The organism is Flavisolibacter ginsengiterrae DSM 18136, assembly GCF_059568575.1.
In genome coordinates, this window is record NZ_JCANTR010000001.1 from 288,358 (window position 1) to 346,028 (window position 57,671).

Annotated in this window: 49 protein-coding genes and 1 tRNA gene (1 of these 50 running past the window's edge); 29 read left to right on the forward strand and 21 right to left on the reverse strand. The window is 41.2% G+C overall.

Features of this window, described 5'->3' with window-relative positions:
- The 10 genes from panD to BP74_RS01345 form a co-directional block, all read left to right on the forward strand.
- On the forward strand, positions 1–118 hold the 3' portion of the coding sequence (gene panD / locus BP74_RS01300; RefSeq protein ID WP_496370266.1) for an aspartate 1-decarboxylase. Its footprint begins 227 nt before the window's first position; only the last 118 of its 345 coding nucleotides appear in the window; its start codon lies beyond the left edge, outside the window; the stop codon is at positions 116–118.
- A gap of 105 nt (positions 119–223) precedes the next feature.
- On the forward strand, positions 224–1,276 hold the full coding sequence (locus BP74_RS01305; protein WP_496370268.1) for a lysylphosphatidylglycerol synthase transmembrane domain-containing protein: 1,053 nt from the start codon (positions 224–226) through the stop codon (positions 1,274–1,276).
- Positions 1,263–1,721, forward strand: coding sequence for a D-glycero-beta-D-manno-heptose 1-phosphate adenylyltransferase (rfaE2, locus tag BP74_RS01310; RefSeq protein WP_496370270.1), 459 nt, complete (start codon positions 1,263–1,265; stop codon positions 1,719–1,721). The genes BP74_RS01305 and rfaE2 overlap by 14 nt, the downstream gene beginning before the upstream one ends.
- 57 nt (positions 1,722–1,778) lie before the next feature.
- Positions 1,779–3,866 (forward strand): polyphosphate kinase 1, encoded by a 2,088-nt coding sequence (gene ppk1, locus BP74_RS01315; protein WP_496370272.1) that lies wholly within the window; start codon positions 1,779–1,781, stop codon positions 3,864–3,866.
- The gene (locus BP74_RS01320; RefSeq protein WP_496370274.1) at positions 3,847–4,743 is read left to right on the forward strand and encodes a Ppx/GppA phosphatase family protein; all 897 of its coding nucleotides are present in this window, start codon (positions 3,847–3,849) and stop codon (positions 4,741–4,743) included. The genes ppk1 and BP74_RS01320 overlap by 20 nt, the downstream gene beginning before the upstream one ends.
- Before the next feature lie 83 nt (positions 4,744–4,826).
- Positions 4,827–5,645, forward strand: coding sequence for a 3-methyl-2-oxobutanoate hydroxymethyltransferase (gene panB, locus BP74_RS01325; RefSeq protein WP_496370276.1), 819 nt, complete (start codon positions 4,827–4,829; stop codon positions 5,643–5,645).
- 47 nt (positions 5,646–5,692) lie between these two features.
- Positions 5,693–7,624, forward strand: a complete 1,932-nt coding sequence (locus BP74_RS01330; RefSeq protein WP_496370278.1) for a TonB-dependent receptor plug domain-containing protein — start codon at positions 5,693–5,695, stop codon at positions 7,622–7,624.
- 5 nt (positions 7,625–7,629) lie between these two features.
- On the forward strand, positions 7,630–9,156 hold the full coding sequence (gene amaB, locus BP74_RS01335) for an L-piperidine-6-carboxylate dehydrogenase (RefSeq protein WP_496370280.1): 1,527 nt from the start codon (positions 7,630–7,632) through the stop codon (positions 9,154–9,156).
- Between the two features lie 217 nt (positions 9,157–9,373).
- On the forward strand, positions 9,374–11,044 hold the full coding sequence (locus tag BP74_RS01340; RefSeq protein WP_496370282.1) for a S8 family peptidase: 1,671 nt from the start codon (positions 9,374–9,376) through the stop codon (positions 11,042–11,044).
- A 77-nt stretch (positions 11,045–11,121) separates the two neighbouring features.
- A complete protein-coding gene (locus tag BP74_RS01345) occupies positions 11,122–11,652 on the forward strand; it encodes a DinB family protein (RefSeq protein WP_496370284.1) in 531 nt (176 codons plus the stop codon).
- Between the two features lie 40 nt (positions 11,653–11,692).
- Here the strand turns inward: BP74_RS01345 and BP74_RS01350 are convergent, their stop codons facing one another.
- Positions 11,693–13,837, reverse strand: a complete 2,145-nt coding sequence (locus BP74_RS01350; protein WP_496370286.1) for a carboxy terminal-processing peptidase — start codon at positions 13,835–13,837, stop codon at positions 11,693–11,695.
- 274 nt (positions 13,838–14,111) lie between these two features.
- On the opposite strand from BP74_RS01350, the gene BP74_RS01355 reads away from it, so the two are divergent.
- From BP74_RS01355 to BP74_RS01375, 5 genes are all read left to right on the forward strand, one after another.
- Positions 14,112–14,185 (forward strand) — tRNA-His (locus tag BP74_RS01355).
- A 143-nt stretch (positions 14,186–14,328) separates the two neighbouring features.
- Positions 14,329–16,929 (forward strand): outer membrane beta-barrel protein, encoded by a 2,601-nt coding sequence (locus BP74_RS01360; protein ID WP_496370288.1) that lies wholly within the window; start codon positions 14,329–14,331, stop codon positions 16,927–16,929.
- 74 nt (positions 16,930–17,003) lie between these two features.
- Positions 17,004–18,014: a Gfo/Idh/MocA family protein gene (locus BP74_RS01365; RefSeq protein WP_496370290.1), complete on the forward strand. Its 1,011-nt coding sequence runs from the start codon at positions 17,004–17,006 to the stop codon at positions 18,012–18,014.
- On the forward strand, positions 18,011–19,105 hold the full coding sequence (locus tag BP74_RS01370) for a glycosyltransferase (RefSeq protein WP_496370292.1): 1,095 nt from the start codon (positions 18,011–18,013) through the stop codon (positions 19,103–19,105). The genes BP74_RS01365 and BP74_RS01370 overlap by 4 nt, the downstream gene beginning before the upstream one ends.
- Positions 19,098–20,210 carry a glycosyltransferase gene (locus tag BP74_RS01375; RefSeq protein WP_496370294.1) on the forward strand — a complete coding sequence of 371 codons (1,113 nt, stop codon included), beginning with the start codon at positions 19,098–19,100 and terminating at the stop codon, positions 20,208–20,210. The genes BP74_RS01370 and BP74_RS01375 overlap by 8 nt, the downstream gene beginning before the upstream one ends.
- Here the strand turns inward: BP74_RS01375 and BP74_RS01380 are convergent.
- Entirely contained in the window at positions 20,194–20,880 is a 687-nt protein-coding gene (locus tag BP74_RS01380) for a cell division ATP-binding protein FtsE (RefSeq protein ID WP_496370296.1), read from the reverse strand. The genes BP74_RS01375 and BP74_RS01380 overlap by 17 nt on opposite strands.
- A 125-nt stretch (positions 20,881–21,005) precedes the next feature.
- Between BP74_RS01380 and BP74_RS01385 the strand changes: the two genes are divergently transcribed.
- The 3 genes from BP74_RS01385 (at position 21,006) to BP74_RS01395 (ending at position 24,503) form a co-directional block, all read left to right on the forward strand.
- Entirely contained in the window at positions 21,006–21,368 is a 363-nt protein-coding gene (locus BP74_RS01385) for a BlaI/MecI/CopY family transcriptional regulator (RefSeq protein WP_496370298.1), read from the forward strand.
- The gene (locus BP74_RS01390; protein ID WP_496370300.1) at positions 21,365–23,323 is read left to right on the forward strand and encodes an N-acetylmuramoyl-L-alanine amidase; all 1,959 of its coding nucleotides are present in this window, start codon (positions 21,365–21,367) and stop codon (positions 23,321–23,323) included. Before BP74_RS01385 ends, BP74_RS01390 begins: the two co-directional genes overlap by 4 nt.
- A 577-nt stretch (positions 23,324–23,900) precedes the next feature.
- Positions 23,901–24,503 carry a hypothetical protein gene (locus BP74_RS01395; RefSeq protein ID WP_496370302.1) on the forward strand — a complete coding sequence of 201 codons (603 nt, stop codon included), beginning with the start codon at positions 23,901–23,903 and terminating at the stop codon, positions 24,501–24,503.
- A 554-nt stretch (positions 24,504–25,057) separates the two neighbouring features.
- Here the strand turns inward: BP74_RS01395 and BP74_RS01400 are convergent.
- The gene (locus tag BP74_RS01400) at positions 25,058–26,242 is read right to left on the reverse strand and encodes an AIR synthase related protein (RefSeq protein WP_496370304.1); all 1,185 of its coding nucleotides are present in this window, start codon (positions 26,240–26,242) and stop codon (positions 25,058–25,060) included.
- Positions 26,243–26,348: 106 nt separating this feature from the next.
- On the opposite strand from BP74_RS01400, the gene BP74_RS01405 reads away from it, so the two are divergent.
- Positions 26,349–27,269: a bifunctional riboflavin kinase/FAD synthetase gene (locus BP74_RS01405; RefSeq protein WP_496370306.1), complete on the forward strand. Its 921-nt coding sequence runs from the start codon at positions 26,349–26,351 to the stop codon at positions 27,267–27,269.
- Between the two features lie 7 nt (positions 27,270–27,276).
- Here the strand turns inward: BP74_RS01405 and holA are convergent, their stop codons facing one another.
- Positions 27,277–28,278 carry a DNA polymerase III subunit delta gene (gene holA / locus BP74_RS01410; RefSeq protein ID WP_496370308.1) on the reverse strand — a complete coding sequence of 334 codons (1,002 nt, stop codon included), beginning with the start codon at positions 28,276–28,278 and terminating at the stop codon, positions 27,277–27,279.
- Positions 28,279–28,401: 123 nt separating this feature from the next.
- Here holA and BP74_RS01415 point away from each other — a divergent pair, with 123 nt between their 5' ends.
- Positions 28,402–29,391, forward strand: a complete 990-nt coding sequence (locus BP74_RS01415; RefSeq protein WP_496370310.1) for a DUF8428 domain-containing protein — start codon at positions 28,402–28,404, stop codon at positions 29,389–29,391.
- Positions 29,392–29,470: 79 nt separating this feature from the next.
- Here the strand turns inward: BP74_RS01415 and BP74_RS01420 are convergent, their stop codons facing one another.
- Both BP74_RS01420 and BP74_RS01425 read right to left on the reverse strand, forming a co-directional pair.
- A complete protein-coding gene (locus BP74_RS01420) occupies positions 29,471–30,760 on the reverse strand; it encodes a fasciclin domain-containing protein (RefSeq protein WP_496370312.1) in 1,290 nt (429 codons plus the stop codon).
- Between the two features lie 29 nt (positions 30,761–30,789).
- Complete coding sequence (locus BP74_RS01425; RefSeq protein WP_496370314.1) at positions 30,790–33,492, reverse strand: TonB-dependent receptor; 2,703 nt, start codon at positions 33,490–33,492, stop codon at positions 30,790–30,792.
- Positions 33,493–33,682: 190 nt separating this feature from the next.
- Here BP74_RS01425 and BP74_RS01430 point away from each other — a divergent pair, with 190 nt between their 5' ends.
- Positions 33,683–34,609: a phosphoribosylaminoimidazolesuccinocarboxamide synthase gene (locus tag BP74_RS01430; protein ID WP_496370316.1), complete on the forward strand. Its 927-nt coding sequence runs from the start codon at positions 33,683–33,685 to the stop codon at positions 34,607–34,609.
- 45 nt (positions 34,610–34,654) lie between these two features.
- Here BP74_RS01430 and BP74_RS01435 read toward each other — a convergent pair whose 3' ends face one another.
- The 10 genes from BP74_RS01435 to BP74_RS01480 form a co-directional block, all read right to left on the reverse strand.
- Positions 34,655–35,428, reverse strand: a complete 774-nt coding sequence (locus BP74_RS01435) for a heme ABC transporter ATP-binding protein (protein ID WP_496370318.1) — start codon at positions 35,426–35,428, stop codon at positions 34,655–34,657.
- Complete coding sequence (locus BP74_RS01440; RefSeq protein WP_496370320.1) at positions 35,421–36,488, reverse strand: FecCD family ABC transporter permease; 1,068 nt, start codon at positions 36,486–36,488, stop codon at positions 35,421–35,423. The genes BP74_RS01435 and BP74_RS01440 overlap by 8 nt, the downstream gene beginning before the upstream one ends.
- A 2-nt stretch (positions 36,489–36,490) precedes the next feature.
- Positions 36,491–37,348 carry a heme/hemin ABC transporter substrate-binding protein gene (locus tag BP74_RS01445; RefSeq protein WP_496370322.1) on the reverse strand — a complete coding sequence of 286 codons (858 nt, stop codon included), beginning with the start codon at positions 37,346–37,348 and terminating at the stop codon, positions 36,491–36,493.
- A gap of 49 nt (positions 37,349–37,397) precedes the next feature.
- Positions 37,398–39,779 carry a TonB-dependent receptor gene (locus BP74_RS01450; RefSeq protein ID WP_496370324.1) on the reverse strand — a complete coding sequence of 794 codons (2,382 nt, stop codon included), beginning with the start codon at positions 39,777–39,779 and terminating at the stop codon, positions 37,398–37,400.
- 102 nt (positions 39,780–39,881) lie between these two features.
- On the reverse strand, positions 39,882–40,388 hold the full coding sequence (locus BP74_RS01455) for a hypothetical protein (RefSeq protein WP_496370326.1): 507 nt from the start codon (positions 40,386–40,388) through the stop codon (positions 39,882–39,884).
- Between the two features lie 36 nt (positions 40,389–40,424).
- Complete coding sequence (gene trhO / locus BP74_RS01460) at positions 40,425–41,486, reverse strand: oxygen-dependent tRNA uridine(34) hydroxylase TrhO (protein WP_496370328.1); 1,062 nt, start codon at positions 41,484–41,486, stop codon at positions 40,425–40,427.
- A gap of 171 nt (positions 41,487–41,657) precedes the next feature.
- Positions 41,658–42,005 (reverse strand): hypothetical protein, encoded by a 348-nt coding sequence (locus tag BP74_RS01465; RefSeq protein ID WP_496370330.1) that lies wholly within the window; start codon positions 42,003–42,005, stop codon positions 41,658–41,660.
- A gap of 184 nt (positions 42,006–42,189) precedes the next feature.
- Positions 42,190–42,567: a hypothetical protein gene (locus tag BP74_RS01470; RefSeq protein WP_496370332.1), complete on the reverse strand. Its 378-nt coding sequence runs from the start codon at positions 42,565–42,567 to the stop codon at positions 42,190–42,192.
- A 5-nt stretch (positions 42,568–42,572) separates the two neighbouring features.
- Complete coding sequence (locus tag BP74_RS01475) at positions 42,573–45,020, reverse strand: penicillin acylase family protein (RefSeq protein WP_496370334.1); 2,448 nt, start codon at positions 45,018–45,020, stop codon at positions 42,573–42,575.
- A 114-nt stretch (positions 45,021–45,134) separates the two neighbouring features.
- Positions 45,135–45,791, reverse strand: coding sequence for a protein-L-isoaspartate(D-aspartate) O-methyltransferase (locus BP74_RS01480; RefSeq protein ID WP_496370336.1), 657 nt, complete (start codon positions 45,789–45,791; stop codon positions 45,135–45,137).
- A gap of 61 nt (positions 45,792–45,852) precedes the next feature.
- Here BP74_RS01480 and BP74_RS01485 point away from each other — a divergent pair, with 61 nt between their 5' ends.
- On the forward strand, positions 45,853–46,461 hold the full coding sequence (locus BP74_RS01485; protein ID WP_496370338.1) for a methyltransferase family protein: 609 nt from the start codon (positions 45,853–45,855) through the stop codon (positions 46,459–46,461).
- Between the two features lie 172 nt (positions 46,462–46,633).
- Here the strand turns inward: BP74_RS01485 and BP74_RS01490 are convergent, their stop codons facing one another.
- Positions 46,634–48,358: a phospho-sugar mutase gene (locus BP74_RS01490; protein ID WP_496370340.1), complete on the reverse strand. Its 1,725-nt coding sequence runs from the start codon at positions 48,356–48,358 to the stop codon at positions 46,634–46,636.
- 150 nt (positions 48,359–48,508) lie between these two features.
- On the opposite strand from BP74_RS01490, the gene BP74_RS01495 reads away from it, so the two are divergent.
- A complete protein-coding gene (locus tag BP74_RS01495) occupies positions 48,509–49,471 on the forward strand; it encodes a DUF2279 domain-containing protein (RefSeq protein WP_496370342.1) in 963 nt (320 codons plus the stop codon).
- 27 nt (positions 49,472–49,498) lie between these two features.
- On the opposite strand, the gene BP74_RS01500 is transcribed toward BP74_RS01495, so the two are convergent.
- Positions 49,499–50,005: a phosphoribosyltransferase family protein gene (locus BP74_RS01500; protein ID WP_496370344.1), complete on the reverse strand. Its 507-nt coding sequence runs from the start codon at positions 50,003–50,005 to the stop codon at positions 49,499–49,501.
- Positions 50,006–50,047: 42 nt separating this feature from the next.
- On the opposite strand from BP74_RS01500, the gene BP74_RS01505 reads away from it, so the two are divergent.
- From BP74_RS01505 to BP74_RS01520, 4 genes are all read left to right on the forward strand, one after another.
- Positions 50,048–51,367: a 4Fe-4S dicluster domain-containing protein gene (locus BP74_RS01505; protein ID WP_496370346.1), complete on the forward strand. Its 1,320-nt coding sequence runs from the start codon at positions 50,048–50,050 to the stop codon at positions 51,365–51,367.
- 158 nt (positions 51,368–51,525) lie between these two features.
- Positions 51,526–51,654 carry a hypothetical protein gene (locus BP74_RS01510; protein ID WP_496370348.1) on the forward strand — a complete coding sequence of 43 codons (129 nt, stop codon included), beginning with the start codon at positions 51,526–51,528 and terminating at the stop codon, positions 51,652–51,654.
- A 71-nt stretch (positions 51,655–51,725) separates the two neighbouring features.
- Positions 51,726–52,226, forward strand: a complete 501-nt coding sequence (locus BP74_RS01515; protein WP_496370350.1) for an SRPBCC family protein — start codon at positions 51,726–51,728, stop codon at positions 52,224–52,226.
- 61 nt (positions 52,227–52,287) lie between these two features.
- Positions 52,288–53,151 carry a hypothetical protein gene (locus BP74_RS01520; RefSeq protein ID WP_496370352.1) on the forward strand — a complete coding sequence of 288 codons (864 nt, stop codon included), beginning with the start codon at positions 52,288–52,290 and terminating at the stop codon, positions 53,149–53,151.
- An 82-nt stretch (positions 53,152–53,233) separates the two neighbouring features.
- On the opposite strand, the gene BP74_RS01525 is transcribed toward BP74_RS01520, so the two are convergent.
- The 3 genes from BP74_RS01525 to BP74_RS01535 form a co-directional block, all read right to left on the reverse strand.
- Entirely contained in the window at positions 53,234–53,671 is a 438-nt protein-coding gene (locus BP74_RS01525) for a DoxX family protein (RefSeq protein WP_496370354.1), read from the reverse strand.
- A 109-nt stretch (positions 53,672–53,780) separates the two neighbouring features.
- Complete coding sequence (locus tag BP74_RS01530; protein WP_496370356.1) at positions 53,781–54,491, reverse strand: LysE family translocator; 711 nt, start codon at positions 54,489–54,491, stop codon at positions 53,781–53,783.
- Positions 54,492–54,548: 57 nt separating this feature from the next.
- On the reverse strand, positions 54,549–55,604 hold the full coding sequence (locus tag BP74_RS01535; RefSeq protein ID WP_496370358.1) for a hypothetical protein: 1,056 nt from the start codon (positions 55,602–55,604) through the stop codon (positions 54,549–54,551).
- Between the two features lie 98 nt (positions 55,605–55,702).
- Between BP74_RS01535 and BP74_RS01540 the strand changes: the two genes are divergently transcribed.
- Positions 55,703–56,482, forward strand: coding sequence for a (Fe-S)-binding protein (locus BP74_RS01540; protein ID WP_496370360.1), 780 nt, complete (start codon positions 55,703–55,705; stop codon positions 56,480–56,482).
- A gap of 90 nt (positions 56,483–56,572) precedes the next feature.
- Entirely contained in the window at positions 56,573–57,658 is a 1,086-nt protein-coding gene (gene recF / locus BP74_RS01545; protein ID WP_496370362.1) for a DNA replication/repair protein RecF, read from the forward strand.
- Positions 57,659–57,671 lie beyond the last annotated feature (13 nt).

A 57,671-nucleotide genomic window follows, 5' to 3' on the forward strand; every position in this document is an offset into this window, starting at 1 on the left:
ACGGAAAGGAATGGTTGGTGATGTTGTGGTTATCATCTCCTATGCATCAATGCCCTTTGAAGATGCCAAAACTTTTAAACCCTGGGTTGTATTCCCAAAGGAAGGAAACAAGTTGTAGAAAATTCAGAAAACGAATAAGGGTGACCGCTTGATTCAACATTGACCATACATTGATTATTGGCCTGTTGGTCTGTTCGGCATTCCTTTGGTATCTTCGAATTGAATGAAGAAATCCATCTTTACGATACTCCAGTATTCTTTTTTCCTCGGGCTGGGAATTTTATTCGTATGGCTTTCTGTGCGTAAGATCGATCATTCACAATGGCTACAGATCAAAGATGCTTTGCAGAGAGCCAGGCACTGGTTAATATTCCCTGTATTCGTTTTATTACTACTCAGTCATTATTTCAGAGCACTTCGATGGAAGATATTGATGGAACCCATGGGCTATCACCCCAGCACCTTTAATACGTTTGCCGCTGTTATGATTGGTTACCTGGTGAACGCAGGTGTGCCGCGGTTGGGTGAGGTGGTAAAATGTACACTCCTTTCCCGTTATGAAAACGTACGTGCCGACCGTTTGGTAGGTACCATAGTTATGGAAAGAGCCGTAGACCTCGTTTCATTGATCGTAGTATTTATCCTGGCACTACTTTTCCAGGGACATGTCATCGGGGATTATGTATCTCATTCATTTGGAAAATTCTTTACAGATAAAACCGGTCACGCTTCCATACAAAAGATCCTGATTGCACTGGCTATCATTGTTACAATTCTGAGCTTGCTTTACTTCATGCTTAAACGTTTTGGACATATTGATGCCGTTGCGAAGATCAAGCATGTGATCAAGGGTATTCTTCATGGCCTGAGCAGTATCAAATTCATCAAGCACAAGGGGATATTTCTTTTTTATTCAGTTTTGATCTGGGCGCTTTACCTGGCCAGCACCACTATTGGCATATATGCTTTACAGGAAACAGCATACCTGGGAATTGGCGGAGGGTTAACTACCTTAGCTGTGGGAAGTGTAGGGATGGTATTGACACCAGGTGGTATTGGCGCTTATCCCCTCCTGGTAGCCAAATTAATGGGGCTGTATGGATTAAATGAGGACACTATCGGTAATGCATTGGGTTGGTTATTATGGTCTGTTCAAACCATCATTATCATTGGAGCTGGTGTAATATTTTTAGGTTTATTTTCCTATCACAATAAAAGAAAGCAAAGCATTGAATCCCGGGAACAGTATACAGAACAAAATATTGACATTACCTGAGTTGCTGCGAAAGGTCAGTCAATGGCGAGTAGTTAATAAAACCATCGCTTTTACCAATGGCTGTTTCGACATCCTTCATGCCGGTCATATCGCATCACTAACCGAGGCGTCCCGGCAGGCAGATTACCTGGTAGTTGCTGTTAATGCAGATGTATCCATCAAAGGCCTTAAAGGTGATAACAGGCCGGTAAACGATGAAAATGCCAGGGCGCTCGTTGTGGCAGCTTTGGCTATGGTCGATGCGGTGATCCTGTTTTCCGAACCCACACCAAGAGACCTGATTGTTTCTATACAGCCTGATGTCCTGGTGAAGGGAGGAGATTATAAAATTGAAGAAATAGCAGGAGCCCCGGAGGTAATAAGCTGGGGTGGTAAAGTTGTATTAAACCCTATAGTTGAAGGATTTTCTACCACTTCAATTATTAACAAACTTCAAAATAAATAGCCATTTATACTTAAGCACGGATGTTGCGTATATTTATATCGATACGAAACATTTTGCATGTCAAATTCCAGGCGTAAGACAATTCCAAGAGATATTAGTTGGCTTTCATTTAATGCCCGTGTGCTGCAGGAGGCTGCTGACCCAACTGTACCCCTACGGGAAAGAATCCGTTTCCTTGGTATTTTTTCCAATAACCTTGATGAATTTTTTCGGGTAAGAGTTGCCACATTAAAACGAATGATCCAGGTGGGCAGCAAAGCCAAAATGCACCTGGAAGCTAATCCCGAAAGTATTCTTGAGGAGATCCAAATGACTGTTTTAAACCAGCAAAGTGAGTTTAACCGTATTTGGGATGGAATACTTGAAGAACTCAAAGAAGAAAAAATATTCCTTGTCACAGAAAAAGAACTCAATCAGGAACAACAGGAATTTGTGCAACGATATTATGAAGAGGAAGTAAGCCAAAACGTTATCCCACTCATGATAGAAAGCATTCAGGAGCTAACCTTTCTGCGTGATAAATCCATTTACCTGGGGGTGGTCATGTGGAAACAGGAAAGTTCTTTAAAAAGAATGTATTCTATTATTGAAATTCCTACCAGGGTAATGAGCCGTTTTGTGATCCTCCCCTCCCCAGATCATGAGCACCATATAATCTTATTGGAAGATGTCATCAGGTTCAACCTACCCGAGATATTCAGCTATTTCGGTTACGATCAATACCAGTCAGGGGTTTTTAAATTAACCCGCGACGCAGAAATAGATATTGACAATGACATATCGACCAACCTGATTCAGAAAATTGAAAAAGGAATCAAGAATCGCCGCAAGGGAAAACCTGTAAGATTTATCTACGACAAGGAAATGGATCCGGGTTTGCTGGAATACCTGATCAGGAAATTTAACCTTAGTAAGCGGGATAATATCATTCCCGGTGGACGCATCCATAATTTCCGGCATTTCATGGATTTTCCAAAAGAAGTATTCAACGGGGAAAGCAAGAGAAGAAAACCATTTGATCATCCCCTATTATTAGAAAACAGGGTTACGGATGTGGTCATGAGAAGAGATGTAATGCTCCACTTCCCTTACCACTCTTTCAATCCCGTTATTGATCTATTGAGAGAGGCTGCCATTGATCCGGATGTAGCTTCTATTAAGATCACTACCTACAGGTTGGCAAAACAATCAAAAGTGATAAACGCACTTATAAATGCAGTAAGAAATGGAAAGCAGGTGATGGTGATGCTGGAAGTGCGCGCCCGCTTTGATGAAGAGGCCAACCTGGCCTGGAAAGTAAGACTGGAAGATGAAGGTGTCAAAGTATTGATAGGGATACCCAACATGAAAGTACATGCCAAGGTCTGTGTAATCAGAAAACGGGTGCAGGACCGGATTGTCCAATACGGATTTGTCAGTACAGGTAATTTAAATGAAGATACTGCCAAAGTATACGCAGATCACTGCCTGCTTACGTCCAATAAAAATATAATGGCCGATGTGAACAGGATATTTAATTACCTGGAACACCATAAAACAGGAACACATTTTTTAAAGGCATGTAATACCATTGTTCCCAGCCCCATATTTGTCAGAAAAGAGATTATCAGGCTGATAAGGGCGGAGATCAAAAATGTTCAGAAAAAAGGGAAAGGTATTATTACCGCTAAAATGAATTCGTTATCAGATGAAGAGATCATTAACGAACTTTACGAAGCTGCCAAGGCGGGTGTAGAGCTTAATTTAGTGATCCGTGGAATCTTTTGCATGTTTGGTCAAAACGATAAGTTTCTTGCACCCGTAAAAGCTATAAGCATTGTTGACGAATACCTTGAACATGCAAGGGTTTGGATCTTTCATAATGGAGGAAAAGAAAAGGTTTATATTTCATCGGCTGACTGGATGGTTCGCAATCTTGATCACCGTGTGGAAGCATCCTGTCCTATTTTTGATGAACGGATCAAGAAGGAATTAAAAGATATTCTGAATATTCAATTGCAGGATAATGTGAAGGCCCGTTGGCTGGATAATGAATTAAGCAATGAATATGTGAAAACACCTGGAGAACCCATACGTTCGCAGGAAGAAACATTTAATTATTTAAATCGTAAAATAGCCATACCAGTTGAGGTTAGCAGCAATTGACATAGGTAGTAATGCAGCCCGCCTGCTCATCATTGATGTGGTCATTGGACCTGCAGGGAAATCTGAATTTGTAAAACTTACACTTGTCAGGGTGCCTCTACGGTTGGGTTTTGACGTTTTTGAAAAAGGTCTCATCTCCCCTGAAAAAGAACAGATGCTGATCAAAACCATTCAATCCTACAAATTACTGATTGATGTTTACCATGTAAAAGATTATATCACAGCAGCAACATCTGCCATGAGGGATGCCTCCAATGCCAAAGAAATTCTACAAAAAGTAAAGACAGAATCAGGTGTTGATATTAAAGTGATCACGGGTGAGGAAGAAGCTTCTTTTATTTATGAGAATCACGTGGCAGAAAACCTTAATACACAGGAATCTTACTTATATATAGATGTCGGTGGAGGCAGTACTGAATTAAGTTTTTTCAGCGATGGCAAACTGGTTTCAAAAGAATCCTTCAACATTGGAACCATACGTTTGTTAAAGAACCAGGTGAATGAAGACCACTGGAACCAGATGAAAAAATTCATCAAGGAGAAAACCACAGGCTACCACCATATTACCGCCATTGGATCTGGTGGAAACATCAACAAGATATTTTCACTATCAAAAAGAAAGGAAGGAAAGCCATTAAACCTTGAATTGCTGCGTAACTATTATAAAGAATTCAGCAGCCTGAGTTTATCGCAAAGAATATCAATGTACAAACTTCGCGAGGACCGGGCTGATGTTATTGTGCCTGCCTTGCTGATCTATATCAATGTAATGAAATGGGCTGATACAGAAGAAATATTTGTTCCGAAAATAGGCCTGGCGGATGGCCTTATTCACATACTTTATGACCGCCTTCGAAAAACTGCGATCACTAACTGACGTTAGAATAAAATGCTCCGTGATACATACTTGTCTTGCTGGTACCTAACTTTGATTGATTCTACAAAATTTAAATTTTGCTTATGAGCGCCAACGCCCCCGAAGTAAAACGCATTACGACCAATACCCTTCAAAAGATGAAAGCATCGGGAGTAAAGATCTCTATGCTAACAGCATATGACTATTCTTTTGCTACCCTATTTGATGCTGCAGGTATAGATGTATTGTTAGTGGGAGATTCTGCGTCTAATGTAATGGCCGGACATGAAACCACGCTTCCTATTACACTGGATCAAATGATCTACCATGCGTCTTCTGTTATCCGGGGGGCAAAAAGAGCATTGGTGGTAGTAGATCTTCCTTTTGGCTCCTACCAATCCAACAGTGAGATAGCTGTGGCTTCAGCCATCCGCATCATGAAAGAAACCGGAGCTCATGCCATTAAATTGGAAGGCGGCGAAGAAATTCTGGAGTCTGTAAAAAAGATCATTGCTGCTGGAATACCGGTGATGGCACACCTTGGACTAACCCCCCAGTCAATTTATAAATTTGGAACATATAATGTGAGAGCTAAGGAAGAAACTGAGGCTAATAAACTCAGGAATGATGCACAGTTGCTGGAAGAAGCAGGCTGCTTTGCTTTAGTTCTTGAAAAAATACCAGCAAACCTTGCTAAGGAAGTTTCGGCAGCACTGCATATACCCACTATTGGCATTGGTGCAGGCAAATACTGCGACGGGCAGGTGTTGGTAATGCATGACATGCTGGGTATCAATACGGAGTTCAAACCAAGATTTCTGCGGCAGTATCTAAATATTCATGAACAGGCAACAAAGGCTGTGCAACAGTATATAAATGATGTGAGGTCCAACGATTTCCCCAGTGACGCTGAATCCTATTAAAACCATTTTGGTTAGTATCCTATTTTTGCGGCCAATTGAAAATGACAATGAACGCACTTACAAGGATAGTGATCCAGCTCTTAACCCTTAGTTTACCGGCTTTTTGCATAGCCCAGGAAAATGAGGCCAATCTTGACCCGGTAACCGTAACTTCCTCGGTCAGCCCGGAAAGAATTTCAAAAACAGGGCGCAACATTTACGTTATAAAAGGCGAACGTTTTTATAATTTACCTGTCAACTCTATAGATGAATTACTCAGGTACCTGCCGGGCATTGAAATACAATCCCGTGGCGCGATGGGTTCTCAAAGTGATATCGTTTTACGCGGAGGTACCTTTCAACAGGTTTTAGTGATTATGGATGGCGTAAGATTGAATGATCCTAACACCGGTCATTTCACCAGCTATTTTCCTGTTACCCCATCCGAAATTGACAGGATTGAAATATTAAAAGGAGCTTCTTCTGCAGTGTATGGTACAGAGGCTGTGGGTGGCGTGATCAACATTATAACCAAAACATTTGCTACAAAAAAAGACACACACGCCTCTAATGCGGTGGCACAGGTCAATGCCGGAACTTATGGATTATTAAATGCAAGTGCAGGCATTTTTAATACTAATGGGAAAACTGCTATAGGAATCGGGGGATTAACAAATAATGCCTCAGGACAACAGCAAAGGGGTATCAAAGGCTATTTCCATAATAACACAGCAACAGTTTCGTTAGCTCATTTTTTCAATGAACACTGGCAATTGGCATTGCGCAGCTCTTATGATAGCAGGAGATTTGCTGCACAAAATTTTTATACCAATTTTCTCTCGGATACTGCCGAAGAAAAAGTAAGTACAAGCTGGAACCAGCTTCAACTCACGCACCAGGCGCAAAAGAATATTTTGAAGTTAAATGCAGGTTATAAACACCTTGCTGATCATTATACCTTCAACCCCCATTCCATACCCAATCAAAATACAAGTGAGCTTTTCCAGTTAGGTATAACTGATGAATGGAAATTAAAACCTCAAACCACCATCGTTTTAGGGGGACAATACATCAATAAACAAATTGCATCAAATGACAGGGGCAACCACACCCTTGGCCAGGTTGGTATCCTGGCCCTGGTCAATCAAAAATTAGGGGATTATACAACAGTATCTACTGCCCTGCGCATGGAATGGGTGGAGAATGCAGGCTGGGAACTGGTACCACAAATGAATTTATCTTTTAGAAATGAGTTTTTTCAATTGAGGGGAAGTGCCGGAAAAACAACAAGAGACGCTGATTTTACAGAGCGCTTTAATAATTACAATAAAACGATTGTCAGTAGTGGTAAAATTGGAAATCCGTACCTGCAGACAGAACGATCATTTAGTTATGAAGGTGGTGCTGATATTTATGCAGGAAATTCAATCAAATTATCAGCTACTTTCTTTCAACGCTCCCAATCTAAATTAATAGATTATGTATTAACACCGTATAGCGAAATGCCTCGAAAAGAAAATCTCATTCCTTCAGGCTCTTATTACCTGGCAAAAAATATAGCCAAAGTGCATACCACGGGGGTAGAAACAGACCTTCAATATGTAAAGACTTTTTCTTCAAACCAGGAATTATTGGTTACGGTAGGATCGCTCTGGCTGCATAGTTCGGAAAGTGATACTATACCATCCCTTTACATTTCATCACATGCACGATACCTGGTAAATTTCACCACGCAGTACAGTTATAAGGGATTTGTAATGAGTGTATCTGGTCTCTTTAAAGACCGCCAACCCCAGGTTGCAGCTTCACCTGCAATAGCTAAAATGTCCGCTGATTATTTTCTTTTAAATGCCAAAGCAGAATTTTATATCAGGGAAAAAAGCATCAGTGTATTTGCACAGGCAGATAATCTTTTTAATATAAAGTATGCGGACCTCCTGGGCGCTTCTATGCCCGGATTATGGATCATGGGCGGAATAAAAATATCTTTATCAAAATAATGATCATGCAGGATGTACTTAAACAATTAGGGATTAAGGATCAAAATAGCGGAACCTCTACCGGATTAAATTGGATCGCCAGTAAGGGTAAAACCATTAACTCCTACTCCCCTGTTGATGGAAAGCTAATAGCCAGTATTACATCGACAGACGACAGTTCCTATGAAGAAGTAATCAATACTGCACAAAAGGCATTTATTGAATGGCGTAAGTGGCCTTCTCCCAAAAGAGGAGATGTGGTCAGGCAAATAGGCGAGGCATTAAGAACCAACAAGGATTCCCTGGGAAAACTGGTGTCCTATGAGATGGGCAAAAGTTTACAGGAAGGATTGGGCGAAGTGCAGGAAATGATTGATATCTGTGACTTTGCGGTAGGACTTTCCAGGCAGCTTCATGGCCTGACCATGCACAGTGAGCGCCCGGGGCACAGAATGTATGAACAATGGCATCCACTCGGAATAGTGGCGATCATATCGGCATTCAATTTTCCTGTAGCGGTTTGGAGTTGGAATGCCATGCTGGGATGGGTGTGCGGAGATGTATGTATTTGGAAACCCTCAGAAAAAACGCCGTTGTGTGCAGTGGCCTGCCAGAATATTATCGCTGAAGTATTCAGGAATAATGGTGTTCCGGAAGGAGTAAGCAGCATCGTTTCAGGCGAAAGGGAAACAGGTGAAAAAATAGCAAAGGACAACAGGATACCTCTTGTATCTGCCACTGGATCCACACGAATGGGTAAATCAGTGGGAGCTGCAGTAGGTGCAAGACTTGGACGCTCCTTGCTTGAGCTGGGTGGGAACAATGCCATCATCATATCCAGGGATGCAGATCTTGATATGGCTTTAATTGGATGTTTGTTTGGTGCTGTTGGCACCGCTGGCCAACGTTGCACTTCCACACGCCGGCTTATTATCCACGAAGAAGTATATGATGTATTCAAAGAAAAACTGGTGAAGGCCTATAACCAGTTAAGGATTGGCAACCCTTTAGATGAAAACAACCATGTGGGTCCTCTTATAGATAAAACTGCAGTTGAATCATACCTGAATGCTATAGAAAAGTGTAAGGCCGAGGGCGGTTCTTTTATTGTGGAAGGCGGGGTTCTGGAAGGAAAAGGATTTGAAACAGGCTGCTATGTTAAACCATGCATAGCTGAAGCGCAGCCACATTTTGAAATAGTACAGCATGAGACTTTTGCTCCAATTTTATACCTGTTGAAATATAAAACTTTTGATGAGGCTATTGCCTTTCAAAACGGTGTTCCACAGGGTTTGTCTTCTGCGATAATGACTTTGAACCTGAGAGAAGCGGAAGAATTTCTTTCTACCGCTGGTAGTGATTGCGGTATCGCTAATGTAAATATTGGAACCTCGGGAGCAGAGATCGGCGGGGCTTTCGGTGGCGAAAAAGAAACGGGTGGTGGCCGTGAAAGCGGAAGCGATGCCTGGAGATTTTATATGAGAAGACAAACCAATACCATTAACTATAGTACAAGCCTGCCCTTAGCCCAGGGCATCAAATTCGATCTGTAAACCTCATCCGATTCAAACCATAATTCACTCCCCGGTTATTATTGGGGAGTTTTTTATTATATATAATTATAGGTTAAGCGCATTATATAGCTGAATAGCTGTGCAATAACCTGTTGTGTTTTAACAATTTCGGGCAAACCAATTGTATACGTTTTGACAACTTATTATTAAGTGTTTGGTTATTTTTACAAATACTCAATTTATTAAACAATATCTGATGGTTTATTCATTTAAGAGATCCGTACTTGTTGTTTTCATTTCAGGATTCTGTTTAACCTCATTTGCTCAAAGTTCCAAAAAAGCATCTACCAATGGCTGGCATTTAAAAAGCCTGGATGAAGGTTATTATGGTATTAGCCTGGATAAAGCCTATGAATTTGTAAAAGGTAAGAAAAGTCAAACTGTAGTAGTTGCAGTCATTGACTCCGGGATCGACACGACGCATGAAGACCTGAAACCCATTCTATGGGTTAACCCTAAGGAGATTCCCGGCAATGGGATTGATGATGATGGGAATGGTTATGTGGATGATGTTCATGGTTGGAATTTTCTTGGTGGACGTGATGGAAGAAATGTTGACAAAGATTCTTATGAGGCAGCCAGGTTATATCATGCCCTGAAGCCTCGCTTTGAAAATATCAAGGATCCATCTACTTTAAGTAAAGAAGACCAGGAAGAATTCAAGATGTGGTTGAGAGCTAAATCAGACATCACAAAAGGCGTTGATCAAAATGAACTATTCTTCATTAAGCGTTTGTTCCCTTCTTTAAAAAGAGGCGATTCTGTGATCAAAAAGGAATTGAAAAAAGATGAGTACAATGGTGAAGACCTGAAAACGTATAAGCCAACCAATCCTGATGCAGTAGTAATGAGAAATGTGATATTGAACATCAGCGAGGGCAACAACAACAATTTTGAAATTCCCAATACAGAAATTCTGGATGGTATTGAAGCCGACCTTACAAAGGCGGATGCAGCCAATACAGCTCCAAAAGACTACCGGGGTGAAATAGTTAAGGATAATGAAAATGATATCAATGACCGTTTCTACGGCAATAATGATATTATGGCCGGGATGTCCTCTGCCTTACATGGCACGCACGTTTCCGGTATCATTGCTGCCGTAAGGAATAATGGTAAAGGCATTGATGGAATTGCAGACAATGTTCGCATCATGATGGTTCGTGCTGTTCCGGATGGAGATGAGCATGATAAGGATATTGCCCTGGCCATACGGTATGCTGTGGATAATGGCGCCCGCGTGATCAATATGAGTTTTGGCAAATATTACTCACCCAATAAAAAATGGGTGGATGATGCTGTAAAATATGCTGAAAGTAAAGGGGTGATACTGGTAGCAGCAGCTGGAAATGAAGGCTTTTTAGTTGATACCATGCAACACTACCCTTCTCCTATATTGCTAGATCATGAAAAAGTGAATAACTGGATCATGGTAGGTGCCAGTGGTGATCCAACTAATGGTGGCCTGGTAGCAGATTTTTCCAACTTTGGTAAAAAAGAAGTTGATGTATTTGCCCCAGGGGTTAATATCTATTCTACTGTTCCTGGCGGAAATACCTACAGGAATCTTTCGGGAACAAGTATGGCCTCTCCTGTTACAGCAGGGGTTGCAGCCTTCCTCCTGGAATATTATCCCACGCTAACTCCTCAACAGGTAAAACAGGTTATTGAAAAAAGTGCCGTTGATCCCAAAGTAAAGGTGACACAACCCAACTCAAATAAATTAGTTCCATTTTCTGAACTCAGTAAGACAGGCGGTGTGGTGAATGCTTATGAAGCGGCAAAGCTTGCAGATGCCCTTACAAAGCAAGGTGATGTTACACCAGTTAAAACGAAGATCAAAATAAAAAAGACCAAAAGAGCTTAAGTGTAGGTGCCATATATCATTTAAATCCCGGTAGTATTACCGGGATTTTTTATTTTCAGCCTATAAAAATATCATCTATGGCCAAAGTTGACCTTTCCAGGATTCCCGAATTCTATCATAAATATATTAACCAGGTTAGTGATAAGGATCTTAATGAAGCACTGGACCACTACCCTGTTGAATTCATCATTTTTTTGGATGCCATTCCATCAGAGAAATGGGACTTCCGCTATGCACCTGGGAAGTGGTCCATCAAGGAAATGGTACAACATATTATTGATGCAGAAAGGATCTTCTGTTACAGGGCTCTGTGTTTTTCCAGGAAAGACCAGACTCCACTTCCTGGTTTTGAAGAGAATGATTATGCTTTGAATTCAATGGCCGGGCTTCGGACGAAGGAAGACTTGGTGGAGGAACTAAAAGCCGTACAAAGGTCCACCGCATTATTATTCAGATCCTTTGACCCAACTATGTTGAATGAAACAGGAACTGCTAACGGAAACCCGGTTTATGTAAAAGGGATTGGGTATATCATCCTGGGTCATATGCAACATCATAAAAGCATACTGAAGGAAAGATACCTGCAAGAAAAAACCATCTCTTTGTAAGAGATGGTTTTTAGAAAATTTATTTTTTAATCAATAAATATTAAAAGGTTTTCTGGGCTGTTTTTCCTTTAGCAATATTCTGCTGGTTCACTATATCATTGATCACTTTCACTGCCTGGTCAACATACACATCCTTACTCACATTATTCAGCCACTGCTTATATCTTTCAGTTTTATCCTTATCTGCAGATACATAACGCTGTTCATCCTGCTTTAAGAAGGATACCTGCATGTTCTTATCCATTTTAACCAGCTTTTCTATTTCTTTAACCGCATCCCGGGTGATCCTTTGTTCTTTACGGAACTGGTCAATCTGCAGGGGATAAACCTTATCATCCTGCTTTGCCAGCATATCCGTTTCTTTCTTTATTAATTGAAAAACTGAATCATTGGCAATCCTTGCAGAGCCAAGGGTTTTGATGGTTTGAAGGTCATACCCCGGCTGCCAGATTTTATAGGAAGCTTTGGAAATTTCGTCCCATGGCAATGCATTATTATTATCCCTTTCACGCATTTTCAAATACTCATAATAATCAGGTATTACCAGGTCAGGAACTACACCCTTTAATTGGGTGGAGCCTCCGCTAATGCGATAAAACTTTTGCAAGGTCAATTTTAAAGACCCCAGGTCTGAATTGGTAGCGAGGAAATTAGATGTCGGATCAAGGCCTATAGGGCGCTGAACAGTTCCTTTCCCATAAGTGCTGGAACTTCCAATGATCACACCTCTGCCATAATCCTGGATAGCGGCTGCAAATATTTCAGAAGCCGAAGCACTGAATTCATTTACCATAACTGCCAATGGGCCATCATATAACACTCCACCATCCTTATCCCTCATTACCTGCGGCTGGCCTTCCCTGTCTTTTACCTGGACCACGGGTCCCTGGTCAATGAACAGGCCGGCTATCTGGATAACATCATATAAAGAGCCACCACCATTGTTTCGAAGATCTATAACTATACCATCAACCTTATCTTCTTTCAGCTTTTGTACTTCTTTGGCCACATCGGCTGAGCTTCTATGAGGGTCATTTGGATCATCGAAATTAGCATAGAACTCAGGCAGAAATATATAACCGATCTTAGATGTACCCTGGTTGATCACCGCGCTGCGAACATAACTTTCATCCTGGACGATCTTATCCCTGATAAGGGAGACAGGTTTTAATGTACCATCTTTTTTACGTAGTGTCAGTTTCACCTCGGTACCTTTTTGCCCCCTTATGATCTTCACTGCATCTGTTACATCATATCCCGTCAGTTCTACAGGTGTTTCTTTTCCCTGTGCTACTTTCACTATTATATCCCCGGCTTCTACTTCTCCTGATTTTTGTGCCGGGCCACCTGGAAGAACACTGGCAATTTTTATGTTACCTTCTTCATAGGTAAGCTGTGCACCTATTCCGTAGAAGGAACCGCTTAACTGCTCATCAAAATATCTTTTATCTACCGGGGGAAAAAACTCTGTGTAAGGATCCATCATAGAAGTAATGGTGTTCACATATACACTGAATTTTTCATCGTCATTAAACTTCAAGCGATACCTGTCGAAGATCCTGTCCATCGTGGTTTTTACCTTATCTCTTGCTTCCTTTTCCAGTTCGGCATCTGTTTTCACTACAAATCCTTCCTTACCCTTGTTGCTTTCCCTTGCATCTTGCAAGTCAACAAAACGCTGCAGCGCCAGGTATTTTAAACGCTTGCGCCATTGTTCCTTCCTTTCAGAGACAGAAGAGGCAAAATTTACTTTTTTAGGGTCTGTTACGATAGTTTCGTTAACAGAAAAATCAAAAGGCTTAGCTAATATCTCTTTATAAACAGCAGTAGCTTCCTCTGCCCTTTTATTAAAAATCTTTCCTGCCTCTAAAAAGAACTGAACGGGAGCACCTTTGATCTCGTCGTCTATCCGGGTAGAATATTTATCTAAGGATGTAATATCACTTTGCAGGAATATATTTTTGTCTGGGTCCAGTTCCTCAAAATACTTTGTGAATACTTTTTTGGAAAAGTCATCATTAATGTCTTTAGGGCTATAATGGCCCTGGCTCAATATCTCTCCCACAATCTGCAGGATCTTTTCATACTTAGAGGGTGGGATCTTGGAGTTGGTTTTTCCCATAGTGTTGAACGCCAGGAAAACTCCGGCGACAACCATCACAATTAATATTGGAAGTCTTTTCATATCTAACATGTATTTAAGTGCCTTGGGCATAGTACCAAATTTAGTCTAAATAAAATGCTCTGTTACTATAGTTTATCCCTTTAACAAACGTTTTTGACAAGCGGAAACTTTCCGTAGTCCAATGATCAAATTAATAATTTGCTATTGGAATTTACTTCCCCTGGTAATATTAATAACAAATAATAAAATAAATGTGCCACTGCAAAAACAGAAAAATTTTGAATGATTAGAAGCAGATTATCAACTTCATTTCATTATTTTTGCAGCCCACACGGTGGCTGTAGCTCAGTTGGTTAGAGCATCAGATTGTGGTTCTGAGGGTCGGGGGTTCGAGACCCCTCAGTCACCCAAAGGCCTCCTGGCAACAGGAGGCCTTTTTATTTGCCATTGATATTGTATTTCAACCTCTTAAAGAGTTTAATGTTAAATAAGGTTAATTAGTCAACTAACCCCCGCATTGCGGTCTACCTTTGCTCCGCAATTATAAATACATGAGAAAGTTTTTAGTTTTATTTCTGTTAGGATGCATTTCAGCGCAATCATTTTCACAAATGCCAGGTGGCCAGATGAGAGGTAATGGGCAGGCTCCTACCGGAAGATTTTACGGCAAAGTGGTTGATGCAGCCAACAAAGGCCTTGAAGCAGTGTCTGTGACGCTGGTCACCACCAAAATGGATAGTGCTACAAGGAAACCTAAAGAAAATATTATCGGTGGTATGTTAACCAGTGCTGTCGGGGATTTCAGCATAGAAAATGTGCCTGCTTTTGGAAAATACAAATTAAAGATCACAGGTATAGGCTTTAAAGAACTGGATATGCCGGTAGCATTCGAAATGCCCAATAGAAATTCCATGGGCAATGACCCTTCAGCCATGCTGGGCGCCCTTGACAAGGACCTGGGAAATATCAAAATGCAGATAGATGAAAATGTTTTAGGTGCGGTAACGGTTACGGCGGCTAAACCTATGCTGCAAATGGGTATCGATCGAAAAATATTCAATGTTGACAAAAACCTTACTTCTGCTGGCGGTACGGCAGTGGATGTTATGAAGAATGTGCCATCGGTAAATGTGGACATTGATGGCAATGTCACCTTAAGAAATAATGCGCCTCAGATATTTGTAGATGGCCGTCCTACCAATTTAACATTGGAACAAATTCCTGCTGATGCCATTGAAAGCGTAGAGATCATCACCAATCCCTCTGCAAAATTTGATGCTTCCGGTGGAACTGCAGGCATACTAAACATAGTTATGAAAAAGAACAGGCGGGTAGGCTATAGCGGAAATCTCCGTGTAAATGCCGACAGCCGTGGCCGTGTAGGTGGAGGCCTTGATATCAACCTTCGCCAGAATAAGATCAATATTTTTGGAAGCGGGAACCTGTTTCAGCGAAAATCTATCAGTAATGGATTTACTGACCGGACTAATTTCGGCAACAATGACAGCAGCACGCATTTTACTCAAAATGACAGGTCCGAAGGAAACGGTCAATTCCATTTCGGCAGAGCTGGCGTAGATTATTTTATAGACAACCGGAATACGCTAACCGTAAGTGGTACAATTATGAAAGGTAAAATGTCTCCGGATCAGGTAAGTGATATCAATATTGACTCCATTGCCCACAGCATGGGTTATGGAAGTTCTTACCAGCATAGAGTTTCCAATACGGATTATACTTTTAATAACTCCAGGGCCCAATTAAGTTATAAGCATAATTTCCCACAAACAGGCCATGAACTAACGGCAGATGCCACTTATGATAAAGGAAAAAGCACAAGTGAGAACAATACCAACACTGACTATTATGCCATGCCTGGAAATGTATTTAATAAAACATACCAGCAGATACAATTAGGCGGTGGTACCAACGAAAGTTGGGTATTGCAAACAGATTATGCCAACCCAATATCAGCCAATTCCAAAATAGAACTTGGCGCCAGGGCTTCACTGCGTCAGAGCAATAATTTCAACCAATTCTACACCAGGAGTCTCAATGGTGATCTCAAGCCAACTTCTTTAAATACCATTTATAATAATAAGGATAATGTGTATGCCGCTTACGCAACTTTTTCAAGCCGCATAAAGAGTTTTGGTTACCAGTTAGGCTTAAGAGCGGAGAGGTCTGATTACACAGGCGATATCCCGACTAAGAATCAGACGTTCAAGATCAATTTCCCCATCAGCTTCTTCCCTAGCATGTTCTTGTCTCAAAAGCTGACCGAAACTGATGAAATGCAGTTTAACTATAGTCGCCGGATCAATCGTCCCAATGTGTTCCAGTTGTTTCCTTTTATAGATTCCAGCGACCTGCTCAACGTAAGTGTGGGTAACCCTGCACTGCAGCCGGAGTTTACCAATTCCTTCGAACTCTCCTATTCTAAAACCTTTAAGAACCGGGATAATTTTATTGCTTCCGCCTATTTCAAAAATACCAATGACCTGATCACAAGGTTTCAGAAAATTGATACAAGTATCAGTAAGTACGGTGTGGTCAATACCTATATCAATGCCAACCGCATGTACATAACAGGTCTTGAACTAACCGCCAGGAATAAACTTACCAATTTCTGGGACCTTACTTCCAATGTAAACCTTTTTACAGCTAAGGTTACCATAGACAACCAGCAAAGTCCTGAACAGTTTCCCAGTTACTTTTTGAAGTTGAATAACAACTTCAAACTACCCAAAAACTTTTCATTCCAGCTTTCCGGCGATTACCAGTCCAAGATCATTTCCTCTCCTGGTGGTGGTGGCCGTGGATTTGGCGGTGGGGGTATGTTTGGAGGAAATAACACAGCCTCACAGGGTTATATAAGGCCAAATTATGGTGTGGATGCTGCACTGAAATTTGAATTCCTGAAAGATAAGAAAGCTTCCCTCTCCCTGAATGTGAATGATATACTTCGTACCCGCAAGTATGATGCACATTCAGAATCAACCTTCTTTGTACAGGATATAGTAAGAAGAAGAGATCCGCAGATATTCAGGCTGAACTTCAACTACCGTTTCGGTAAATTTGATGCCAACCTGTTCAAACGGAAGAATACAAAAGCAGATAATAATGTTGACATGGGCAATATGAACATGTAATATTCACCAGATAGTTTAGGAAGCTCTCCCCAAAAGGAGAGCTTTTTATATTATACTAATTATTTTTGGCGCTTATGTATCAATTTGCCCTCATTGGTTGCGGACGCATTTCCAGGCGACATGCAGAGAATATCCAAAGGATTGGAAAATTAGTAGCCGTATGTGATATCGTACCCGAAAAGGCGGACACACTGGCAAAAGAATACAATTGTAAGGCTTATTATTCCATTGATACGTTGCTCAGGGAGGAAAAAGAACTTACTATGATCTCGGTCTGCACCCCCAATGGCTTTCATGCAGAACATTCCATTAAATCCTTGCAGGCAGGTCTGCATGTATTATGTGAAAAACCACTATGCCTTACTACTGCGGCGGCCTGGCAGATCATTGAAACAGAAAAATTCTGTCGCAGGCATTTGTTTGTTGTCAAATCCAACAGGTATAATCCAATACTGATCCAGTTAAAGAAATTATTGGATGAAGGCCAACTGGGAAAGGTTTATAGCTTTCACTTAAGTTGTTTATGGAATCGCCCCAGTGAATATTACCAGGATTGGCATGGTAAAACATTTCCAGATGGTGGCACATTATATACGCAATTCAGCCATTATATCGATGCGATGGTGTCCTTATTTGGAGCGCTCGGTGAAGTAAAAGGATTTTGTGGGAGCCCGGCTCAAAAAACCGGGATGGAATTCGAAGACACGGGCGTGGCAGCATTGCATATGGATAATGGAATCCTGGGTAGTTTTCACTGGTCAGTGAATACCTATAAAAAAAATCACGAGATCGCCCTTACTATAATTGCGGAAAAAGGTACGATTCGTTTGGGTGGCGAATACCTTAATGAAGTACAATACCATTCATTGGAAAACGAGTTTGAATTCAAACACCCGGGCAAACCATCAAACGAATATGTATCTTATAAAGGATCTATGAGCAACCATACTGAAGTATATGACCATTTAGTACCGGCACTTGAAAACAAGGACAATGATTTTGCCAATGCATTTGATGGGTTAAGAACCGTTGAAGCAATAGAGAAAATATACAAAGCCATTACCACCATACCTTACAACTCTTGAAGCGCATATTTTTCACAGTTACCAATGATCTGACTTACGATCAGCGTATGCACCGCATATGTAGTTCCATTGCCCATAATGGTTTTGAAGTAACATTAGTTGGCAGGCAGCTTGAAAATTCTCTCCCTTTAGAAAAAAAAGGTTTCACTCAAAAAAGGCTCCGTTGTTTTTTCAATAAAGGTTTCCTGTTTTACCTGGAATACAATACCAGGCTATTCTTTTACCTGCTCGCTAATAAAATGGATGCCATTTGCGCCATAGACCTCGACACCATTCTACCCTGCCTGTTTGTATCCGGGTTAAAAAAGCTTACAAGGATCTATGATGCACATGAATACTTTACCGAATTAAAGGAGGTACATACCAGGCCATTGGTTCAAAAAATATGGTTAGGCATTGAAAGGTTTGCTGTACCCCGTTTTAAATGGGGCTATACAGTGAGCGGGGGACTTGCAGAAGCATTTAAAGATAAATATCAAAGGGAATACCTGGTCATCAGGAACCTGCCTGTATTACATACAATTGATGTCAATGTACAAAGGGAAAAAACTTTGTTATACCAGGGAGCGGTGAACGAAGGCAGGGGATTTGAATATTTAATACCTGCTATGAAAACGATACCGTATAAACTCATAGTCTGCGGAGATGGTAATTTCATGTCAGAATTGAAACAATTGATCAGGGAGCACCAGGTTCAGGACAAGGTCGAATTAAAAGGAATGGTTCTCCCCCGCGATCTTCCCGGTTATACCCAAAAAGCCTCTTTGGGTATTGGAATCTCAGAAAAAGAAGGACTGAACCAGTTCATGGCCCTGCCTAACAAATTCTTTGATTACATGCACGGGGGACTACCCCAACTGGCTATGAAGTTCCCGGAATATGAAAAAGTGAACAGCCAATTTCAAATCGCTGTATTGATAGACTCCCTTAAACCTGAAGAGATAAGTAGTACTATCAATTCTGTTATGCAAAATGGTGAACTCTTAAAGCAAATGGAAAACAATTGCCTGGAAGCCCGTGAAGTATATTGCTGGCAATCAGAAGAAAAAAAACTGCTCCAGTATTTCAACCAAATCTTTTCCAGTGAATAATTACCTGCATATAGTTTGCCTCGATGCTCCTTCACCTCCCGATTATGGAGGAGCTATCGACATGTATTTCAAGGTGAAAACACTGGCAGAACAGGGAAAACAAATCATTTTACATTATTTCGATTATCATAGTAATCGAAATGCAGACGGACTTGAAAATTATTGTACTGAAATACATGCTTATCCCCGGAAAAATTATGTACGCTCCCTATCGTTTACCAGGCCTTACATAACCAGGTCGCGCATCAATGCATCTTTGATCAACCGGCTCAACGAGCATAACTATCCTGTTTTACTGGAAGGACTTCATTGCACGGAAATTTTGCCATACCTGCACCATGCATCAAGAGTGGTAGTGAGAATGCATAATGAGGAAGCAGTTTATTACAGGGCATTGGCAGATTATGAACCTAACATATTTAGAAAAAAATACTACTCTTTCGAATCAGGCCTGATCAATCATTATCAAAAGAAATTGAACCGTGATCTCAAGCTGGCTGTATTATCAAACAGTGACCTTGGACGTTTTAAAGAACAAGGATTTTATAATGCACATTTCATCCCCTGCTTTATTCCCTGGCAGGAGCTAAAGTGCCTGCCTGGCAAAGGAGAGTACTGTCTTTACCATGGTAATTTGGGCATCATTGAAAATGAAAAGGCCGCGGCATGGCTGATCAAAAACGTTTTTGATCAATTGAATATTCCATTGGTGATAGCAGGTAAAAACATATCTAAAAAACTGGAAAGTCTTGCAGGTAAACAACGTAATGTAAGGCTCATTTTTGAACCACCTTCAAATGAGCTGGATGCATTGATCAGGGATGCACATATCAATGTATTACCATCTTTTAATTCCACAGGAGTCAAACTAAAACTTTTACATGCTTTGTTCTATGGCAGGTTCTGTATTACCAATGAGCAAGGATCAAAAGGCAGTGGTTTGACAAACCTGGTTAATAATGCAGAAACAGTGGAAGATTTCAGAAGATCGATAATAACAATTTTTGAGACTTCATTTGATGAAGCCCGGGTAATGGAACGCCAGGCTATGATGCATTTATATAACAATCAAACCAACGCGGTAAAACTTAATGCAATATGGTAGCATTATCGTAAACCCTTCCTGATTCTGTTTTAACCATCCTGGCAGGAAACTTTTGAATGACAATATAATCATGTGTGGCCATGACAACGGCAGTACCATAATCTTTGGCAATATGTATCAGCAGGTTCATGATCTCGTCAGAGGTTTCCGGGTCAAGGTTGCCGGTAGGTTCATCTGCCAGGATCAATTTGGGAGAGTTCAATAATGCCCTTGCAATATCAACACGTTGCTGCTCTCCACCACTCATCTCGTAGGGCATTTTAAAACCTTTGGAACGAAGTCCCACTTTATCCAAAACATCAGCTATTTTTTCATTCATCAATTTCTCATCTTTCCATCCTATAGCCTTCAAAACAAACTTAAGGTTCTCATTTACATTCCTGTCTGTCAGCAATTGAAAATCCTGGAATACCACACCCATGTTCCTCCGGAGGTATGGAACGGTTTTCCAGGTCAGGGCTTTGAGATCATAACCAACAACAGTAGCCTCCCCTTCTTTCAAGGGCAATTCACCATAAAGGGTTTTCAATAAACTTGACTTCCCGGTGCCGGTTTTTCCTACCAGGAAAACGAACTCACCCTTATGTACAGTAAGATTTACATCCTGTAAAATGAGATTGTCGCCCTGGTAAATATTGGCATTCCTTATGTCTATTATGCTCTCTGCCATTCCTCAGATTTATTTGTTGCAAAATAACGTAAGAAAGACCATGCACCAAGCCAATAATTTTATAAACTAAGTTTTTAGTTGTTAAACTAAATATTTAGTTATACCTTGGCTTCACAATTCACAAAATGAAAACATTAACTAAAGCAGAAGAACAGGTGATGCAGGTGCTCTGGAAACTGAAAGAGGGCTTCATACGTGATATTATGGATGCCATGCCACCTCCCAAACCCCACCAGAATACTATAGCCACCCTGCTTAAAATATTAGTGGATAAAGAATTTGTAGGCATCAGGATTTTTGGAAGACAACACCAGTATCATCCTCTTGTAAGCAAGGATAGCTATTCTAAGGCCACTATGCGGTCATTGGTAAAAAGTTATTTCGGTGGTTCATTCAGCGATGCTGTTTCTTTTATGGTTAAGGAGAACAATATAAGCGTTGACGATCTTGAAACTTTATTGCAACAAATCAAAAAAGGAAAAAAATGATAGCCCTTGCCTATTATTTACTGAAAGTCATTATTTGCTCCGGGCTATTATTTGGATATTACCATATTGCCCTGCGTAACAAAGTATTTCACCAATGGAACCGTTTTTATTTACTGGGAATCGTAGTCCTGTCTCTTTCACTTCCCTGGTTGCAAATTACCTTGTATCACTACCAGGATGAACCCAATAATGCTATACGGTTATTGAAAGTAGTGCAATCCGCAGACGTGTATATGGAAGAAATATCCAGCCGCCAAAACCAGTTATTAAGTACCGAACAGTGGTTGGGGTTGTTGTATGGCTCCATTTCTCTTACGATTCTGGCAGGTGCGTTCATTTCTGTTTCAAAGATTATTAACCTTATTCGCAGGCACAATACCAGGCTGGTCAATCGCATTAAATTTATTTCCACCCGTGAGCCGGGAACGCCCTTCTCGTTCTTTAATTATATTTTCTGGAATGAGAATATTGATATCAATACCTCAACGGGTCAGCAGATATTCCAGCACGAATTGGTGCATGTTAAAGAAGCTCACAGTTTTGATAAACTATTTATCCAGCTTACGCTTATCCTGGTTTGGTGCAACCCATTTTTTTGGTTCATCAGGAAAGAATTGCAAATGATACATGAATTCATTGCAGATAAGGAAGCAGTTAAACACCATGATACTGCAACACTTGCTGCTATGATCCTGCAGGCAAGTTATCCGCATCATTTCAGTCATCTCACCAATGCTTTTTTTCAATCATCTATAAAACGACGCCTCCTTATGCTTACCAAAATTCAAAACCCGCGTATCACTTATTTTAGCCGCATACTGGCACTTCCGCTGATAGCTTGTATAGCTTTAGCCTTTAGCTTCAGAACTGTTTCTGTCGCACATCTTGAAAAGACTATCACAGTAGTAATTGATGCAGGCCATGGAAAAACAACCAATGGGCAGTTGTCTGGTGCTTCCAGCAATAATATTTATGAAGATGCTATTGTATTAGCCATTGCCAAAAAGATCAAGGCCATCAATGCCAACTCCGAAATAAATATCGTTTTAACCAGGACTGATGACAACATCATTGAACTTCACAAAAGAGTGGACCTGGCAAAAGAAAACAATGCCGACCTGTTTATTTCACTTCATGTGGCTGCATCAGAAAACGATAAAACCGGTAACGGGATGGAAGTTTATGTTTCAAATAAAAACACCCCCTTCCAGCATCAAAGTGAGTTATTAGGTTCTGTGATCAAAGAAGAATTAACCTCCATATACCCGACTACTCCTGAATTGATCAAGCGCACCGTTGGTATTTGGGTAGTAGACAAAAATGTATGCCCATCAGTGTTGGTTGAATGTGGTTACATCACAGATAAAAAAGACAGGGAATTTATTACCAATGAAGCGAACCAGGAATTAGTAGCCAGAAAGATCCTTAAGGCGGTAGAAAGATATGCGTCCTCTACTGAAAAAGGCTCATATACTACTATATCTGACACATTGCCTAATAAGAAAGCTGTAGATATCAATTCAGTGAATGTCGATAAGAACAAAGGATTGATCACCATTGATTACAAAGATGGTACTCGAGAAACTTTAACCATAGAGCAGGCCAGGCAAAGAAAGCTTATCAAAGAAAAGAAATTCGAGACTAAGGAAGATTTTCATACTGAAAAAGACACATCCATCAAAATTGGTGGAAAAGATAAGCCTCTGATTTATGTAGATGGAAAAGAATTTAAAGGAACTCTTGATAAGCTTGACCCTTCACTGATCCAGTCAGTTAATGTGCTAAAAGACAAGTCAGCCACCGGGAAGTATGGCGAAAAAGGAAAGAATGGCGTAATAGAGATCATAACCAAACCTGCCGAGCGCCAGAATATTTTTGATACGATTTCCAAATCAAAACCTATTTCACTAGCCCCTGCAGCTATTGCGCCCACCCACAGTCAAGTATCCAAATAGATATATTATTTCTATAATTATATAAATGGGGCTGAAATATCAGCCCCATTTTTTTATGCTATTTATACTACCCTGCTTATGATCTTAACTATTTACGGTTTGGCTCCTGCCTGTCAAGGCCCTGCGTACTCCCTACCTGGAGTATAGCTGCCCCCTATCAACTCCCTACCTGCGGTATAGATACTGCGTGATGATCACGCAGTATCTATACCGTAGCTATACTGCAGGTAGGGCTTTGCTATACTTCAGATAGGAAGAAGGGTGGGAATATCGAACAGATGAACAGGGAATGTTGAATGATGAAGTGGGGTTAGGTTGGAGAGGCATGGTTTATAGCGGTCTTTTGTTAGGTGGAAGGAGGAATAATGATCAATGAGCAATGCTCAATGTTCAATGTTCAATGAGGGAAAAAGGAGTAAGGATCAATTGGTTAGAGAGGAAAACGGACAAAAACGGCCAATACGGTCAAAAGCGGTCATTACCGGTCAAATCGGTCAAAAACGGCCAAAACGGACATAGGGGTTTTGAACTGAGAGGGATTTTCAAAAACTTGCAGCTATAAAATCTAATACCAGTTATGGCTAAGCAAGTAGGATACGTTACAGCAACAGGCACCGTGGATGGTGACACCAACTTTTATAAGGATGTGGAATGGGGATTTTTGGTAAGAATGCTTCCGGGGGTAGGCAGTAAGCGCTTCTGGAAGGATCCTGCCTTTGAAGGAAGCCGCAGAAGCGCAGAAAGGTTTGGTACAGGCAATATCATCTCTTCGATCATCTACCGCTTTGTACCGGTTAAAAGAAGGTACAGGCAGTTGTTTAAACAGGTAAGGACCATAGCCATTGTTTGTTTAAAGCAGGGAATGGATAAAGCAGCGGTATTCACAGCCTTGCATACCTTCCTTACTGAACAAAAGCGTACTTCTTTAACCCAAGATCAGTTTACCCTCCTTCTCTCTTCCTTTGAACAGGAGCTGGCAGGAAGGCTCAAAGAGCCAAAGCGGGAGAAGGAAAAGAAGATGAAGAACAAGCTGGAGATTACAGTGAAAGCACCCCTGAGTGCAGAAGACACCGAGTACTTACAATTGTACATGGATGATTATGACTGGACCATCAGGTTTGAGGGAGACTTTCCACCGGACTACCAGGTACCGTTTTTTTTGCTTAAGCATGCTGCTTAAGCGTTTCTGGTTTTTAGTTTTTTGTTTCTGGTTCTTTAGGTCTGGGCAGAACTATTATGTGCAGTTATTCTTTAGGTCAAACTATGGGGCGTTAGAGAGGTTGAATTATAGGCTATCTGAATACACAACTGATGGTACTATTAACCCACAAGGCGTACCTACGGCACGCTAAACATCCCTGCCTGTTTTTTTCTGCCTAGCAGATGTCCCGATGGGACATGGTTTAGAACATATCATTTCATTAGAATACCAATTATAATAGGAATAAAATATTCCGATTTAATCAATTTATAGGCGCACAGGGCATAAAACAGCTTTGCCTCTGCATGTTCCATAGGAACATTTTGTGGGTAGAAAATAACAATGAAAATGCAACAGCGTGCCGTAGGTACGCCTTGTGGGTTGATTTATAGTTTTTTGTTTCTGGTTCGTTAGGTGTGAAGTGAACTATTAGGTGCAGGCTTACTTTATTGAGTATTCATCTTTGTGATCCTTTGCGAACATCTTGGCACTCTTTGCGTTACTGAGTATCGCAAAGTGCGCAGCAGTACTATTTAGAAATTATAGCTGATCTTTTTATCACCGGTAATAATTTCCAGTTCTTTATTGCCTTCTTCTACCCTTCCAATAACCTGCGCATCTATTCCAAAATCATTGGCGATACTAATCAACTGGTCAGCAGTTTTTTCATTGGTATAGATCTCGAGACGGCAACCCATATTGAACACCTGGTACATTTCTTTTTCATCAGCACCACTTGCCTGCTGGATGATACTGAAGATCTCGGGTGCCTGGAATAAATTATCCTTTACCAGCTTCACATCCTCCGGCACGTACTTCATACACTTGGTCTGCCCGCCGCCACTGCAATGGATCAAACCATGAATGTCATCAAAATATTCTTCCAGGATTTGTTTAACCAGAGGTGCATAGGTTCGTGTAGGTGAAAGAATGAGTTTGCCTATATTGGTTTCGAATCTTTCTTTTCTAAAAGGAATAGTAATAGGGTCCATTAATTTATGCTTACCTATATACACTACATCGTCGCTTAATGAAGATTCAAATGTTTCAGGAAACTTCTCTGCATAATATTTACTCAGCACATCATGCCGGGCACTGGTTAAACCATTACTTCCAATACCACTATTATACTCTACTTCGTAAGATGACCTGCCAAAGCTTGCCAGTCCAACGATCACATTGCCATTAGCTATTTTTTCATTAGTGATCAATTTTTCCTTTGGCCACCTCGCTGCCATTGTACCATTGACTGCAATGGTCCTCACCACGTCTCCCACATCTGCTGTTTCACCACCAAGGAAAGCGATATCCACATCAAAATCTCTCATGGTATCAAAGAATGCCTGGGTTCCTTCAATCAATGCCTGGAGAACTTCTCCGGGCAATAGGTGTTTATTCCTGTCTATAGATGAAGAAAATAATATTTTGTCATAGATGCCCACACAAAGCAGGTCATCGAGGTTCATAACAATGGCATCCTGTGCTATACCCTTCCATACTGAAAGATCACCGGTTTCTTTCCAGTACAGATAGGCCAGGATACTTTTGGTGCCCGCACCATCTGCATGCATAACATTGATCCAGTTTTCATCATTCCCCAACAGGTCTTTATAAATCTTACAAAAGGCTTTAGGGTAAAGGCCTTTATTAATATTTTTAGTTGCGGCATGCACCTCTTCTTTTTGTGCGGAGACACCCCTTTTAGAATACAATGACATCTGGCAAAGATAGAAGAAGTTTACTGGCGCAGATGCTGCCTTCCATTATGAACTGCCAAAAACATAGAGTACAAAAGCACTGTAAACTGTTATTATCTTCGCGCCCATGCAGGTGCATCGCAGTATAGATCATTTACCCGGTTTTCAAAATTCCGTAATTACTATTGGAACCTTTGATGGTGTACATGAGGGACATCAACAGATCATCGAGGCACTGAAAGCGGAAGCACGCGCTGTCAATGGGGAAGCTGTGCTCATAACCTTTGATCCGCACCCGCGTATGATTGTTCATCCGCACACCCATTTACATTTGATCAACACTCTCGAAGAAAAAATTGAATTGTTATCAAAGACAGGGATTGACCACCTGGTAGTTGTGCCTTTTACTAAGGAATTTTCAGATCAGCCGGCAGAAGAATATATTGAACATTTTCTTATAGGCAGGTTTCATCCACATAGCATTATCATAGGTTATGACCATCATTTTGGTCATGGACGAAAAGGGAATTTCCGTTTACTTGAAGACAATGCTGAACACTTCCATTATAAATTGCTGGAAATTCCACGACATGTCCTGGATTCCATAGCTGTCAGCTCCACCAAGATCAGGAAAGCCATCCAGGAAAGCCACATTGAAACAGCCAACAAGTTACTGGGTTATGATTTTTTCTTCGAAGGCCTCGTTGTTCCCGGGGATAAACTTGGAAGGCAACTGGGATATCCTACTGCAAATCTTGAATATACCAGTAAGGAAAAGATCCACCCGGGTCATGGAGTGTATGCTGTGCATGTAGAAATTGAGGGGGAAATTAAGAAGGGCATGCTTAGTATTGGAGACAGGCCCACCCTGAACAAAACGGGAGAAAAAGTTGAGGTCAATATTTTTGATTTTGACAGGGATATATATGGAAAAACAATGAGGGTGATCATACGTAAGTTTTTGCGCGAACAGGTGAAATATGATTCACTGGACAAATTAGTAGCGCAATTGCATAAAGACAGGGCAAACAGCTTGTCGGTGTTGTAAAACTTTATCAGGCTGCGATCATCTTGACCACCATTTCCTTTAAAAGATCTGCATCTTCCGTGCCCGCATCGTTGATCCCGATATTGCGAAGGTTGTATTCGTAAAGTAACAGCAATACTTTTTCTATTTCCTGGTGGCTGAACTTAATGGCTGTTTGAATATAGTCCTTTACAAAAAATCCGTTGACGCCAATAGCTGTAGCAACCGACCTTTCGTCCCTGGCCTGCACTGAATAGATCATCAATACCTTACTAAAGAAATTGTACAATGAGGGAAAGATCAATTGAAGGGGTGCAGCTTTGGGATTGGCACTAAAATATTGAATGATACGTATAGCCTTGTACAGGTCTTTCGATGCGATAGCTTGTTGCAATTCAAAAACATTAAACTCCTTACTGATACCAACGAAATTTTCTATATCATCCTCCGTAATATTCTTTCGGTTACCAAGGTTGAGTGCCAGTTTATCAACTTCATTATTCAGGCGGCTCAGGTCATTGCCAATATGATCAATAAGTAGAAATAGTGCTTTATTAGTAATGGTGTAGCCTTTGGATTTTACCAGTCCACTCACCCAATCTGGAAGTTCATTGTCGTATAATTTTTTGGAGGTGAACAATACAGCCTTGTCCTTAAGCATCTTGGCCAGCTTTGTTCTGCCATCCAGTTTTTTATTTTTATAGGCAACAAAAAGATAGGTTGAAGAAAGTGGCTTTTCAATATAGCTTTCAAACTTTTCAATATCCTTCATGCCCTGTGCTTCCTTCAATATGACCACCTGCTTATCAGAAAACATTGGATATCTTCTGCAACTGTTTACCACGTCTGTCCAGGATGCATCCCGTCCATAATACACAGTTAGGTTGAAGCCTGCTTCACTTTCTGTTAAAATTTTGTTTTCAGCATAGGCTATAACCTGGTCTATAAAATATTCCTCATCCCCTTCCAGCCAATAAACTGGCTTAAAGTTTTGTTTCTTTAAATCATTAACTATCTTTTCTGAACTCATGTTTATAAACTCTTATACATTTTTTCTGGCACGGTTTTCGAACAGGTGCGTAAAATCTCAAAAGTAAAGTTTTCGATTTAACCAATATAAATCAAATATCGTTTAACTAAAACCCCTACAACGATGGCAAATACAAATTATCCTTCAGCGGAAAATTCAACAAATCCAAATCGTCCGGTGAGGAGCAACAACACAACCAAAAATATTTTGATTGGTGTGTTAGCCGCAGGTCTTTTAGGTACCTGGGCTTACTTCTTATATGACAAAAATGATTCAACAAAACAGATCCAGGTTAAGACTGCAGAAGTTAACAATGCAATGACTGCAAAGGATTCTGTACAGGTATTATATAATGATGCCTTGACGCGCCTTGATTCAATTACGGGTAGCAACAATAACCTGAGCGGCCAGCTTAGTGACCGTCAGTCAGATATCACGAAATTAAAAAATGAGATCAACAGGATCATGCGTGATAAGAACTCTACTGCAGCAGATTACAGGAGAGCTAAATCACTGATCTCAGAACTGAACGGGAAGATCGCCAACCTGGAAGCAGAGGTTTCAAGGCTTACTGGTGAGAACCAGCAACTGGCAGCCAATAATACACACCTGACTCAGGAAAGAGATGTATTGGCCACCAACCTGCAAACAACAACGGCAGAAAAAGAAGAGTTGGCACAAACTGTTGATGTAGCTTCAACGTTCACCGCTTCCAACATCCAGATCACTCCAATCAAGGAAAAGAAAAATGGTAAAGAGAAAGTAACTACTACCGCTAAGCGCGTAGACAAACTGGTTGTTTCTTTTGATGTGGAGAATCGTGTTGCACGTTCCGGCCCTGCTGACATGTATGTAATTGTTACTGGTCCTGATGGCAATGTAGTTAACGATCCAAACCTCGGATCAAGCACATTGACCACCCGCACTGATGGTGACAGGCCTTACACTTTCAAGACCACTGCTGAATACGAGCAGGGTACACGTAAGACGATTTCTATCCCATTGCGCCAGGATCATTTCCAAACAGGTAACTACAAGATTGAAATATATCAAAATGGATTTAAGATAGCTGAGGGTGTTAGAACCCTGAAAAAAGGTGGTTTATTCGGTTAATTCTCATTTCCAACTCCTACAGAAAAACGCCTGATAATAAAATTATCAGGCGTTTTCATTTTATAGATATTATCACTAATTATTGAGGTCTTAATACCTGGTCTATTTTGTGTAAAACTCCATTGATATACAATTGGTCACTTGTCCCTGCATTTGCGGGGGTTGGATTGATCAACAGGTTAGATGCTGTTGGATTAGCAGCTCCTTTCACAGTAGCAGCAGTGACGCCCGTAGCACCAAAACTTGCCTGCAGTGTTACGCCGGGATGAGCAGGTAAAGCGCTGTTCAGCAACGTGGGCACACTGGCAGGTGTAGTTGGAAAATTAACTGTAAATGCCCTTGTTCCTAATAAATGATATACTACAATACCTTTTACTGTTTGCGCAGATAAAGCTCCGTATAAGGCTGGATTTTGGAATACAGCCGTTGTTCCTGCAAGAGAAGCCGCCTGGCCCTGGGCAATAGCAGGAGCCTGTTGCTGGGCTATTACAGGAGCCTGAGCTGCAGCCTCTTCTGGTGTGGCTCCGCCAGCTATTAGTTGTTGCGTAATAACTGGTATTAGTTGGGCGGTAACTACAGGTATTAATGCAAGTGTGATCTGGCCGGTAAGGATTTGTTTGAAAGCTGTGTCTGTAGGTGCAAATACAGTCAGGTTAGCTGCAGGATTCAATAATGCAGCTTGTAATGAACTGGCAGCTACTGCCCCACTATCAGCTCTCTGGATCGCTGCCTTCAGGTATGTAAACTCCGGGTCTGTATTGATACGGTTCCATAAAAATTGGGAAGGAGGTGCAACCAGCACAGGTACTTTATGTATTACACTGCTGCCTGCTAAAATATCCGCCTGTATCACTGGGATATTATTCACCCATACAGTTGTTCCTCGTTTTGAAGGGAAAATAGACATCCTTAATCCGGGGGGCAAAGATGCCGATGGTGCCGCCAATACCAGTGAACTTGGCTCCTGGGCATTAGGAAAACTGGTAGCTATTTTATCTGTCGTCAACAGTTGTCCCCCAATTAATCCATAGCGTAATAAAGTATCCAATTGCCCGGGCCTGAATGCAGCTACGGCTGCAGGCGTAGTGATACCAATTGCCTGGAAAGCTGAATTGGCAGGAGCAAAAAAAGTAAATACAGCCGATTTATCACTTAGTAGCGCGGTTAAATTGGTCCCTGCCCTTGTTACAGCTGCTTTGAGGATGGTAAAGTCTGGATCATTCAACGCATCGATAATAGAGGCAGAAGCAGGTGCAGGTTGCGCAATAGGCTGTGGGGTCAGGTTGTCTTTGTTACAGGCAACCAGGATGCTTACTACCCCGGAAAGCACCAGGAAAGGTTTCAGCCATTTATATACATTCAATTTCATATAATTATTTTAATTCTTTAGATTATCTCTTATAATACGTTGTAGGCAAAACTTACATAATACAAGCCACCAATACTTGGATTACCAACTGCCGTACGGTAATACTGGTTGCCGGCATTGGTTGCACCCAATTTGAACTGCGATTTGATGGAAGGAACTTTTACAGAAAAAGCCGCATCTACAACATTAAATGAAGGAAGTTCGCCCTGTGTAAAATCGTTCTCGTAGAAGAAGCCCTTCTGCCAGCGCCAGGCAATATTGAATCCCAGGATATGATTAGGTCCAAAGCCTGTGTTGCCAAACCCAAGGACTGTTCTATATCTTGGCGTATTAAAGAAAGCACGGAAACCTACAGGTACATTTTTGATAGTGTCAGAAGAAACATTACCACTTACAACAAAATTAGCCGGCAATAAATACTCTGCACTAACACCCCATCCATAGGTCTTTACCTTCTCAGGAGAGTTAACTACTATAGAATAACCTTTTGTAGTTGATAACTGCAATACATCCCTGCGGGTGATGAAATCTTTATAATTACCTGTATAATAGTAAGCGTCTATCAAAAGTTTTTTCTGTATCAGTGTTTTATACCCAACTTCAAAAGTGGTCACTGATTCAGGTTTTACTTCCTTATAAGGGATAGTTTCTCCAACTGTACCCTGTGGAGATACACTGTTTGGCGGATTACCGACAAGGTCATATTTATCCCATAAAGCTTTATTAGCACCCAATAGTGTTCCTGTACCTACATTCAGGTCTATCCATTGTTGTTGTGTACTTGGAAAGCGATAAGCTGTCTGGTAGGATAAGCGAATATTGTGATCTTTGGCAGGCTTAATGACCGCTGTTACCCTGGGTGTAAAACGACCCTGGAAGTTCTCGTTCTTATCGTAACGGCCAGAAGCGGTTAATTTCAAAAGATCCTTGATGATCTCTTTACCTACCTGTGCATAAGCACCATATTCATTGATCTTGATAGGGCCTTTTTTATCTGCGAATAGTGTGCCCTGGCTGTTCAAAACATACTGTTTCCAGTTGCCACCCACTAATACCTCAGCCACTTTTACAGCATCAGATAAATTATATTGTCCTTCTACCATATAAAGATCTGTACGGTCTACGAATAAACCTCCAATAGGTATAGGCAGAGACCTTACATTGTCAAACAATGTTCTGAACTGTTGTGTTCCGGCAGCGGGTCTGCCTTTGTCAGCAACGCTTCTCGCAATGTTATGAGATTCCATATCACCACGACCAGCCTGCCTTGCATTCAAATAAGCAAAAGCATATTCCTGGTACCATTGAGAGCTTGGTTTCCAGGCTTCATTAAATAACTGGGTGGTTACCGTTAGGTTATGTGATTCTCCTGAATTTTCCTGGGTTGTATAACCACGCAGAAACCATTTATTTGAATTGAGTTCCAGTTTGTATTGGCCCACTTTCAAATCTTTCAGGGAATAACGCTGGCTACCGGTGTACACCGTATTACCTGTTCCCCAGTTACCAGCTAAAACTGCTTCAATTCCCGGAGTCAATTTATAATGCAAAGCACCGGACAATTTAAAATTCAGTGTATTGGGATTGGCTAACTCATTTTCTGTATAACCAGTCCGGGAAACTCTCATATCGGGAGCGATACCTGGTGTGATAGTCGCTATATAATCTTTTAAGAAAGGTACAGCGGTGCCAATAGAAGTCAGGATAGAACCGAAAGTGGGAATCCTTGGATCTGAAGTTTCGTCTCCATACACATTCACCCCATCGTAATTGGGATCAGTTTCCCTGGTTCCGGCAACTATTTGACCTGAAGTTCCAAATCTTTTATAGTTACGGTAATCACGGGCCAGCCAGTCTTTTGCCTGGATCAACTCAGTGCTGATCTTAAAGGCAAATTTCTCAGACACCTTTTTACCCCAGCGAAGCGCCCAATTGTAATAAGGTGATACACCTCTCTCCTCGTCATTGATATGCATGATACCGGTCTTCACCTGGTAAGAAAGACCCTGGTATTTGAAAGGATTTTTACTGTTGATCAATAAAGTTCCGTTCATACCTCCCGGGCCAAATAAAGCAGAAGAGGCACCTGGAAGCAATTCCATATTATCCACATCCAGTTCGGTCAATCCTATTACGCTTCCTACGGAAAAGTTCAAACCAGGGGCCTGGTTATCCATTCCATCCACTATCTGGTTGAAACGCAGGTTTCCACTTCCGGAGAAACCACGGGTAGTAGGCGTTTTAAATGTCATGGAAGAAGCCACTACATCAACACCCTTTAAATTGGTTACTACATCATAGTAACTGGCAGCGGGGGCATTTCTAATAGTAGTAGCATTCACACGTTCAATCGATACCGGTGATTCGAGTATCCGTTGAGGTGTTCTGGTGGCTGAAACAACAACCTCCTGTCCTAAGGAACTGGCAGGATTGAGACTAACGGCTACTGGTGTTGCAGCATTGTCCACGACTACTTCTTTCGGGTCAAACCCGATAGAACTAAAAATTAATGTGACAGGCAATGATGGCACGGTTAATTTAAACCCACCATTGGCATCCGTATAGCTTCCCTGTGACCCACCCTTTAGTGTTACAGAAACAGAAGGAATTCCATCCCCGGTGGTACTGTGTTTGACCTGACCACTGATAGTAACATTCTGAGCAAAAAGAGGGGAAAGTGAAAAAAAGATCGCAGCAAGCAATACAGCCAAATAACTTAGGCTTTTTCTCATAGTGACAATTTTAGTTTGGGAAATCAGTAATCATGACTCATTGTTTTCCATTAATTACCTGTATTTCTACGCGGAAAAATAAGCATTTGGGGATTCATCGGAAAATTAATTTCGACGATTTCGGATAAGTTGTTGAAATTTTCAAACCGTGTTTCCATCATATAAGATCAGTTCAATTTACTTTCGGGGCATGGGAAGTTTTCAATTTAAGGGACAGATTGCTTTTTATAAGGGAAAGGTCAGGGATGTTTATACCATAAATAATGACCTGTTGGTAATGATCGCATCAGACAGGATATCTGCTTTTGATGTGATCCTGCCAAGAGCTATTCCTTTTAAAGGCCAGGTTTTAAACCAACTTGCTGCCTTTATGTTGAAAGCCACCTCTGATATTTGTCCTAACTGGTTGCTGGAAAGCCCTACACCCAACAGTTCTATTGGCTATAAATGCGAACCCTATAAAGTTGAAGTTGTAGTAAGAGGCAATTTATGCGGACATGCCTGGCGCACTTATAATAATGGTCAGAGAGTATTGTGCGGTGCGCTGATGCCTGATGACTTGAAAGAAAATGATTTTTTCCCTGCTCCTTTGATCACACCTTCCACAAAGGCCAGTGAAGGGCATGATGAGGATATTTCCGAAAAAGAGATCATTGAACAAGGCCTGGTGCCCCAGGCTGATTGGGAACAAATAAAGAACTATGCGTTTGCCTTATTTGAAAGGGGTAAAGAACTTGCCCTGAAACAGGGATTGATTTTAGCGGATACCAAATATGAGTTTGGCAGCCGGGATGGAAAAATCGTCCTGATGGATGAGATCCACACCCCTGATTCGTCCCGTTATTTTTATGCAGAAGGATATAAGGAAAGGCAGGATAAAGGAGAAAAACAAAAACAATTAAGTAAGGAGTTTGTGCGTGAATGGTTGATACAAAACGAATTTATGGGTAAGGAAGGACAAACAGTTCCTGCCATGAGTGATGAATGGGTAGATACAATTTCCGGCAGGTATATTGAGCTGTATGAAAAAGTTACAGGCTTTGCTTTTCAACCACAACAACTTGAAGAAGAACAAAATTATAAAGAAATTTCAGCCGCTTTATCTAAATATATATAGGCTTTATGAAAAGTCCTTCATGATTTACCAGGAAGAACTATACTATTAATGTATTACAATAGGTTTATGCCCTTCGGGACGTAGGATTCGAAGTTTCATATCAAATACATCTTCCAGCATCTCTGTGGTCATTAGTTCTATACCCTCAAGATCGTACACTATAGCACCTTGTTTCATCAAAATAAGCCTGTCAGCAAAATTGATAGCCAGGTTGAGATCATGAAGAATAGCGACAACTGTAATATTCTGATGACAGAGATCTTTTGCTACCTGTAATAACTGGTATTGGTATTTAATATCCAGGTGTGCTACAGGTTCATCCAGGAAAATTATTTTCCGTTCAGCAGATCCATCCTGCCATACCTGGGAAAGCACCCTGCTCATTTGAACTTTCTGGGCTTCGCCGCCTGATAATGTATTGTAATCCCTGTCGAAAAATTGTTCCACCTTCATTAGCTCCATAGCCTGTTTCTGAATAGCAATATCTTTTTGAGAGGGTATGCTGTCAAAATGAGGATACCGGCCCATCATCACCATTTCAGCTGCAGTTACAGGGAAAGTAATATTGTAATGCTGTGATAGCACACCTCTCCTTTTGGCTAATTGTTTACGGGAATAACTGGTTAGCTTTTGGTTATCAAACAAAACTTCACCCGAGAATGGAAGAATATCTCCTGCCAATAATTTTAATAAAGTTGATTTTCCGGCACCATTGGCCCCCATTATCACATGAAAAGCATTGGCTTTAAAATTTACATTAGAGTGTTCTAGTAAAATTTTGTTGCCGATCTTATAGGAGACTTCTTTTGCTTCAAGCATAAAACCCTCCTTTTTGACCATTGTTCTTTATCCGGTTCAATAGCCATAAAAAAACCGGCGCTCCTACAAAGGCAGTAATGATACCGATAGGCATTTCGGCAGGCGCAATGATCAACCGGCAAACCATGTCAGTGAGAGTAAGCATTACCGCACCTAATAATGCTGATCCAATTATAAGATAACGGTTATCTGATCCTTTCATCAACCGCAATAAATGTGGAATGATCAGGCCAACGAAAGCAATGACCCCCACCAATGAGGTAGCTATAGATACCAAAAGGGTATTGATAAGGATGATACTGATCTTAAGCTTCTCCGTATTTATACCCAGGTAGCCTGCTTCAGTTTCTCCCAACTGAAGGGCGTTGAGTGATTTGGCAAAACGAAGCGAAAGAAACAAGCCTGCAATAGAGGAAAAACCTGCAAAGAGCACGGCCTGCCAGTTGGCGCCGGCAAAGGAGCCCAGGTTCCAGAAAGTAATAGATCGTGCCTGCGGATCACGGGCAATATAGGCAAGAAAACCAGTGGCACCATTGGTAATGGCATTTATAGCAATCCCCGCCAGTATCATCACAGAAATATTGACACGATTGAACGAGGCGGAAAAATAATAAACAATGATAGTGGCCAGTAAACCTCCTAAGAAGGCACAGGCAGGCATTAGCAGGTCGCCAAGGAAAGATAGATGTGTAAAAAAAGCTTCCTTACCCAATACAATGAGGAGGGCAGCACCCAATGCAGATCCGGCAGACGTACCAACCAATCCAGGCTCCACAATTGGATTTCGAAATAATGATTGCATAAGTGCACCCGAGACAGAAAGGGAAGCACCAACAAAAAGGCATAACAAGGTTCTTGGTAAACGTATCTGGAAAAATAAACCTTCATGTACCTGGTTTACTATACCTCTTCCAAAAGTTTTATGGATAATAAGGGAAGCAATTTCACTGAAGGATAAATAAACTGCCCCTGTACCTGCAGAAAGTATAATGGAAATAATGAGCAACAAGGATAGCCCTGTATAAATAGAACCATAACTTGTTTTTTTAAATAAGACCATGACTACTGGTGTATCAGTTTGGCTATCTTAATAATGTTCTGGCCTGTACGTGGACCAAAATAAACCAGGTCATGCTCTTCGACCCTATAGATCTTTCCATTTTTGGCTGCCGGAGTTAAAGCTATTCCAGGCAATTCCATAAATTTTTGAATATTTCCTCCCAGCCTGTCAAAGCCAAAATCCGTAGCCAGGATTACATCAGGCTGCTCTCTTGCAATTACTTCAGCACTCAGGTCCCTGAAGGAGCTGGTATCCGCTGCATTATCACCACCAGCTAATGTTAGCATGGCATTGGCGGTGCCCCTGGTTCCCATAACAAAATACTGGTTGCGTTGCTGACCAAAGTGAATGATCAGAACTCTGGGTCGCGATGTATAGGTCTTTACAATGGAATCTGCTTTTTTTAATTCCCTGTCAAGGTTTTCGTTCAACTTTTCAGCTATACTATCTGCACCGTAATCATGGGCTACCATGGCAAGAACTATTTTAGCACTGTCAATTGTTGAGCCTGCGGGATATTGTTTAACGGGTATGCCTACCTGTTGGACCTGGGTCATTACACTTGTGGGTGCTATGTCTCCCTGGTGAATGACTACCGTTGGATCAAGGGATATAATGCCTTCGGCATTTAAATGGCGGTGATAGCCTACTGTAGTAAGCTTTTTTGTTTCAGGAGGATAGGTACTGGTAAGGTCTATTCCTACGATCTTATTATCTAAATGCAGAGCGAAAAGGAATTCCGTCATTTGTTTTGAAACACTTACGATCCGATCCTTATCGCCACGATCATGCTTCTTTCCAAAACGGCCACAACAAACCAGGAAAATTCCCAATAATGACAGCACAAATATTTTTCTCATAAATAGTGTATAGATAGAGACAGCTTTACAAGCTGTCTCTATCATTATTTTAAAAATTATACTTAAGATTAATGCCACCAAAATAATTGGCTTTGTCGGGTGCTGGCAGGTAGGCATCGGGCAACTGGTTTACAAACACCATATAATAATACTGATGGCCTGTCAAATTATTTACACCAAAATATAAATCGGTATCAAAATGCCTGGACAATGTTTTTTTCCAACCCAGCTTTGCATTCAGTAGGTTATAACGTTTAGTCATTTCCTTACCATCTGAGGTAATAGGCATGGCGTCTTTATAGGTATAATAAATATTACCGTAGAATCCATAATTGGTCATAAGATCAATACCCAGGTTCAGGGTAATGGGGGAAACACCTGCTACATCCTTCCCGGTATAATCTACTGTATCGACCATGGTATTGCTTCCAGTCTTAAATTTCTGGAAGATAAAGTTCCTGTATGTAAAATCAGAATAAGCAAAGTTGGCAAATGGGCGAACGGATCTCAAAAAGGATTTGTAAGATTCATATACGGTATACTTTACATTGGCTTCCAGGCCCCTGTTGTCCTGCTTTCCACCATTGGCAACATATGAATAAGCTGTAGTAGTTGCAGAACCATCAAGAGGAACTGCGACCACAGTCATTTTATTGGAGAACAAAGCATCAAAAACAGCTACCTGGTAACTCAATTTATCATGAATCAGCAAGCCTTTGGATCCCAACTCAAACTGATCACCTTCTTCAGGTTTAAGCGATGTATTTAATTTCCCTATTGTCGGAATAAAGAAGTAGGAACTTACAGGTGCCTTGTACCCTTTACTATAAGAAGCATAAAAGGAAAGCTGCTTATTGAATACTTTGTTGATAGCAAAGTGTGGAGAAAGCATATTGTTATAACTTCTCTTATACTGGCGCGGATTATTACTATTGGCTACAAAAAAACGGTCATTCAATTCGATATGCATATCACTCCAGCCCAGGCCTGCTGTGATTGAAAGTTCTTTTGGTAAAGTAAGCGTCCACTCAGAAAAAACAGAAGAAGTTCCCGAGTACGTAGCCTGGTTGCTTCGCATAGCACCCACTACCCAGTAACCATTGGGATCAGAAGGATTGGATACCATGGTATAGCCCATAGTTTGTGCATATTGGTGTTGGGATTCTACTCCTGTAATCCCGGAAAGTGTAACATTATTATGCAGTGGAAATTTTGTCTCCATGGCAGACCGAAGGCCAAAATTGATGGGATCTTTGTCGGTCCATCCCCCGGCAGAACTGGCATTCGTGTTCATTGCTGTTCCAAAAACTGTGGTGGTATTAGAAAAAGTATTACTGAATTTATAAGTATGCCCTAAGCCTGCCCTGAAACTGGTTACTTCAGAGTGAGCGTTTCGTTTAATGTATTCTGGATTGCCACTGTAGTCAAAGTTTTTGTATTGATCTATGGTAAGTTCACCACCTCTTTGATCATAGCTTTTGCTATAACCGAAATAACTAAAAAAAGTTTGCTTCGGATTTACCTGGAAATTCCCAGCCAGGTTGACAAACTGTTTTGAGGATGCTGTATGTGACATAAACCCATCTGACTCCTGGTGTCCATAATTAGCGAGTAAGGAAGAATGTTCCGTTGCTGTCTGAAAACTGGTGGTAAATCTTTTAAGGCCGTAACTACCCATCATCACTTCCTGTCCTACGCTGGTAGTTCCATTTTCAGGATTGAGGGTATTTAGGTTAACAACACCTGCAATCGCCAGGCCATATAAAGTTCCGGATGGGCCCTTAATGACTTCTACATTACCAATGGAACCAAAATCGACATCATCCATAATAGTTATGCCTTCAGCATCAGTCAATGGTATTCCATTTAAATAAATCCTGGAGCCCTGGTTATCAAAATTGCTGTTGATCCCATTGGTCCCCCTGGTACCATTTCCATAACCCCTGATATTAAATTGCTGACCTGCAGATACAGTTCTTCGTTGCATGGTTACGCCAGGAACATTGGCATTAATGGCATCATCCAGAAACAGACCGGTACCTCTCTTTAATTCACGGGTATTGAGTTTGGCAATAGATGCTGGCTGGTACAAGACGGATTTATTCTGAGCGGAGGTGGCGGTTATTTCCACAACATCCAATGAATGAACCAGAGGCACTAACTCAATCACCAATTCATCATTGCAGTTCCTGGCAAACCGTTCCGTTGTTTCATATCCCGGATGCGTAATTATGAGTCTGAACTCTTTTTCACAATCAACTGTAAAGGAGCCATCTTCAATGGTAATGGCTTTGTCTTTACCTGTAGTTACTGAGGCCCCCTGTAATGCGGTCTTTGTTAGGGCATCTATCACCTTGCCTTTTAATGTTTCCTGCGCATGTATTGTCATTGCAGAGAAAAGAGATATTAGTACGACTAGAATTCGTTTCATGAATAAATAAGTTGAAACTTACCTGGTTAAAAAATAAACAGACCGGTAAAGCCTGAGTGTATAAACTTTACGAATCAAATTGAGATAACAATTACTGATTAATCAGGAAATACAGGGTGGGCGTTCGGGAACAGCAATAGTAGCCATACAAACGGATGTAGTGTACTGGGAATAATTTATTGGAGGATTAGAAAAGGCAACAGTTACCTGATAATGTGTGGCTGGTATAAAATAAGTGGCCATCAGCTTGACCAGACCGGTTTTTATGGGTGAAGGCGCATCATCTTGCAGCTTTTGATAGGCCAGGAGTAAGTCTTTTTCTTTTTTATCCGAGATACAACGAATGATCAATTGATGTCCTGAAGTGATGGTATCGATCACATCATACATTTCATCCTCAAAGCGTATTTCCTTATCATCTTCCCAATCCAGCTTAAACTTTTGTTCCTTATCAAAGACAAGGGTGACAACCTCTTTGGAACCAGGTGCAAGCAATTTTGCCCTCATTTCTGATTTAATACCTGCCAGGCGAACACGGTAAATAAAATGGTACCCAAAAAGAGTAAACAAAAGACAACAGGTGAGAATTATGGCAGCTACTTTATTCACGATTTAGCAATGGCCTGCTAAGGTAGGAAAGCGCAATTATAAATCTCCCTGTTGTTTTTTATTCATTTCAGCCAGCCGGGGCCTAAGCCGGGCTCTTGACTTATTAAAAATATTACGCCCCTTATCTATTCCTTTTCTGACAACTTTTTGTTCTTCCAAAGGAAGATGAATTACATCCTGGCACTCTTTGGTACAACATCCATCAAAAGATGTTTTACATTCTTCACACTGGATAAACAGCAGATGGCATGCTTCGTTGGCGCAATTCACGTGTGTATCAGCCGGCTTACCACATTGATGGCAACGGGCTATGATCTCTTCGGTAATACGCTCACCAAGTCGATTGTCAAAGACAAAGTTCTTACCCCTGAACTTCAGTTCAAGGCCTTTTTCCCGTGCCTGGTTGGCATAGTTGATAATGCCACCTTCCAGGTGAAAAACATTTTTGAATCCCTGGTGGAGCATGTAGGCGCTGGCTTTTTCGCAACGGATGCCCCCTGTGCAATACATGATAATATTTTTGTCCCGGGCATCCTTCAACATATCCGCGGCCATTGGCAACTGTTCACGGAAGGTGTCTGAGGGCACCTCAATGGCATTTTCAAAATGTCCCACTTCATATTCATAGTGATTACGCATATCCACTACGATGGTTTCAGGGTCTTCTGTAAGCTGGTTGAATTCTTCGGCATTGACATATTGACCCTTGTTACGCATATCAAAGTCAGGGTCTGTAATTCCATCAGCAACTATCTTATCCCTCACCTTGATCTTGAGCACCCAGAATGATTTACCATCATCATCTACCGCAATATTCAACCTGGTGCCATTCAAAGGTTCAATAGAATATAAATAACCCTTAAGGGCTTCAAACTGACTATCAGGCACACTTAACTGGGCATTGATCCCCTCGTGTGCCACATATATTCGTCCAAATACCTTTAACAGGTTCAGATTTTTATATAACTCATCCCGGAAAACCTTTGGATCGTCAATAGGAAAATAATGATAGAAGGAAATAGTGGTCCGATGTTCTTTTTCTTCGAACAGACGTTGTTTGAGCTCCGCCTGGGAGACACGATTATGTAATACAGCCATAGTAGAAATTTATAGGACACTCGCCGGGTGAACCCTGCCTGGGCAGGAAAATTTCAGTTTTAAGGAACAAAAATACAATTTCACTCTTCAATGAATTGTGAAATTGAAGAGTTAGTATATAGAAAAAGGACTGTGAAACACAGTCCTTTATAAAAATCAATAAACTTTAGATCAAATGCTGCCTGTCAGGTAAAGGATCAATCCAACAATGGCCACAATCAGGGCTGCGATTGGATAATAAAATACCAGGACCAGGGCCAATATGCCTAACAGGATATAAAGCACCAATTGGCGGTCAGTTGGTCTCCTGCTAAAAAGTGATTTTAATTTTAATTTGAAGGCTGTCCAAAGAAACTTACGCTTAAGCTTGCGAAAATTCTTTTTACTTTTTTGAGCTGCGTAAACCGACAGAACCAGCATACTTAATAAAGAAGCAGCGGCTGCATTGTTGGTGTTATTAACGGGTTGTTCATTAACAGGTTTAGCAACAGGTTGAATGGTAGTAGATGTAAATGCCATAATTATTCGTTGGTTTTTTGGATGCCCGAAATTAGGCAATCAAATTTATTTGAACGTTTTTGTTCAGACGAAAATATTTTAAACCGGTATGAAGATAGGGCTAACTTATTGAGAAATAGAATTTTCAACAATGAATAACCAGCGCCTCCAGGTATCATGTATGAGGAAAAAAATACCTGCCACGCTAATTTTGAAAGTTTTGCCTTTGCCTTCCTGATTTTATTGCCGGAGCCAGCGAACTTCCTGCCATTGCCCCAAATCCACCTACTATAGCTCCAAGTAAAGCAGTGATGAGAATAAGTAAAACAGAAGATCCTCCCAGCGGTATAACCTGAGCAATTTTATGGGAGAGAATACTTTCATTTTGCAGATCGATCCACAAAGACAATAATCCCCATAAAATAAAAATACCTGCAAAGCCTGATAAGAATCCGCGGCCTATGGGTTGCACTATCAATAAGGCAATAAGAAAAGAAACTATGGCAATGCTCCACCAGGGTAGATAAATGCCGGCTATAAAACTAAGTGCAGTGGTAAGCAATGTAGCAAGAAGAAATCTCATGATCATCAGGAATTGGTAAAGTTTAATTGACCTATTATGCGTTTGTCCGTTGACTCACTCTCTTTCATCATCCAAAGAGTGAAATATTTACCCGTAGCCCAGGTATCAATAAAATCTTCATAGAATTTACTTCCCGGGTTACCGCTTTGCCCACCAGGATAAACACCATAGGCTTCAATAGGTTTTGTCAGTTGAATGATCATTCTCCAGCTTGGACCATGGGTCTTGCTTAAAGCATTGATCGTGGTGCTCCATCCATTGCACTCCAATCCCGTTCGCCCAAATGAAGGCAATGCATCTCTTAACAGGTGTTGAATAAATGTATTGCGATGTTTCCACCAGGTAACGGTCTCATCATTTTTTGCCAGCTCACTAACCGCTTTTTTAAAAGCATCGGTAACATCCTGGTAGAGGTCTTCTTTCTCTGGCGTATTGATATTATCAATAAACCTGAAAGCGGAATCTCTTAATAAATTTTCAAGAAGTATTTGTTCGGCAGGTATAGCTACAGGTTTTGCTGCCTGGGAAAATTCATCGGTCCATATGGTGGTTTCCAGGCTATCCATCCAGGTTTGAAATATGGTCGGTGCCCTCCCCTGTGCTGCATAAACAAAATCCCACTTCCTGACCTCATCCCAATATTGCAGTTCCGTTTCAGACAATTCGTTTGTTTTCAAATAGCGGGTAAATAAAGGCATAGCATCTGCGGCCAATGTACTATAGGCATTACCCTGGAGGCGCATCATATCCTGTGGTGTAATTTCCTGCATCTGGCTTAATTGCCTGTAGATAGACCTGCCCCGCGGCACATAATAATCACCGGGAATAAAATAAGGATAGGAAGAATCCACAGCCCTTTGATTGGCACTCTGGATAAAATTATCGGCCGGGTTAAGCACATGGGGATTTTCAGCCTGCGGTATAAAGCCCTGCCAGCTATACGTATCATCCTCGCCGGGCATAACATACAATCCCTGGTCCTTCCACCTTGCAGGAAATTTTCCCTGTTGCCAAATGGCAATATCACCGTTTGTAGATCCGAAAATAATATTCTGCCCGGGGCAGGCAAATTCCTTTATGGCCTGTGAATATTCACTATAGTTTTTAGCCCTGTTAAGTTTTATAAGCGTCAACACTTCATTGGAAGGATCATGAGCGGTCCACCTCATAGCCAGCGCCGTATTGGTGTTGGAGTCTGCAGTGGTAAAATTCCTGTCATAGGTTACGGGTCCAAACACGGTGTAGGCCACTGTATCGGTTATTGTAGCACTACCCTTTACCTTGATCTTTTCAACACGTAGTGTGGCAGATTGCCATTGATTGTTATACCAGTATTTCTTACGGGAAGCATCTTTAAATTTAATCTGGTAATAATCCATTACATCCCTGCCTGCATTGGTCAATCCAATAGCAATACTGTCATTAAACCCTATAACAATTCCCGGTACACTGGGAAATCCAACGCCATATACATTCATACTTGGTGTATGCAATTGCATCTCGTACCAGATGGAGGGAAGTGTCAATCTAAGATGGGGATCATTACATAAAATCGGCGCGCCGCTTTTTGTTTTGGCCCCGCTCACTACCCAGTTATTACTTCCTTTGATCTCAAATGGCTTTGGCACTTTTACAGGTTCCGCAATGGAATCTTTCCGTTGATAGAATGAATCCGCATTGGCTGGAACTTCCGGGTGAATGGCAGGTGCATCAAATGTTGTCCCTTTAGGAATAATAGGCATGGAAGAATCGGAAACCTGGGGATAAAGCAGATCCATTTCTTCTTTGGAGAAAAGAGATTTCTCGTTACTGAAAGAAATATCCTTACCATACTCCTGTCCTGCCAGGTCGCTGCACATGACCTTAAAAAACAGCGCAATTTTTAAATTGGTCCATGGTTCTGGCCTGAAGTCCAGTAATTTATATTCAACCGGTAAATTGCTGGTGGAAAGTGAAGTGATATAACTGTTTACGCCCGCTGTATAAGCATCATATACTTTTTGAGTGAGCGGGTCTTTTGCCACAGCCTTCAATTCGTTCTCGGCGCCATACACCATTCCCATCCTTCTTTGCAACCTGTCATAATTGATGATCTGCGGATTATTGCCCAATATTTCACTCAACCTGCCGGCAGCAGCGTGGGTTTGAAATTCCATCTGGAACAACCTATACTTCGCATGGAGGTAACCCTGCACGAAATAAACATCTTCATCATAGTCTGCAAAAACGTGAGGTACCATGCGTTCATCCATGTACACTTTTACCTTTCCTTTCAGGCCAGAAAAACTAAGGTTTTCATCAGGCCTGGCATCACAAGGTTCGGCATTCTGCCAGAACCCTTCCTGGGGGCTTAGAAATTTCCCCAGTGGTGGTATGGTTCCGATCTTTGTATTGAGGGCAAACACCAGGGCCAGGGTAACTACCAGGCTTATAGCAAAAGGTATAATTCTCATAAGCAAAGTTTCACTGTGTCTCAGGTATTCAACCAGTGAAATGTTGAGTTATTAATAAAAAGGAAAGATAGTAAAGGAAAGCTGACTATTATATACTCTTTGACATCATTTCCATCAATCGTTCTTTCCACCCAACATGGGAACAAAACTAAAACGGTCAAATATTTCTTCTTTCAAACTGCCTTCATGTTGTTTAGTCAATCTTTTCATTACTTGCACTTCCCCCGTTCCTACAGGTATGACCATCATGGCACCTGTTTTCATTTGCTGCACCAGTTTTTGGGGTATCTCGGGTGCTGCTGCTGTTATCAGCACTTTATCAAAAGGAGCGAATGTGGGTAGTCCCTCGTAGCCATCCCCATAAAAGAATTTGATATTGGGGTATCTTTTGATATAGTCAAACCGCTTATTGGATTCAAATAATTTTTTTTGTCGCTCAATAGTATAGACCTGGACACCCAGTTCGGCCAGTACTGATGCCTGGTAGGCACTACCTGTCCCTATTTCCAATACTTTTTCAAATGGTTTTACTTCCAGTAACTGTGTTTGATAAGCTACTGTATATGGCTGAGAGATCGTTTGATTTTCTGCTATAGGAAATGCTTTGTCTTCATAAGCTACTTCATCAAAGGCGGAGTCAAGAAAAAAATGTCTTGGTATTCTTTCGATAGCTTCCAGTACTTTTTCATCCGTTATACCCTTTGACCTGACGGTCTCCACCAGCTTTTTGCGAAGCCCCTTATGACGGTATGTATCTTCAAATCTTCTCATGCGGCAAATATAATTTTATGATGATGTCTTTCCATAAAAAGCTAAAGGAGTACTTTTATAGATGCCTGGAAACCATTTCATTCTTATTTTTTTATGGACTGCTTACTGCATTTTGCATAGCCTGCTGGCCAGCATTGGCATCAAAAAAAAACTGCTGAATATCCTGGGCGATAAATTCAAATATTACAGGTTGTTCTATACAATCTTTGCTTTTGTATTCCTTGTGTATATTTTATATTATCAGTTTTCTATTGAAACAAGCCTTGTTTTTAATACCTCATTGTTTTCCAGGTTGGCCGGGATCATCGTTGGCGGGACTGGCCTGGTTATCATGCTTATCTGCATCAAAAAGTATTTCATAAGCCTCAGCGGGCTTTTAAGCCTTATAAAAGAAACCAGCCATAGCACCCTGATCATTTCCGGCATACATAGATATGTCAGGCACCCCTTGTACCTCGGAACATTCGGGTTTATCTGGGGAGCTTTTCTTTGCTATCCATTGTGGACCCTGTTAATAGCCGACACCATCATTACAGTCTATACCTTGATCGCCATCAAGTATGAAGAAGATAAATTGGTAGAAGAATATGGTAGTAGTTACAGGGAGTACCAGAAAACTGTTCCAAAGCTCATCCCTTCTTTCAGATCCCGACGCACAGCTCAAGCCTGATCAACCCATAAAAATGGGATTTCGGCGATTCACATTTGCCGGGCCGGGATTTTCCCCTTTTCTTTGTGCCCTCATACAGAAATAAACCAATCAAAATATTAAGTCCATCCGCCTAAAAAGAGGAAGTGCTCCATAAGAGCACTTTTTAATTTTATACCAGTCTGCTGGCTTTCTATAAATTCATGTCTTTAATAATGGTTTTGATCTTATCCCTGGCTTTCTGCTGAGCTTCAGCAAATTTTTCTATGGCCTCCAGCCTTGTATTAACACTAAAGTAAAATTTGATCTTGGGCTCCGTTCCGGATGGGCGGGCACTGATCTTACTACCATCTTCCAAAATAAACTGTAACACATTGGATTTAGGAAGTGTTATCGCTGAAGTTTGACCAGTTTGCAGATCTGTTCTGACTTGTAACTGGTAATCCAGTAATTGGGTCACTTTGACGCCTGCCAATACTTTTGGTGGATTATTCCTGAAGTCTTCCATCATCTGTGCGATCTCCTGCTGGCCATTCATTCCTTTCTTGGTGATAGATATAAGGTCTTCCTGGTAATAACCATACTTCTTATACAAGTCAAGAAGTTTTTGAAACAGGGTTTTGCCCTTACTTTTTTCGTAGGCTGCCATTTCACACAACAGGGCAACTGCAGAAATAGCATCTTTATCCCTGATCTTTGATCCTATCATCAAGCCATAACTTTCTTCCCCACCTATTACATAATTTTCTTTTCCTTCCTTTTCTTTGATCAATTCTGCTATCCATTTAAAACCGGTGAGTACATTATAGCATTTAACACCAAGGGATTTGGCAATTACATCAATCAGGTCTGTAGTAACAATGGTCTTCACCACCATATCATTGGGTTGTGCAATACCCTTTTCCTTGCGGCTTTCCATCATGTAGTTAAAAGCAAGTACAGCCGTCTGGTTGCCATTCATCAGCACCCACTTGCCATTATTATCCTTTACACCTATACCAACCCTGTCCGCATCAGGATCAGTACCTAAAAGAATATCCGCATCAATTGATTCCGCTTTTTTCAATCCCATGCTCATGGCCTCACTTTCTTCAGGATTGGGAGAAACCACTGTGGGGAAATTACCATCAGGTGTAGCCTGTTCTTCCACTATATGCACATTCTCAAAACCAAAAGCCTGGAGTACTGCAGGCACCAGCTTAATTCCGGTACCATGTATGGAAGTATAAACGATCTTGAGATCTTTCTGTTCTTTGATGACTTCCGGATATACACTCAGGCCCTTGACCATTTTGATATACGCTTCATCTACATCCTTACCTATAATCTCGATGTTTGATTCTCCCCCGCTCCATTTTACATCTTTTACATCATGAATCTTTTCCACTTCGGCAATTACAGCCTTGTCATGAGGAGGCACCAGCTGTCCGCCATCCGTCCAATACGCCTTGTAGCCATTATATTCTTTAGGATTATGAGATGCTGTACAAACAACCCCACCCTGGCAACCAAACTTTCGAATGGTAAATGACAATTCAGGTGTAGGCCGCAGGTCTTCAAACAGGAAAACCTTGATGCCATTGGCAGCAAAAACATTGGCGGCTGTTTCAGCAAAGAAACGGCTGTTATTGCGGCTGTCATGTGCAATAGCCACCTTTACCTGTTCGTTAGGGAAACTTTGCTTCAGGTAATTGGCATATCCCTGTGTAGCCATTCCAACAGTATATTTATTCATTCTATTGGTACCAACACCCATCAATCCACGCAAACCACCGGTACCAAATTCAAGCGTGCGGTAAAATGCATCTGCCAGTTCATCCAATCCATTTTTTTGTAGTTCCCTGATCTGGTTTTTTACATCTTCATCAAAAGCTCCATTTAGCCATTTGTCTACGTTCTGTTGAATAGCAGCATTCATCGTATAGAATTTATTGGTTTATATTTTTTGAACAATGCCTGTGAGAAAAGCATGAATAAAATTAAAATTCCAGATGCCCGGTGAAATAATTATCGTGCAGAGTATTTCAATTTAATTCAATGCGAAGTTAAGTGTACGTACATTTGAAAGGTGAGAAAATGCCTCGTATCTGTTTTTATTTTTATCGTTGTATCGGTTAATGCCCAGGAAGGCAATGATCATTGGCAAACAAGGGATAGCTTATCATCTTTACCTGGTGTTCAAAAACCTCCAAATCTGCGTAAATGGATTGCAGGTACCGGAATGGCCATGGTGTACGGTGGTTCATTTGTTTTTTTAAATGAAGCCTGGTATAAAGGCTATCCCCGAACATCTTTCCACACCTTCAATGATGCAGGTGAATGGTTGCAGATGGATAAGATAGGCCATGCATGGACGGCCTATCATAGCAGCCGTTTAAATACAGAAGTTTGGAAATGGGCCGGAATGAATGATCACCAGTCTGTATTGCTGGGGACAGGTACCAGCCTGGCATACATGCTATCCATAGAATACCTTGATGGCAGGTCTGCAGAATGGGGCTGGAGCTGGCCGGATGCCGCTGCAGATCTGTTTGGCGCAGGGCTATTTGCTACACAGGCACTTACATGGAAAGAACAAAGGATCAGTCTGAAGTTTTCTTCATTTAAAAAGAGATACAAACCTGATGCGCTTGAGCAAAGGGCCAACAGTTTATTCGGAAATAGTTTGCCGGAAAGATTATTAAAAGACTACAATGCTCAAACCTATTGGTTAAGTATGAACCTTCATTCCTTCCTGGGCATGAACGAGCTCCCAGCCTGGCTTAACCTGGCTGTTGGCTATGGAGCTGATAATATGTGGGGAGGCTATGATAATATTGCCCGTGATAAAGAAGGAAATATTGTTTTTGACCGGCGCGACCTGCAGCGTTCCAGGCAATGGTACTTCTCCCCTGATATTGACCTTTCAAAGATCAAAACCAGGAGTAAATTCCTTCGTACAGCTTTTTCAGTATTGAATATTCTCAAGATACCGGCACCCGCATTGGAATTGTCAAAAGGGAAAATCCAGGCACACTGGATAAGCTTTTAATATTTGCCGCTGAAAAGTTCCACTGATTTAATACAACCAGGCTCCTGTTATTGTATCTCCCTCAGTTTCCACAGCTATATGTTCCTGCAAGGTCGTTGCCAGTGACAGCCCGGCATAATCCGTTTGTACAGGAAAGAGTTTATGACTACGCTCTACCAATACGAGGGTTTGGATCTTTGCGGGGTGAGCAGATAAAAAAGCTTTCAAGGCATATAACATGGTTTTGCCAGTGTTTGCCACATCATCTACAAGGATTACTGTTTTGTTGGACACATCCGTTTCAGGTTCCAAAACTGCATCCATCAATTGTTTTTTATTCAGCATTACTTTGATCAGGCTTGTTTTTATAGTACTCAATGCAGAAAGCTCTTCTACCAGGCATTTTGCCACTATTTCTCCATTGCCGGTTATGCCGGCAATGAGCAGGTGAGATGCTTCATTGTTTTGCTCAGCGATCTCCAATGCCATACGTTTCATCTTTCGGTTAATGGCTTCTTTGTCCAAAACACAATTCCGGTTTTGCGTAGTTTCCATATTTAGCTCCTATTTTTACAGCGCTTAAATTAGCAAATCTATATGCAGTTGGTGCAACAAATTTTATTTATTGTCCTGGTGGCAGCAGCGATCTGGTTGTTTACAAAAAAGGCAATCTTTATTCGTAAGAATATTAATCTTGGCAGGGAAGAAAAAATAGACCCGCACCCGGACAGGTGGAAAAATGTGTTGCTGATGGCGTTTGGCCAAAAAAGAATGTTTGACAAGCCACTGGTTGCTTTGCTACACCTGGCGGTATATGCCGGTTTTATTATTATTAATGTCGAGATCCTGGAAATCATACTGGATGGCATTTTGGGCACACATAGGTTGTTTGCACCTTCTCTCGGTAATGTGTACTCTTTTGTGATCGATTTTTTTGAAGTATTGGCTTTTTTGGTGCTTACCTCCTGCATTATTTTTCTTATCCGCAGAAATATTATTCGTGTTCGCCGGTTGAACATGAAGGAATTAAATGGCTGGCCCCGCAGTGATGCCAATTATATATTGTGCTTTGAGATCGTGTTAATGAGCTTATTTCTTACCATGAATGCCGCAGATAAAGCTCTTCAAATAAAAGGTTATGGGCATTACGCGGAAGTTCATACCGCTTCCTTTTGGGTATCAGGATTTATCACTCCGCTATTTCAAAACCTAAGTGATACATCCCTTGTTACCATCGAAAGGTCGGCATGGTGGCTTCATATTGCGGGTATTTTCGTGTTTTTAAATTACTTGCCCTACTCCAAGCATTTACATATATTACTGGCATTTCCCAATACCTATTATGCACGGCTGCAACCGCAAGGAAAAATGGATAATATGCCCGAAATACAAAGGGAGGTTCTGTACGCTATGCAGCCGGAAACCATTCCTGCGGAAGCAGCAACAGAAGAACATAAAAAGTTTGGAGCTAAGGATATTACCGATCTGAGTTGGAAAAACCTGCTGGATGCCTATACATGCACGGAATGTGGCCGGTGTACCGCTGCCTGCCCTGCCAACCAAACAGGCAAAAAATTATCTCCCCGGAAGATCATGATGGATACACGAGACAGGATGGAGGAATTGGGCACAAACAGGGATCATAAACTTGCTGAAGATTCCAAAACCCTGCTGCATGATTATATTACGCCCGAAGAATTATGGGCCTGTACCAGTTGCCAGGCTTGTGTGCAGGTTTGCCCGGTACTGATAAGCCCTTTAAATATTATCAACCAGCTAAAAAGATACCTGGCGCTGGAAGAAAGTAACCAGCCTTCCGAATGGAATGGCATGTACAGCAATGTGGAAAATAATTTCGCTCCATGGAAATTCAGCCCCGATGACAGGGATGCATGGGTTGCTGAAATGAAATCCTGAACCTTTACTTTTTACATTCTACCTGGGTAAAGTTTTTGCAATAGCCTGGATATACAGGTTTTAAACCTGCATAATTATTCATGTATAATGACCTCCTTGCATATTTCATATAGACTTATTATCTTGTCGCACCGTAAAAATCCTAAACTAATACCCCTATGAACTTCTTAAGGAAACTTCTGCTATTTACACTATATCCCAAACTGGACAAAAAAGAGATCACTGACTTTGCTTTATTGATCCTGGTTTGCTTTATGATCGTCTTCTATAAGGTCTTAAAAAGCTGAGGAAAGTCTAGCCTGGATTTCCATATTATTTCCCCCCTGTAAATTGTAATTTGCAGCAATAATACCTTGCTATGCCCGAACATGACTGGTCCCGCTTTCAGTTAAGAATTCCTGTTAAGGCGGACAAAAATGCAATTTTCAGGCGTTGGACCACTCCCAATGGATTGACATCGTGGTTCCTCAGAGAAGCTAATTTTATGGATGTTCAAGGCAGAGAAAGAACCGGAGACGGCACAGTAGAAAGGAACGATTCCTATGTCTGGCGATGGCATGGCTGGAGTGATGACGTTAACGAAACAGGTAAAGTTCTGGAAGTAAAAGAATATGAAAGGTTTGAATTTACTTTTGGAAATGCAGGTATAGTAAGTATCAATTTGACAGAAGAATCAGGAGATAACCTGGTTGAGCTTACTCAATACAATATTCCTACTGATCCCGGTTCACAGGTGAATTATTACCTGGGTTGCTCAAAAGGTTGGCTTTTTTACTTGGCCAACCTGAAATCTATCATGGAGGGCGGTCTAGATCTTCGCAACAGGAAAGTGGAATTGACCAATGTAATCAACTCCTGAAAGCATCGTTTGCGTAATAGGTTAAGCATTAAATTTTTGTATATTTAATAAAACTGCTGAAATGCGAACTGCTGCCGCTTACTTCTCCTTTGTTTTATTGTTGTTTACGCTGGCTTCCTGTAGTGATGATAATCAAAGAAGTTATGTTCAGTATTACCATCCCCAGCCAGGATTGATCTTTGCCAGCAGTTCCACTGCTGGTGCTGCCAGGAACCCGGCACATGGTAAACCTGGTCACCGTTGCGATATACCAGAAGGTTCTCCCCTGCCTGTTTCCGCTTCGTTACCTGCAGGCACAAACGCTTTTCCAGCCACAACACCATCACCAGGTGTATTGACCACACCAACCACTTCACCGGGTTTAGAAAATGGAGCTGCAATAAATCCTGCACATGGAAAACCAGGACACCGGTGTGATATCCCGGTAGGAGCCCCATTAAATACAGCTGCGGTAAATGCCATAAATAAGCAAGTCGGTCCCACATTAATTAATACAACCCAAAACGCAAATCAATTAAATCCTGCACATGGCCAGCCAGGTCATCGCTGTGATATTGCTGCAGGAGCACCGTTGAATTCAGCACCTCAAAAGACGGTAAGTTCAACTAATGCTAAATCCCTAATTCCTGTATCATCACCCGCAAATGGAAACCTTGCATTAAATCCTTCGCATGGCCAACCAGGTCATCGATGTGATATTGCCGTGGGAGCGCCATTAAATTCATCACGTAGTAAAACTCCTTCAACAACTCCTGTTACAGCACCCAGCCTTGTGGCAACTAAAACACTATCCAGGGAAGATTCTTTAACCATCTTGAATGCTTTGCCAACTGACAGCACTGGAGCCAGGTTAAATCCCGCGCATGGTCAACCCGGTCATGATTGTTCTGTTGCAGTAGGTAAGCCTCTTAAACAAAAAGAATAATATACCATGGGCTTTATGGCCCGGCAAGAAGAATAACTTTACAAGGAGTTCTCAATAGTAGTTCAGATAAAAAAACGTTTTCCTATTTATCAGTTTTTTCAAAAGCCTTATCGAGTGACCAGGGACCACTGCCAATAACAAAGAAGTATATCAATAATATCAATACAATAACAGAGATAAGCGCTTCAGAAAATGGCTTTAATGTTTCAGAGAATTCTCCAAATATTATAGCACCCATAAGTATAGGGATCTGAATGATACATGCCATTCGTGTAAGCAATCCTACGGCTAGCAAAAAGCCTCCCATGATATGGGCAAAAACCACATAATGGCCTATCAATACCAACATGAATGTGCTGAAGGGCATTGAACCGGTCATTAAGTTCATCAATTCGCCCATGTGCGTAGCAAAGCTGATTCCCCTGAAGCAGAGAAACACTCCAAGTGCTATACGTAATAGATCAATCCATTTGGGATGGTGATGCTCACCCCAGAATTCGAGGCGTTGTACGACGTTCATATAGCTAAGTTTTAGGTTGAAAAAAAGAGCTAAATCAAAGCTACGTTTATTCCCCAAACCGGCCTATGAGTAAGTCAAGGAAGAATAGGAGATTCTTACTGTAAATCACCTAAGAATGCTTTTGGATATCATTCAGTTGCCCTTCAAACTTTCGGGTCAATTCCTCCGGGTGCTCAATGTCATGGTGGGCATCTTTATTCTTGAGTATCTTATAAAGTTGTATGCATGCTGTGACCAGGAAAATGCCTCCAATGATCCAGTTCAATATATTCTGATTATTGCTGATGCGGTCTGCTATGATCCTGCCACCAAATATAAACACACAGTTTCCCATCAGGGTACCCAGTCCTATGCCAATGATATAGGTATTGTAATGACTATTGCGCGGCAACAAAATATTTTTGGTAAACAATACCGTGCTCCATCCAAACCAAAAAGGAATCTGCACTGGATTTACAGCACTCATGGTGAGGCCCAGTAAATAGGGGTGCAAAGAGGTATTGAGTATGGGACTTTTATGAACACCAGGATGCAGGGCCGTGTAGAAACTGGATATTGCCAGCGCCAGTACAATGACCAAAGTAACCCATTCCAGTGCTTTTAATATTTTTTGTTGCTTGCGCACCCAATCCATGGCAACCAATGAAAGTCTTACATAAATAACCTCGGCAGTCAGCGAACCCAATGAAAAGAACAAAGCAGCTTTTACCGTTTCGGCAATAGCTATTTGCATCGCCGCGATATTCAGGGTACCCAGTGGAAGAGAACCTAAAAAACTAATGAGCAAACCCGTAAAAAAAATGCGTATCAGCTTTTGCATACCCAGGCACTTGGTTTCGAAAATAGCATATATCTTTCTTTACTGTTATGGTGCATTTTATACCAGGATCTCATTATCATAATGTTCCAATACCTTAAGGTGTCTTTTAGCTTCTTTTAAAAACTCCCAACCTCTTTGAAAAGACCAGTACGGTATCCCATGTTCTTTATTATACTTCGATATCTCGAACAAGACCTTCCAGTGCTTAATAAATTCCTGGTTGGCCTGTAATAAGGTATACCCTGAATTATACACATGGTTTGGCTCGGCTCCGCTTCCATTGAATTCCAAAATGCTGAAATGCTCTCCCTTTTTCAGGTCTTCAACAGACCTGCATTTGATATCATACCGACCATAATAAAATTGGGTAGGATGACTCAATGCATCAAACACATTCAACAAATCTTCATCAACCAGGTGTTTTAAATTGGTGAACCGGGCACCCCGGTTAAGGTTTGCGGCATGTGTCAAAATATACCTTTCTCCTTCAGGCAATATTTTGTCAAGGGAATCTATATGTTTAATACGCATTTCCTCCAGCCGGTGCCTGGCTTTTGCATGCATGGTGATCAACTCCCAGATAGTACTGCGGCCATCACCAATAATATCCATCAACTCTTTTTGAATAAATCCCGTGATAACCCCTTTTTCTCGATCAGGATACCGGTAATAAAAAACACTTACCTCCAATGGGTATTCTACCAGTTCCTGTACTATATATTCCATTGGTATCAGCCTGTGGTATTTTTCAAGGGCTGCTTCATTATCTATTTTCCTGAAAAGAAGGCCCTTCATACCAACATCTGGCTTGACGATAAAGGGATACGAAAAACCATTTTCATGGATGCGATGCCTTACAGAGGAAAAAAGTTCGCCCGGTTGTATATATATGGTCTTTGGAAAGCTGTGTAAAGGCAATAGCTCATACATTTCCTTTTTGCCTTCGCCTTCAAACCCTCCGAATGTAATAGTGGGATTGGAAGAAGAAAAGAACCATAGTGATCCTGAACGCAGGCAATACCAGGCCCACACAGGACTGATCAAAAGATAACGAAGGGCGAATGGCCATAATTCCCAATTGGACCACTTTTCCCAAAATCCTTTCCAATTCATAGTAAGCCTTCAAAAATAAACACATATTGTTAGCTGTATCTAATTTCATTACTATAAGGCTTCATGACTTATTTTTGAGCCCGAAGAAAAATTAAAGCATGCAGGTAAGAACAATGGCCGAACTTTTTGCTTCCGGGGAAACACCGGAGATATTATTTTGGGTGGGATGTGCAGGCAGTTTTGACCAACGGGCTCAAAAGATCACAAAAGCATTTGCAACTATATTGAACAAAGTTGAGATCAACTATGCCATACTGGGCAAAGAAGAAATGTGCACAGGAGACCCGGCAAGAAGAGCAGGTAACGAGTTCCTGTTCCAGATGATGGCCTACCAGAATATTCAAACCCTGAATAATTATGGTATCAAAAAAATAGTAACAACATGCCCGCACTGTTTTAATATTTTCAAAAATGAATACCCTGAATTAGGTGGCAGCTACGAAGTCGTTCATCATACTACTTTTTTACAGCAATTGATAGATGAAGGAAAGATCAGGTTAAAAGATTCAGATACTTTCAAAGGCCGGAAGATAACCTATCATGACAGTTGCTACCTGGGAAGGGCCAATGGAATTTACGAAGCACCAAGAAAGGTATTGGAAGCCCTGGATGCAGAACTCGTGGAAATGAAGCGTTGCCGCAAGCAGGGATTTTGTTGCGGTGCAGGGGGTGCCCAAATGTTCAAAGAGGAAGAACCAGGCAATACCAGGATTAATTTAGACAGGGCCAATGAGGCCATAGATACTGGCTCACAAATAGTAGCATCTGCCTGTCCTTTTTGCAATACCATGCTCACAGACGGTATAAAGGCGGCAGAAAAAGAAACGGATGTCCGTGTGATGGACATTGCCGAACTGGTAGCTGCTTCACTTCAATAATACAATGATGAGGGGCAGTGCACTGCCAGGATACATATGAAATAAACAGCGATCACAAATTTTTTAATCACCTTACACGATACTGCCTTCTTGAGCCTTTATATCAGAACCATATCGCTGTTCCAGTTTAAAAATTACTTCCAGCAGGAGTTTACCTTTAATGAACGGATCATTGGCATTTGCGGGCGCAATGGTGTTGGCAAGACCAATCTTTTAGACGCCATTCATTACCTCTGTTTTACCAAAAGTTATTTTACCCGGCAAGACAGCACTAATATCCTCCAGGGCCAGGAAGGATTCAGAATAGAAGGACACCTGCAACTCAATGAAAAAGAAGAAAAGGCAGTTTGTATTCTCAGGGAGACGGGCAAAAAGGAATTTTCTGTGAATGATGAATTATATACCCGGTTTTCCAAACATATTGGTCGCTATCCCTGTGTCATTATAGCACCTGATGATATCCAGTTGATCATTGGAGGAAGTGAGGAAAGAAGAAAATTTATCGATACCCTGCTTTCCCAGCTGGATCATGACTACCTGCAAAGCCTGATCGATTATACCAAGATCCTTCAACAAAGAAATTCTTTCCTGCGCTCCTATAATGATAGTTATACAAAAGACCTGACCGTCCTTGATATCCTGGATGAACAGCTTTCCAAAGAAGGGAATCATATTTTCGAAAAAAGACGTGAATTCCTTTTGAGGTTCCTGCCAATGGTTAAGCAATTATATAATGACATATGCCAGCGGTATGAAGATATTAACCTGTTTTACGAAACAGAACTACACCATGTAAGCATGGAGGAATTATTGAAACATAACCGCCAAAAGGACCTGATGGTTCAAAGATCTTCTGGTGGTATCCATAAAGACGACCTGTTTTTTACATTGAGTGAGCAGTCTTTCAGGAGTATTGCCTCACAGGGACAACGTAAAAGCCTACTGTTTGCCCTCAAACTTGCAGAAATGCAGATCATTAAAGAAGAAAAGCATCTTTCTCCCCTGTTGCTACTGGATGATGTATTTGAAAAGCTGGATGAGGAACGCATATCCAACCTGCTGCAAAGGGTCTGCTCTGATGAAGAAACACAGATATTTATTACAGATACCAATTGCAACAGGCTTCAGCAGCAATTGGAAAAACTGGGTCAACCCCTCCAGATGATCGAATTATAATCCTACTTACAGG

Excerpts from the sequence above, each read along its gene's own strand:
- BP74_RS01395 (WP_496370302.1), top strand. The coding sequence starts at position 23,901 with ATGGCTAAGCAAGTAGGATACGTTACAGCAACAGGCACCGTGGATGGT.
- BP74_RS01515 (WP_496370350.1), top strand. The coding sequence starts at position 51,726 with ATGCCCGAACATGACTGGTCCCGCTTTCAGTTAAGAATTCCTGTTAAG.
- BP74_RS01475 (WP_496370334.1), bottom strand. The coding sequence starts at position 45,020 with ATGAGAATTATACCTTTTGCTATAAGCCTGGTAGTTACCCTGGCCCTG.
- BP74_RS01380 (WP_496370296.1), bottom strand. The coding sequence starts at position 20,880 with ATGGCAGAGAGCATAATAGACATAAGGAATGCCAATATTTACCAGGGC.
- holA (WP_496370308.1), bottom strand. The coding sequence starts at position 28,278 with ATGAGTTCAGAAAAGATAGTTAATGATTTAAAGAAACAAAACTTTAAG.
- BP74_RS01470 (WP_496370332.1), bottom strand. The coding sequence starts at position 42,567 with ATGAGATTTCTTCTTGCTACATTGCTTACCACTGCACTTAGTTTTATA.
- trhO (WP_496370328.1), bottom strand. The coding sequence starts at position 41,486 with ATGGCTGTATTACATAATCGTGTCTCCCAGGCGGAGCTCAAACAACGT.
- BP74_RS01400 (WP_496370304.1), bottom strand. The coding sequence starts at position 26,242 with ATGTCATTGTATTCTAAAAGGGGTGTCTCCGCACAAAAAGAAGAGGTG.
- BP74_RS01330 (WP_496370278.1), top strand. The coding sequence starts at position 5,693 with ATGAACGCACTTACAAGGATAGTGATCCAGCTCTTAACCCTTAGTTTA.
- BP74_RS01305 (WP_496370268.1), top strand. The coding sequence starts at position 224 with ATGAAGAAATCCATCTTTACGATACTCCAGTATTCTTTTTTCCTCGGG.
- BP74_RS01435 (WP_496370318.1), bottom strand. The coding sequence starts at position 35,428 with ATGCTTGAAGCAAAAGAAGTCTCCTATAAGATCGGCAACAAAATTTTA.
- amaB (WP_496370280.1), top strand. The coding sequence starts at position 7,630 with ATGCAGGATGTACTTAAACAATTAGGGATTAAGGATCAAAATAGCGGA.
- BP74_RS01430 (WP_496370316.1), top strand. The coding sequence starts at position 33,683 with ATGGGAAGTTTTCAATTTAAGGGACAGATTGCTTTTTATAAGGGAAAG.
- BP74_RS01450 (WP_496370324.1), bottom strand. The coding sequence starts at position 39,779 with ATGAAACGAATTCTAGTCGTACTAATATCTCTTTTCTCTGCAATGACA.
- panB (WP_496370276.1), top strand. The coding sequence starts at position 4,827 with ATGAGCGCCAACGCCCCCGAAGTAAAACGCATTACGACCAATACCCTT.
- BP74_RS01445 (WP_496370322.1), bottom strand. The coding sequence starts at position 37,348 with ATGAGAAAAATATTTGTGCTGTCATTATTGGGAATTTTCCTGGTTTGT.
- BP74_RS01405 (WP_496370306.1), top strand. The coding sequence starts at position 26,349 with ATGCAGGTGCATCGCAGTATAGATCATTTACCCGGTTTTCAAAATTCC.
- BP74_RS01465 (WP_496370330.1), bottom strand. The coding sequence starts at position 42,005 with ATGGCATTTACATCTACTACCATTCAACCTGTTGCTAAACCTGTTAAT.
- BP74_RS01480 (WP_496370336.1), bottom strand. The coding sequence starts at position 45,791 with ATGAGAAGATTTGAAGATACATACCGTCATAAGGGGCTTCGCAAAAAG.
- BP74_RS01440 (WP_496370320.1), bottom strand. The coding sequence starts at position 36,488 with ATGGTCTTATTTAAAAAAACAAGTTATGGTTCTATTTATACAGGGCTA.
- BP74_RS01425 (WP_496370314.1), bottom strand. The coding sequence starts at position 33,492 with ATGAGAAAAAGCCTAAGTTATTTGGCTGTATTGCTTGCTGCGATCTTT.
- BP74_RS01485 (WP_496370338.1), top strand. The coding sequence starts at position 45,853 with ATGCCTGGAAACCATTTCATTCTTATTTTTTTATGGACTGCTTACTGC.
- BP74_RS01540 (WP_496370360.1), top strand. The coding sequence starts at position 55,703 with ATGCAGGTAAGAACAATGGCCGAACTTTTTGCTTCCGGGGAAACACCG.
- BP74_RS01530 (WP_496370356.1), bottom strand. The coding sequence starts at position 54,491 with ATGCAAAAGCTGATACGCATTTTTTTTACGGGTTTGCTCATTAGTTTT.
- BP74_RS01350 (WP_496370286.1), bottom strand. The coding sequence starts at position 13,837 with ATGAAAAGACTTCCAATATTAATTGTGATGGTTGTCGCCGGAGTTTTC.
- BP74_RS01385 (WP_496370298.1), top strand. The coding sequence starts at position 21,006 with ATGAAAACATTAACTAAAGCAGAAGAACAGGTGATGCAGGTGCTCTGG.
- BP74_RS01360 (WP_496370288.1), top strand. The coding sequence starts at position 14,329 with ATGAGAAAGTTTTTAGTTTTATTTCTGTTAGGATGCATTTCAGCGCAA.
- BP74_RS01415 (WP_496370310.1), top strand. The coding sequence starts at position 28,402 with ATGGCAAATACAAATTATCCTTCAGCGGAAAATTCAACAAATCCAAAT.
- BP74_RS01420 (WP_496370312.1), bottom strand. The coding sequence starts at position 30,760 with ATGAAATTGAATGTATATAAATGGCTGAAACCTTTCCTGGTGCTTTCC.
- BP74_RS01505 (WP_496370346.1), top strand. The coding sequence starts at position 50,048 with ATGCAGTTGGTGCAACAAATTTTATTTATTGTCCTGGTGGCAGCAGCG.
- BP74_RS01500 (WP_496370344.1), bottom strand. The coding sequence starts at position 50,005 with ATGGAAACTACGCAAAACCGGAATTGTGTTTTGGACAAAGAAGCCATT.
- BP74_RS01390 (WP_496370300.1), top strand. The coding sequence starts at position 21,365 with ATGATAGCCCTTGCCTATTATTTACTGAAAGTCATTATTTGCTCCGGG.
- BP74_RS01340 (WP_496370282.1), top strand. The coding sequence starts at position 9,374 with ATGGTTTATTCATTTAAGAGATCCGTACTTGTTGTTTTCATTTCAGGA.
- BP74_RS01535 (WP_496370358.1), bottom strand. The coding sequence starts at position 55,604 with ATGAATTGGAAAGGATTTTGGGAAAAGTGGTCCAATTGGGAATTATGG.
- BP74_RS01345 (WP_496370284.1), top strand. The coding sequence starts at position 11,122 with ATGGCCAAAGTTGACCTTTCCAGGATTCCCGAATTCTATCATAAATAT.
- BP74_RS01510 (WP_496370348.1), top strand. The coding sequence starts at position 51,526 with ATGAACTTCTTAAGGAAACTTCTGCTATTTACACTATATCCCAAACTG.
- BP74_RS01520 (WP_496370352.1), top strand. The coding sequence starts at position 52,288 with ATGCGAACTGCTGCCGCTTACTTCTCCTTTGTTTTATTGTTGTTTACG.
- BP74_RS01525 (WP_496370354.1), bottom strand. The coding sequence starts at position 53,671 with ATGAACGTCGTACAACGCCTCGAATTCTGGGGTGAGCATCACCATCCC.
- BP74_RS01490 (WP_496370340.1), bottom strand. The coding sequence starts at position 48,358 with ATGAATGCTGCTATTCAACAGAACGTAGACAAATGGCTAAATGGAGCT.
- ppk1 (WP_496370272.1), top strand. The coding sequence starts at position 1,779 with ATGTCAAATTCCAGGCGTAAGACAATTCCAAGAGATATTAGTTGGCTT.
- BP74_RS01365 (WP_496370290.1), top strand. The coding sequence starts at position 17,004 with ATGTATCAATTTGCCCTCATTGGTTGCGGACGCATTTCCAGGCGACAT.